Source organism: Candidatus Amarolinea dominans (assembly GCA_016719785.1).
Classification (GTDB): domain Bacteria; phylum Chloroflexota; class Anaerolineae; order SSC4; family Amarolineaceae; genus Amarolinea; species Amarolinea dominans.
The window spans coordinates 1-57,671 of record JADJYJ010000018.1; the positions used below are offsets into that span (position 1 = coordinate 1).

A 57,671-nucleotide genomic window follows, 5' to 3' on the forward strand; every position below is an offset into this window, starting at 1 on the left:
GCAAACAGGCTGTCGTGCAAAGGCGTCAACTGCACATCGTCCCCATCGGCCGGCGCCAGCGGCATACCCAGCTCGAACACCAGCCCGGCGTTGGTCTGACTCACCGCGCCGCGGCCGTGCGCGACGCTGTCCAACACCAGGGCGCCGTTGGCCCAATGCCAATCCTGCCAGCCCGCGGCCACGCTGAGCGACTTGACATCGCCGCCGCCGAACCAGAGCCAGAGCGCGTCGCCGGCCGTGAACTGCACGCCGCTGATCTGCGCCGCGATCAGCAGGCGGTCGCCCGCGCCCGGCGAAGCCAGCAGCCAGAGATCGAGCAGACCCTGCTGCGGGGTGTTGGTGAGGAAGGCCAGCGGGAACTGCCGGTGACCGGCCGCGTCCCATTCGCCCGGCAGCATGACGCCATCCGGCGCGGGCGCGGGGCCGTCAAGCCGGGCCGCGCGCAGCGGCGCAAAGGGCAGAATCTGGCGCAGCGCGCCGGCCACATCCACCTTGCCCGCGCCGAAGGCTTCGCTGGCCTGGCTGCCGGTGAAGCTGTCGCGACGCGCGCCGGCCCGCAGCGCGGCTTCGATCTGCTCAGCCGTGAGATCGGGGCGCGCCTGGCGCAGCAGGGCCGCGGCGCCGGCCACGTGCGGCGCGGCGCCACTGGTGCCGCTGAACCAACGGTATTCGCCCCAACGCCCGGTCTGCGTGCGATCGGACGCGGTGGCTACATCGTAGTTGCTCGGCGCGACTACATCCAGCAGCGGTTGACCGTCCACGCGTGGCCCCTGCCCGCTGAACACGCTGAGACTGCCGGGCGTCACCGGATCGAGGCCGCCGCTGAAGCCGCGGGTGCTGTACGAACCGACGGCAATGCCTGCATCCGCGGTCGCCGGCCAGATCACGCTCAGCGCTGGGTTGCGGGGCGCTACCCATTCCGTACCGCCCACCCAGGCCGTGCGGTTGTCCTGCACGAACGCGCTGAGCATGATCGGCGCGCCGGCCGTGTTGGTCAGCGTCAGGGTGAAAGCGCCGGTCGCCAGCGGGTTGCGCAGCAGATGAAAATCGAGGCGGGCCGTGCCGCGGCTCGATTGCAGGCGCACGCCCGCGATGGCATGGCCGTCGGCGGTCAGCAGGGAATTGCCGGTCGCGGCCAGGGTGAAGGTGTTGGCCGGCCCGCCCGCGGGGGTGGTGAGGGTGGCCGCCAGCGAGGCCGGATCGCCGGCCCACACCAGGGTGATGTCCACCGCGGTGGGGTCGTTGCCAGAAGGCTGTTTGAAGGGCATCAGCGTCACCTGGCCAGGAAGCAGGCTGACCGTGGTGTGCTTGAAGCCGCGGTTGATGTTGCCGGAAGGCAAAACCTGCACGACGCCCTGGCGCTGCGCTTCGGCAATCAGCAGCTCATGGTTGGACGAACCGTCGAAGAACTCCTGGCTGACGTGCGTGTACTCATGCACGACGATGTCCGCGCCGTTGGCAAGCGCCCACAGGAGCGACTCCGACAGGCCGTTGCCGGAACTGTACGGGTCGGCCAGCAGCAGCTCCGCGTCAGGCGCCAGGCCGGTGTAGCGGCTGATGTGGGGCCAGCCGCCGGCCAGGATGCCGAGCACCGAGGTGCCATGCACCAGATAATCGGCCGCGGTGCGGCTGAGGTCCACCCCGCGCTGCCGGGTGACGCCGTTGACATCGAGCACGCGCGCGATCTTGCTGCTGCCCAGACCGGTCAGGGTTTCGCCGGGATCGAGCTGCAGGTTGCCGTTGGCGTCGTTGACCAGGAAAACCTGTTCGCCCAGGGAAGGCGCGCTATCGCCGAAGCTGGCGCCATAGTCACGCTGCCCATTGCGGTTGGCATCGTGGTAGAGCCAGTCGGTGTCCGTATAAAAAACGCCATCGTTGGTGCCCGGCACATCGTACGGCCGCGGATAGCCGTCGAGCTGCGCCGAGGTGGCATCCACCCTATTGAGCCATTCGCCGGCGTCCGGCTCGCCATTGCCGTTCAGATCAACCATGTCCAAGCCGGGTTCGAAAAGCCCGTTGCCGTTGCGGTCCAGCCAGGCGAAATCGCCGCCATCCGCGCGGAAGAGCAGCGGGTGAAAGACATCCACCCCGGTGTCAATGTCGGCGATGGTGACGCCCGCGCCGGTCAGGCCGGATGGCAGGGTATTGGAGACGGCCCAGGTCGCGGCCGCGTGCATCTCTGCCACGTTGATGTCGAGGGGCGGCAGCAGGTCCTCGCCGGTGTCGGCCTCGATCTGCAGCAGGCCGGGTAAGCTGAGCAGGCGCTCGAACGCGTCCCAGGGCACGCGCAGCGGCACGATGAAGACGCCCCGGTCCGCGCACGCGACGCGGGCGGCCGGGGTCAGGGCTTCATGGTCAAGGCACAGGGCATCCGCAGCCCAGGGTGAAACCTCGCCGATCTGGCGCAGGCGCTCCATTTCCGCGGCGGTCGGCGCCTGCGCAAAGCGCACCGTCACCGGGACCGCGGCGCCCAGCGCGCCGGCCAGTTTGCCTTCGACCTGGCGGGTGCGCAGCCAGCGCAGGCGTCCATCTACCGCGTGCGGGCAGGTCGCGCCCTCGATCAGGGTGCATGACGGCGGTTGCGGCCCCAGCCGCTGATTGACGCCGGCCGCGGCCAGGGCTGGCGCGTGGGTCAAAATCCACAGGCTCACGATCGCCGCCATCGTCGAGGCAGCCAGTTTTCTCAACGTTCCCACAGCGCGACACTCTCCACGTGATAGGTTTGGGGAAAAAGGTCCAGCGGCTGCACGGCCCGCAGTCTGTAGCCGGCCTGCGTCAGCAGCGCGGCATCACGGGCCAGGGTGGCCGGGTCACACGAGACGTAGGCCAGGCGCGGGGCCGCCAGGCGAGCCAGTTGGGTAATCACCGCCTGGCCCAGGCCGGTGCGCGGCGGGTCCAGCACGATACCGGCGTAAGGCCCGCTGAGGGAGGCCAGCACGGCCGCGGTGTCGCCCTCGTGCAGGCGGACGTGCGGCAGGTCGGCCGCGTTCCAGGCGAAGTCCGCGCACGCGCTGGGCGCGGCTTCGATGGCGTCCACCTGGCGGCAGAAGGGGGCCAGGGCCAGGGCAAACAGCCCCACGCCCGCGTAGGCGTCGAGCAGGCGCTGCGACGGCTGCGGGTCGAGGAAATCGAGCACCAGGTCAACCAGGGCTTCCGCGCCCGCGGTGTTGACCTGGAAGAAGCTGCCGGCCGACACACGATAGCGGCGCCCATGCACCTCTTCTTCGATGGCGGCCTGACCGATGAGAGCCTCGGCCTGGCCGTCGCGGTGCAGCAGGGCCACGGCCACCGGCAAGTCGAGGGCCAGTTCCGGCGCTTGATCGTCGTCGGTTTCCAATGTCACCAGCGTTTGCCCGCTGGCGGCGCTGCTGCGCACGCTGATGCGGCGCAGGGGCTGGCCGCGACCGGCGCCGCGAGGGTGCGCAGTGCGGGGTGCGTCGCCCAGGGTCCAGACTTTGCCCTTGTAGCCAGCAGTGGCTGCGGTGGGCGGCTGTTGGTCGGCCTCATCGGCATCTGGTTCGTCCCCGGCGGCGCCCGCCCAGAGCGCGGCATGGACCGCGTCGAGCGCCGGCGACAGGAGCAGGCACTCGTCCACCGCGATCAGGTCATGGCTGGCGGCCTGCTGATAGGCCGGCCGGCCATCTGCGATGATGCTGAACTGCACATGATTGCGATAGCGCCAGGCCGGGTCATCCTCATCGGTGAGGGCCACGGCCCAGGTTTCGGCCACCGGTGCGTTGGGCAGGCGACCCAGGCGCGCCAGTTGATCCTGGACGATGGCCTGTTTGAGCTGGAGTTGGCGCTCGTAGGCGATGTGCTGCCATTGGCAGCCGCCGCAGCGCTGCGGGCCGAAGAAGGGGCAGGGCGGTTCGACGCGATCAGGGCTGGGCGTGAGGACTTCGAGCAGGCGCGCGCGCGCCCAGTTCGCCTTCTGCTCAGTGATGGCGACGCGCACCGTTTCGCCAGGAATGGCGAAGGGCACAAAGATAACCTTGCCGTCATGGCGCCCGATGGCTTCGCCGCCATGCGCAATGCCGGTTAGCGTGAGTTCCAGAACATTTGTCATGATTTTTTCAAGAGAGGCATAAAACGATATTGCCAGGGGAAGGCGGCAAAATCAATCTCGAGGTCGCTGCCGGCTGTCACCAGGACGCCCTGGCTGTCGCTGCCCAGGATGACATAGGCCGGGGGCGCCGTGACGCTGAGGCTGTAGCTGGTGGGGGACAGGTTGAAGAAACGATAGGCGCCATCACTGTCGCTGCTGGTGGTGGCGACGACAAAAGCGCCCTGGCGCAGGGTCAGGGTCACGCCGGCAATCCCCGCTTCGCCAGGCTGCTGCACGAGGTCCCGGTTGAGGTCCGCAAAGACCGCGCCGCGGATGGCGCCCACGGCCGGCGTTGGGCTGGGGGTGGCGGTCGGCGTGGGCGTGGGGGTGTGCGTGGCAGTCTCCGTTGGTGACTGCGTGGGCGTTGGTGTATTCGTGGGCGTGCGCGTCGGCGTTGGGGTCAGGGTTGATGTGGGGGTGCGCGTGGGCGTCGGGGTCAAGGTCGGCGTGGAGGTCCACACCGGTGTGGGGGTGGGGGTGCTGTTGCCGGGCGAAAGGCGCAGTCGCCAGGACGCGGTGCTGAGATAGGCGGTGACGCGGCCGTTGTAGGCGGTCAGCGGCTGCACGCTGTGGCTGCCGTTGCCCAGGTTGTCCTTTTCGAGCACATAGGGGCCGCTGGCGGGCAGGCCCAGGCTGGCGACATCGAAGGCCAGGTCAACGCCGGCCTCTTCGGTGATGATGCCGGTGATCCAGCGCGCGCTGCTGCTGAACGTCAGGTCGGCGGCGGTCCAATGCGGGTCGCCGTACTGCGTGATGCCCAACCACCAGGTGGTTTTGCTCTCATCGGTGCGCAGGGCAATGGCAGACGGATTGCTGGCGAGGATCAGCGGGCTGAGAAAATCAAAGGCCCAGGTGGCATTCCAGGGGCTGGGGTCGCCGTCGTGATCGCCGTTGTACCAGTGCATCTCCAGCCGGTCCGGCCCCACGCGGGCGATGGCATCGTAGATGTCCTGGCCGTGATGGGGCAGCACCTTGGTGTCGGCGCTGCCGTGTACGATTGCCAGCGGCATATGCTTGAAACCGAGCGCAACATTCTTGGGGCCGCGCCGCGCATACTCGAACGGCTGGCTGGACGGGGTGCCGTACGTTTCGCTTTCGATGACCGTGCGCCGCCAGTCCTCGGTTTCGTAGTACCAATCGCTGAGCGAGGCAAAGGCGGAGTACTCGACGATGCCGGCAAAGACGTCCGGATACTTGGCCGCGCCGAGCAGGGCGGTCTGCGCGCCCATGGAAAAGCCGATCAGGTAGACGCGGCTGCTGTCCACGGCGTAATGGGCTTTCATGTAGTTGACGGTGTCGAGCAGGTCGCGCTGCGCGGCGCGGGCGCCCAGGGAATGCCCGCCGCCGGAGTCGGGGTTTTCGCCGTGCATTTCAGGCGAGGCGAGCAGCCAGCCGCGGCGGTTAGCCTCCGCGCCGTAGGCGTAGATCGGCTGCCAGCGCAGGCTCAGCTCGTTGCCGTAGCCATGCACGCCGATGATGAGCGGCCGCGGCGCGCCATCGTAGTTGGAGGGAATTTGGGCAATGGCGCGCGGATAGCTGGGATAGGCGGGATAGCTGCTGGCGTAGACGAAATCCTGATAGGTGGCGCCGCTCACGTCGCCGCTGATCTCCAGGATGCCGCTGGCGATGCTGTAGCTGTCGTTGGGGTCCGCGTCGTTGACGATGCGGATGGTGTTGAGGCCGTTGCGCACCAGGGCCAGGTTGGCAATCGGCAGGGTGGTGGTGATGCCGGTGCGTGAGCAGTAGCCGGCGCCGGTCGTCCAGTCGGGAATGGCGCCGATCCTGCTGTCGTTGAGGTAGATGCTGTGGCCGGGCCGCGCATTGTTGATGTCGAGCTTGAGGCTGGCGCTGCTGGGCGTGCCGGAAAAGGCCAGCAGCACGGTGGCCTCCGCCTCATGGATGGCGGCATCCACGGCCAGGCAGGTGTTGAGCTGGCTGGACTGCACGACGGCTGCCGGCTGCCCAGGGCCTGGGTTGGCCGCGGCGATCGGATGAGCGCCCGCAGCAGGATTTCGCACAAAAAACAGCAAGGCGCCGCTGACAAGAAAGGCCAGCAGCCAGGCCCAGCCGCCGAATGAATTCGGGCCGAAGGGGCGTGCCTCCGCAAGGTCGGCCTGCGCCGACCGGCATCGCGTCCACGCAGGTGGACGCCCGGCGGCACGCCCATCAGGCGCGATTTCAATCGCCCAGCCGCCGAATGAATTCGGGCCGAAGGGGCGTGCCTCCGCAAGGTCGGCCTGCGCCGACCGGCATCGCGTCCACGCAGGTGGACGCCCGGCGGCACGCCCATCAGGCGCGATTTCAATCGCTCGCCGGCAGGCGTTCGAGGTAGGTTGGCGTTGTGTCTGTTCGCGTTTTATCATTAGATTGGTCGTTTGGGCACGGGGCCACGCAGAAAATCTTTGTGTCTTGGCGCCCTGGTGTGAGGCAATCAGGTTTGCCACCAGATGCCGGTGCATTCGGGCAGGATCGGTTCGGGTTGGGGGCCGAGATGGGCGAGCATGTCGTCGCCAAAGAAGAAGCGGACGAGTCTGGCTGCTTCTGCCTGCGAGGCAAAACGGTAGTCGGTGCGAATCCAGGTGGAAGCGAAGCCGGCCGCGTCCAGGTAGGTGTAGTAATCGGCCAGGTGAGGCGGGGCCAGCGGCGTGGTTTGCCCGGTGCCCTGGGTTTCGAGCAGGATGATGACGCCGCCAGGGCGCAGCACACGGCGCATTTCGGCCAGCGCCTTGCCCAACTCGGCGCGCCAGGCCTCGTTTTCCTGGTACCAGGTGACGGTGTAGCAGATGCTCCAGCCTGAAAGGGCCACATCGGCCACGCCGTCGGCCAGGGGAAGCTGCCGGTGATCGGCCTCCTGCAGGCGCCAGTTGTTCCAGCCGCCCGCCAGCAGTTTGCGTTGCGCGACGGCCAGCATGGCCGGCGACAGGTCGAAGGCCTGGATGGAACGCACGAGCGACGCCAGCAGGCAGGTCAGCCGACCGCTGCCCGCGCCCAATTCCACGACATCCAGCCCGGCCAGGGGGCGGATGGCGTTGAGCGCGGGCAGAATATGCTGTTCGTGGTCTTCGGCCGAGACCAGTTCGTCGTACTCGGCTGCGCTTGTCAGGTAAACATCATGGTGATCGAGCATGGCGGCCATTGTACCAGTGAGATTCGTTGGCGTCAATAGATTGGAGACCGGAGACCGGAGACCGGAGACCGGAGACCGGAGACCGGAGACCGGAGATCAACGTTTGACGAAGGGGAGATACCAGCGCTGCGCGGGCGGTGTGGTGGGGGTCGGCGTCGGTGTTTTGGTCAAAGCGAGTGTTGGCGTGACGGTTACGCTTGTCGTGGGGGTGGCCGTGGCGGTCGGGGTGACCGTGGGCGTCGGGCTGGCGGTGGACGTCGGGGTGACGGTGGGCGTGCGGGTGACGGTGGGCGTGGGGGTGGCGGTTGTCCAGCCCGGCGGCGGGCGGAAGGTAATGTCGAGCTGCGCGGCCAGCGCGCCGTTGCCGTCCCAGGCGTCAACGTCCAGGTAGCCACTATTGCTGCCGAGGCTGAAGACGAAAAGGGCCAGCGCGGCGCCCGGCGTCCATCCGGGGCGGTCAATGATCTCTTGCAGCGGCCCGGCCAGGTTCGGCGACTCGATCCAGCCCGCGGGCCAGTTGGGGATGGGCCAATCAGCCGCGGCCTGGGTGCGGGGCCGGGTGGGCGCCAGCGGGTTGGCGGCCTGAAAATCCAGGGCGGCATCGCTGGCTTCGCCATACACCACCAGTTGAACGGGCAGACCACCGCTGGTCACGTCGTTCGGGTGCAGGCGCAGGCGGGCGTCGAGCACCTGCGCGCCGGCGGGCAGGGTGACGCCAGCGAAACGAAAGCCGCCGGTGAAGCTGGTGTCACCGTCGCGGCCCAGGCGCAGCGCAGGCGCTGTTACCTGGTTGATGGTCAGATCGCTGCGCACGGCCGTATCATCGCCGCTGGCGCTGATCGCCAACTCCACATTGACCGGCGCGATGACAGGGGTTGGGGTGTCGGTCACGGCCAGGACATCGCCGAAATTGACTTCCGCGCCCTGGCTGCCGATCAACTGCACGCGCACGTTGTTTTCGGTGGTGGAGAGAAAGCCGGGCGGGTCGCTCTCGATCACCCAATAGACGCCGGCGGCCAGGCCCTCGAAGCGATAGTCGCCGTCGGCTGCGCTGGCTGTGCTGGTCAGGTAAACCTGGTTCGCATCCTTGAGGGTGATGGCGACGCCGGGCAGGGGCGGCTCACCGGCGTCGGGGAACGCGTCCAGGTCGAGGTCATGCCAGACCAAGCCGGTGATGACGCCCGCCGGCGGCCGCGGCGCCATCAAGCGCGCCGTGGCCTGGCTGTCAGGCGCCCAAAACAACCCCAGGGTCACCGCGACGATAATGGCGATGATCGCGATGACCCCGCTGGTCAGAAGGAGGGGAAGTTTGGGTCGTTCGTTCAAGTGGTGTATCCTTGCGGCAGGTACTGGCGGCCCACGATGATGTCGCCGAAGAAGACGGGGAATTCGGTGCGGGGGATGACGACGACGGGCACCAGGTTGGCGGTGATGGAGATGTTCTGCGGCCAGTCCACCTGTTCCACGATGTAGGGGCCGGGGAGAAGCTGGTCGAAGCTGAAGGCGCCGTCTGCGCCGGTGGTAATTGTCGCGAGTACGATGTCGTCGGGCTGTAGTTTGGCGTCCCCAAACAGGTCCTGATGCAGCCGGATGGTGATGCCGACCAGGCCCGGCTCGCCCGCTTCGGGTACGCCGTTGTGATTCAGGTCGTGCCAGACGCGGCCGTAGATGCGACCGGTGTTGGGCGTGGCGGTCGGCGTGGGGGTCAGGGTGGGCGTCGGCGTGGGCACGGCATTATCCGCAAAGTTGATCGCAATCTCCTGACCGGCCGCGACCTGGAACAGCACCAGGTTGGGACTGCCCGGTGGCGAGATGTAGCCGGTCGGGTCGGTCTCTTCCAGGCGATACTGGCCTGGCGTCAGGTTGGCGAAGCGGAAGCGGCCGTCCGCGGCGGTGTTGGTGCTGCCCACGAATTGATTGCTGAACGTCTTGAGCGTGATGAGGACGCCGCCCAGGGCCGGCTCGCCGTTGTCAGGCACGATGTTGCCGTCGAGGTCGTTCCAGACCAGGCCGCTGACCGCACCGGTGGGCGGCGTGGCCGTGGGCGTGGCCGTCGGCGTCAGGGTCGCCGTGCGCGTCGCGGTCGCCGTGGGCGTCAGGGTGGCGGTCGGGGTACGCGTGGCCGTCGGCGTCTGGGTTGAGGTAGGCGTCAGGGTGGGGGTGGCCGTCGGGTTGAAGCGATCGCCAAAGTTCGCCTCCAGGTCTGTGCCGGCCGCGACAAAGAGCACGATGGTGTTGGAGGTGGTGGAGGTGAAGCCAGGCAGGTCGGTCTCCTCCAGGCGGTACTGACCGGGCAGCAGGCTGTCGAAGTGGTAGCTGCCGTCGCCCGCGGTGGTGGTTGCGCCGACGATGTTGTTGCCCTGGTAGAGCAAGATGCTGACGCCAATCAGCCCCGGCTCGCCGGCCGTGGGCAGGCCATTACCATCGAGGTCGTTGAACACCAGGCCATGCACGCGACCCACCACCGGCGTACCGGTTGGGGTGGCGGTGGGCGTGGGGGTGCGTGACGGTGTGGGGGTGATCGTCGGTGTCGGCGTGGCAGTGGCAATCGGCGTGTCGGGGAAGTCAATCGTCTGCACCGTGCCGCCCTGGACGGTGATGACACGCGTGTTGCTGCCGGGCGGCGAGGTGAAGCCGGCCGGATCGGTCTCTTGCAGCGTCACCGTGTTGCCGCTGCCCAGGTGATAGAACGCGAACGCGCCATTGGCGCCGGTGACGACGCTGTCAATCGGCGTGCTGTTGAAGATCAGGGTGATGGTCGCGCCGGCCAGGGTGGTTTCGCCCGGCTGGTAGACGTTGTCACCGTTGCTGTCCACGAAGACATGCCCGGCCACGGTGCCCTCATCGGGCGCGGGCGATGGCGTGAAGGTGGGCGTCACCGTGGGCGTGGGTGAACTGGTCGGCGTGGGGGTGTTCGTCGGCGTGTGGGTCGGCGTTGGCGTCGCGGTCGGCGGCGGCGGCACATAGACGGCGTGATACTTGAGGATGGTGCCGTTGGCGCCCACGGCCCAACCGTCATAGGCGTTGACCATGTCGAGCCACAACAGGTTGTCGAGCACCGGGCTGCTCTGCGGAGTCCAGGTATTGCCCGCATTCACTGTCCAGCGAATGACACCGCCGTTGCCGATGGCCCAGCCCACCTGCGTATCCACGAAGCGAATATGGTTGAGGTCAGCATTGGTGCCGCTGGATTGTGTGGTCCAACTGTCGCCGGCGTCGGTGGTGCGCATAATGCGACCGGATTGACCCGAGATCCAGCCGAGGTAGACATTCTTGAAATCTACGCCGAAGAGGTCGCCGCCGCTGCCTGGGTAACGGCGAATCCAGGTTGCGCCTCCATTATCGCTGGTGACGAAGGAGTCATAGAGCGTGACGCCATAGACGGCGTTTGCTGAGCCAAAGCTGAGGTCGCGGATATTGACCGACATGTTGGCGGACGAGAAGGCCCAGGAATTGCCGGCGTCGCTCGTGCGAAAGACAAATCCTTCCTTGCCCGCGGTGATGACATGGGCATTGTCGTAGCCTTGAACGAACCACAGGAAGCCAGTGTGCTGATTACCCTGGCCGTCATAGACATATTGGCGTGTCCAACTACTGCCGCCATCGGTGGTGTGGAGAATCACCCCGTAACGGCCGGCTACCCAGCCGTTGTTGGCATCCAGCGGAAACTTGACTCCCCGCAGCCAGGCTGGATCGAGACCGGCGCCAGGATTTTCGGCGGGGCTGCTCAACTGGCGCCAGCTTTCACCGCCATCGGTTGTCTTGAGGATTTGCGCGTCATCGCCGACCACATAGGCGGTATTGGCATCCACCGCGTCAACGCCCTTCAACTCTGTCACTGCCAGGGGCGCCGCGACCGCGAAGGGGCTTGAGCCGAGTTTATGTAACACGGTCTGGCCTGGCCCGGCTGCCCACAGCTCGCTGTCTGACAACGCGACCAGGCTGGTGACGCTCTTGCCTTGCGGATTCGGCGACCAGGTCCAGGTGTTACCGCCGTCGGTGGTGAACCAGGAGGTGCCCAGACCACCGGCCAGCCAGCCATGTTGTGCTGAAGCAAAGACAATAGCTTGCAGTGAGCGCGATTCGTTGATGTACTGACCGTTCCAACTGGCGCCGCCGTTGGTGGTGCGCAGCAGGGTGCCGGCCTCGCCCACGGCCCAGCCATTTTGCAGGCTGGTGAAGGCCACGTCCCACAGCCATTGCGGGCTGCCGCTGGCTTGTCCTGCCCAGGTCTGGCCGCCGTTACTGGTGGCCACGATGGTACCCAGGTTGCCGACGGCCCAGGCATGATCGGCATCTGCGGCAAAGAGGCTGTAGAGGTCCAGCGTCGTGTTGCTGGTCTGAGGCGACCAGGTCTGCCCGCCGTTGCTGGTGCGTAGAATCGTGCCGCCGCGGCCGACGGCCCAGCCTGTCATGGCATCCAGTAACTGGATGTCGGTCAGGCGGTTGACGGTCGGTGTGCCCTGGCTAACCCAGGTGGCGCCGCCATCGCTGGAGCGCCAGATGCGGCCCTCCGCGCCGGCAACCCAGCCATTGTTGGCGTCGAGGAAGTCCACGGCTTCCAGGTCTACCGCTGGCGACGCCTGGCGATAGGCCCAGGTCTGGCCGCCGTTGCTGGTGCGCATCAAATGGCCGCCCTTGCCCACGGCCCAGCCAGTCTGGCTGTTGATGAAATCAATACTGTTCAGGTCATCGCCGCCGTGCCATTGCACGGTCCACTGGCCCTGGTTGGGCGGCGGCTCGGTGGCCGTAGGGGTGATGGTTGGGGTGTTGGTGGCCTGCGGTGTGCGCGTGGGCGTGGCGGTGCCCGGCGCACTGGTGGGGGGTGGCGGTGGCTGCGCCCGGCGTGTGGGTGGGCGTGCTGGTGGGCGAGGTTCCGCCCTGGCGCGCCACGTCAACCATGTGAACCCACTCATTGCCATCGCTGAGCGAGTCCAGGCGGAAGTCACTGCCGCCGGTGAGGCTGTTGGCAAAGCGGGCGTTGTTGATGTGGAAGGTGGCGGTCTTCCAGGTGTTGCTGCCGGCCTTCTGCACCCACGGGTTGGCGCTGCCGTCGGGCGTTGCGACCTGTTCGCCGGCCGGGCTGTCATAACGCAGCGCCCAGCGGTCGGTGCCCACATCCGCGTACCAAACGGTAATGGCAACCTGGTTGCTGCCGCCGGCGATGTAGCCGTCATCTACCTTGAACCACATGTTGGGGTTACCGGTGGCCTGATCGGTGCGACGCACGACCCAGCCCTCCCTGCCGGCCGGTACGCTGGCGCTGTAGGGATTGGCAAAATAGGGCGATCCGCTCAAGCACCAGCGGCCACTGCAGCCCAGGCCGCTGACGCCGCTGTCGTTAGTCTCCGGCACGCTGCGGCCGCCGGCGACGTTGTCATCCTGAATCAGGTAGTAGCTGTAGTTGCCGATCTGCGGGTAATAGGACACGGTCTCCGGCTGCGCGTAACAGTAGGTGGTGGGGGTGCGGTGCTCGCGCATGGCGACCCACACGCTGGGCGTGTTCGCCAGGGTCTTGCCCACGTAGCGCGCGGTCCAATCAAAGATTGCCAGGTTCTCGGTGCGATCCTGGTGCGTCACCGGATCGTAGAAGAGGTCATAGTTCAGGCGCAGGAAGTCAACCTTCTTGTCCAGGCCGCTGAGCATGCCCCAGTAGACGCTGGAGGTGTCGCACAGCATGTAATCGTAGGTCTCGAAGGCGATGGGCACGCTGCGGTTGTGGTAGAAGATGGGATCATACATGCCGCATTCGACCGTGTTGTTGCAGCGGTCCACGCCCTGGATAGCGTTGTTGAAATCGGGGGTCAGGCCGTTGAAGGAAAGGCCTATGCCGCGCTCGGCCGCGTAGGCTGCCAGCAGCCAGCGCTCGCGATCCTGGAACGTCACCGAAGCAATCTGGATCATCAGCATTTTTTGCAGGCTGCCGCCGGTGCGGAAGGCGGCGGAGTAGCGATCCACGACGCTCTGCATGGTGCTGATCCACAAATCCACGTTGAGGCCGGCGTTGACCAGCACATCCACGTCGCTGCCCTGCGCGGCGTGGTTTTCGCCAAAGGTGCCAAACCCCAGGGCCACCCATTCCAGGCGCGGGTCGTTCTTGTAGCGATTACCCAGGGCCTGGATGAACTGATCGTAGGTGTTGAGGTAGTCGGCGTCCCAGTAGCGGGGCAGGAGCCAGCGGCCGTTGACGCAGCCGCCCAGCGGGTATTGCGCGCTGCTGCACGCGCCGGCATCGAGGACGCTGTTGGGCGCGAGGGTGTAGAGGAACGATGGCATGGCGCTGATGCCGCCGCAGCAGCGGCCATTGTAGGTGGTGATGCCGATCGCGGCCGCTTTGCCATACGATGCGATGGTTGCCAGGTACTGATCGAGCGCGCCCCAGTTGAACTGGTTGGGGCCGGTGTGCAGCTCCGCCCAGTTGAAGGTGCGCAGGCTGCCGGTCAGGTGGTAGTAAGTGGGGTCCATGTTACCGGTTTCGGCCACGACATAGATGCCGGGTCGCGTCACCGGCGGCACGGGCGCGTCCGGCCCAGTCTCAACGGGGCCGCTCGCCTGACCGACAGGCGGGGTTGGCTCAGGCGTCGCCGGGCTGCCGGCTGCGGGCAGGGTGGCGCCGAGGACGCAAAGTAAGATGAACAGGCCAAGCCAAGCCTGGCGAGCACGACGTAACGGGTGGAGCGAAAGGTGAAAATGTTGGGTGATCTTCATTTGAATCTGCCCTCCTTCAAGGACATAAAACACAAGCAATCTGAAGGATAGCAGGAGAAGATGAAAATCGAATGAATAGAGGCGGCTTGCAAGGTGACAGTTCGTTCAACTCACCCGGTTGGCCGTGAGGCGTTGGCCCAGGCGATGCGCGGGTCAATTTGGCGTGCCAGGCGGTAGGCCACGGGGCGGAATCCCCAGCGCGGCCAGAAACGGGCGGCCAGGAGATTGGTGCTGCGCCAGTCGGTGAGGCAGGTGGTGAAGCCGGCTTGCTGCGCGTGCGTCAGGCCGTGATGGGTGAGCGCGCTGCCGATGCCGCGCCCGCGGGCCGCGGCCACGGTGGCGGCCACGACTAACTCGGTACACCTTTCGGGCGCCAACAAATTGACCTCTGCCGGATCGAGACGTTCGTACGCGGCCATGCTCAGCGCCTGTTCATGCTCCAGGGCCAGCCAAACGGTCATCCCGGCATCGTCCACCATGCCGGCCCAACCGCCGCGTATCTCTTCTTCGTCCTCTGGCAGGGCAATGCCCCACACGGGCGCGGCCGTTAGGTGATCGCGAATGACCCGATACATCCCAGCCACCGCGGCGCGGTCGGCCGGCCCGGCCTGGCGAATCTCCAACGTTGGCGGGCGCGTAACGGTTGGGAGAGTCAGGCTGACGAGCGACGCCAGCGCGTGTACCTGCTGGATGCCAAAGCTGAGATCGAACCAGGCGCCAATCAGGTCCGGAGTCGCAGCCGGCATGAGCGCAACATGGTGGAAGCAGCCATAGGCCACCCATTGGGCGCCGAGCATCTGATAGAGGTCACCGATCAGTTCGGGCGCTTGGCCTGGCGCCAGGGCGCAACCGGCCAGGCGCACCCAACCGGCGCGCCCCCAGATCTGATCGAAAACCATGTCGCCGATCAGATAGCCAACCAGGCGGTCGTGGTCGAACGCAGCCACGCCCGCGGCGTGGGGGCGTTGCCAGGCTTCGGTGACGGCCAGGGCTGCCTGCACCGGATCCTCGAAACGGGCGGGCAGTTCAGGCCGCGTCGCGCGCAGGAACTGCTGACGCAGCGCCAGGAGATCGCCGGCCGGCCTGAGCATGTCGGCCTGAAATGGCTCCAGGTGAAACACAGATGGCGTCATGGTCATGCCTCCGCTTGATTCTCCGTGTCCCCTTCTTCAGATTCCCCGCCCAGCAGCACCAGGCGCGAGCGTCCGCCGCCCTCATCCGGCCCCACGTAGCCTTTGGCTTCGAGCAGTTCGATCAGGCGGGCGGCGCGGGGGTAGCCGATGTGCAGTTGGCGCTGCAGCAGCGAGGCGGAGACGCGCTTACGACCCTGCACGGCCGCGAGTGCGTCGTGCAGTTCGTTGTCATCCTCCTGCTGTGCCATCAGGCCGGCCCAGGGTCGCGGCGCGGCATGATCGCCGGGCGGCGCCTGCCTGTGCCAGAAGGCCACGATGCGCTCGATCTCGCGCTCGCTGAGGTAACAGCCCTGCACGCGGCGCAGTTTGGCGCTGTCGGCCGTCATCAGCAGCATGTCGCCACGGCCCAGCAGCTTTTCGGCGCCGGGGGTATCCAGGATCACGCGCGAGTCAATCTGCGAGGTGACGGCAAAGGCGATACGTGCGGGAAAATTGGCCTTGATCAAACCGGTGACCACATCCACGCTCGGCCGCTGGGTGGCCAGCACCAGGTGGATGCCGGTTGCGCGTGCCATTTGCGCCAGGCGGCAGATGTGGCGCTCCACGTCGTCGGGCGCACTCATCATCAGGTCTGCCAGTTCGTCAATGATGATGACGATGGTGGGCAGCGGCGTCAGGTCTGAGCGCTTGGCCGCTTTTTCGTTGTAGCTCGCCAGGTTGCGCGCGCCCGCCTCGGCAAACTTGCGGTAGCGATCATCCATCTGCACCGTGGCCCACGTCAGCATGGCGACGGCATCCTCCACGTCGGTGACAACCGGCGCTAACAGGTGCGGAATACCGTTGTAGATCGGCAGTTCCACCCTCTTGGGGTCTACCATCAGAAAGCGGACCGTGTTCGGTGTGTTGTTGACCAGCAGGCTGGTGATGATGGCGTTGATGCAAACCGACTTACCGGAGCCGGTGGCGCCGGCAATCAGCAGGTGTGGCATCCGGGTCAGATCGGCCGCCACCGCGGCGCCGCTGACATCCTTGCCCAGGGCCACGGCCAGGGTGCTGCCTACCTTCTGAAATTCAGGGCTTTCCAACACGCCCCGCAGCGTGACCAGCGTGCTGCGAGGATTGGGCACTTCGATGCCCACATAGGGCCGTCCTGGCACCGGCGCCTCGATGCGAATGGAAGACGCGGCCAGCGCCAGGGCCAGGTCGTCGCTCAGGCGCTCGATCTTACTGACACGCACTTTGTAACGCTCACCATTGCGCTCGATGAACCCCGGTTCGACGCCGAACTGGGTGACGGTGGGGCCGCGACTGACGCTAACTACTTTGGCCGGCACATTGAACGCGGCCAGGGTGCGCTCGATGGTGTTCGCCATCTCGCGCACCGTCGCCTCGCCGAAACGCTGCGAGGTCTCCGAGGCCAGCAGGGTCAGCGGCGGCAACTGGGAGGGATGAACGCCGGCGGCGCTGACCGTGACCGTTGCGGGCACAGGCTGGAGCGCGGGGCCTGGTTTGCGGGAAGTACGGGCCGGGGGAGTCGCCCCAGTTGGCGCGGACGGCGCAGGTACACTTGAACGCGGGGCCGCGCCGGCTTTGGCCGACCCCTCTGCCGCGGCCGGCGGCGCGGGCGGGCGGGCTTCCGGCTGAATCTGCGCACGGGGCGCGGGCGCTTTGACCGCGGCCGGCCTGGTGACAGGCGGCACAGGCAACGGGTTCTGCTCCCAGGTTGGCGTGAAAGGCGCAGAGGATGGCGACACGGCGGCCGTGGGGTCGAGGCGCGGCGCTTCACCGCGCAGCCAATCCAGGCTGCGCAGCAAATGGTAGAGCAAGGATTGCCAGATGGGTCGCAGGATCAGATAGCCACCCGCCGCGGCCAGGACGATGAGCAACAGGGCGCTGACGCCATCGCCGACGATGTCATGCAGCAGACTGCTCAGCGCCCAGCCCAGGTAACCGCCCCCGCGACCGGCCTGCGCATGGCGCAGTGGATCATCACCGCCCCACCACAGATGGGTCAAGGCCAGCAGGGCCACCAGCAGCAGCTCGACCCCCACGACGAGGGGCCAATGCCAGGTGACGGTGACGAAGCGGCGCACGATGAGCAGCAGACCAGCCAGCGCGACAGCCAAGCTCAGCGGCAGCGCGCCCCAGCCCAGCACCTGGCGCAGCAGAGGGGCCGCGCCGGAGGTTGCCTGCATCACACTCAACAGCGCCAGCGCGCCCGCGGCCAGAATAGCCAGGCCCACCGTCTCGTTTGACATCGAGTCGGGCGCCGGCGGCGGTTGCAGCGGAGGGCGATTCGGCAGCGGTGCATGCTTCTTTGACATAGGCGGTTAGATGTGTACGCTGGCACTCACGTGCGAGCCTGCGGCCGGCGCAGACTGAGCGCCAGCCGGCGGTTGTGCGGATCAATGCTGAGCACACGTGCGGTCACGGTGGTGTTCTCCTGTACCACGTTGCGTGGATGCAAAAAACTACCTTCGGCCAACTCAGAGATGTGAATCAAGCCCTCCAGCCCCTCTTCCAGGCGCACGAAGGCGCCAAAGCTGACCACGTTGGTCACCATGCCCTGCACCTGTTGGCCGATCTGATAGCGCTCCTGCACGCTGGTCCACGGATCAGGGGTCAGGCGCTTGAGGCTCAGCCCCACCCGGCGCTGCTCCTTGTCCACATCCATCACAAAAACGGCAATGTGCTGCCCCAGTTGCAACACTTCAGCCGGATGCCCTACCCGCCCCCAGGAAAGCTCGGAGATGTGAATCAAGCCTTCGACGCCTCCGCCCAGGTCCACAAAGGCGCCAAAATGACACAGGTTGCTGACCGTGCCGTTGCACCGGGCGTTGGGCTGCAGTTGGCTCAACACGTCAGGGGGGTTCTGTTCCTCTTGGGTGACGCGTTCGGACAGAATCAACCGATTGCGTCCCCGATCCAACTCGATGATGCGGATGCAAATGGGCTTCCCCACGCGCACGCCCAGCGAAAGCCGGCGGTTGTCGTTGACAAAAGTCAGGCCAATCAGATGGGAAGATGGCACGAAGCCGGTGAGCGAATTGAGTTTGACGAGCAAGCCACCGCGGTTGTAGGCCGTTACCATGAGTTCGTAGGTCTGATTTTGTGCCATGCCCTGCTCGGCCAGGCGCCAATCGTGCTCCTCAGGCGGCAGCTCCGCCAGTGAATCTGGCTCCTCCGGGGGCGCAGGAGTCGCATCGTAAACGGGTTGTGCCTCCTGCAGCAGGGGCGCCAGAGGCGGTTTCTCGTCGTACTCCTCTTCGGCCAATAATGACTCCCAATAACCATCTTCAGCCCACGGAGGGGTTTCTGCGTTTGTATGGCTCGATCCTGTATGGCTCGATCCTGCCGGCTTCGCCTGCACACTACTATATTGACGCCGCATTGATAAACTCTACTCCTGCTGTAATTTCTCTTTTTCCATGTCGGCCAGCGTGCGGGCAACCTCCGTAATGGCCACCCGCTGTTTACGGTACAAATCGGACTCGCTCAACGCCAGGCGCATCGCAATGTCGCGCACGCGCTCGCCCTGTACAAATCGCATTTCCAGGATATTGTACAAGAGCCATTCTGCCGCCGTCAATTTCCGGTCGCCGCCGGGGCGCTGCAACTCGATGGCTCGTTTGAGCGCGCTACGTAAGGCACGGCTGGGGTTGTTGTCATTTTCGGTCAGCAAATCAGCCACCACCTGCAGTTTGAGCAGCGGGCTGTTGGTCAGCTTCGGCCCACCCCAAAGGTGCGTCAACGCCTCGCGCACCCAACGCTCGAAGTCTGGTTGGGCCACCAGGCTGCCATCATCCATGGCGGGCAGGGGGATGGCGCCGGTGTACTGCACCGTGCTGCGCCAGGCCTGCATACGCTCGATCTCGGGGATGATGTGACGCAGTGCGGCGAACAGCCCCTGCTGTACCTGGCGATCTTCCAGGGCCTTGGCCGCCTGCCGCAAGAGGGCACGCACCAGAAAACGCTCCTCCGGCGCGATCCCGGCGCGCGGCGGCTGTGTGCTGTCCACGGCCAGACCCAACCAGCCGACCAGATCGCCGCCGTTTTGTTCGCGCAGCGGAAAGAGCCAGGTACCACCGCAGATGAGCAGATCGGACGCGGGAGCCGGCTGACCGTCACGCTCGCCCTTGCCACCGGCGCCCCCCCCCGCCACGGCTTCTGCAAACTCATCGCTCTGTAGAAAAGCGGCGGCGGCATCGTAGGGGCCAACCACCGCCTCCAGGCGCGGGTGCTCGTCCGGGGGGAGCGCGGCCACGAAGCCGGCCGGCATGCGCAGAGTCTCGCACAGTGCCACCAACACATTCTCCAGCACCTGGCGCAGATCGGTCGAGGTGAGCAGATGACGGTCAATCTCAGCCAGCCAGGCGACCTCGGCCCGGTCACGCCAGTAGATCAGGCGATCAATCAACGGCTTGGCCAGGTGAATAGCCACCTGCAACAGAATAATGGTCGCCACAACGGTTGACACCAGGACCATTTCACGTGGCAAGCCCCACAGTTGTTGCGTATCGGGTATGGCCAGCATGAGCATCACGATGAGAGTGCCCAAAATGGGGCCGCGCAGCAGGTAGTAGATCAGGCTTTGGCGCACCACACGGTCAGGCGCCAGCACCCCGAAATAGGCCACGGTGTAGGTGAGCACCACCAGCATGAAACCGATCACCAGGTTGCCCACGGTGGACAGCAACAAGATAACCGGCGCGGAGATGAAGGTGGGTGCAGAAATGAGCACCAGGAAAGGAAAGACGCCGATACCCGGCGCGGCAAAGGCCACGCTCAGGTAGTTCAGGCGGTGCCGGGCGGCCGGCGTCAGGCAGCGCCGTCGCGCCTCGAAGACGTTGCGCGCGCCAAAGAGCGCCGTCACCGCAAAGAAGAGAACGTAGACTGGGAACAATGGCCCGGGCGCCAGGTGTGTCACCGGCAGCTGCATGATGCCATCTGACACCAGAAAATCGGTGAACACCGCCAGGGCACACAGGACAGCGCTGATGCCGTAACTGACTACCACCGTCAGGAAGCGCCGCCGTGAGCGCCAATTGGTGGTGGAAAGGAGGGCATGGGAAAAATGCAGGTATGCGGCCGGGATGAAGGCAATGCCAAACCACTGCAAGCGCAGCCAGGGCGCGGCTGCGGCCACCGAGGTGACACGCCCCACGGCCACGTCACCCGCATACACCACCGTGACACATGCCAGCAGCATGGCGAACGAACGTCCGACATCGCTCAGCAGGTTATGCGTCAGGACATAGATCAACAGCGCGAACGCCAGAATGACCGTCGCCGACGACAAGATCAGGTTGGCGAACGCAAAAATCCGAGTCCAATCTAAATCGAACACAACATCTATCTCAGAAATCCGCCAAAAAACAAAGCTATATCCAGGTTTGCGAAATAACGTTCGTTGAATCCACAGAAGGCCAGGCCATGTTTACGACAAAAACAGACCGCCGGGTGGTTCTTGCTCTGCACCGCCAGCATGATCCGCCGTACCCCGCGTTGCACGCCCCATTCGTGCGCGGCGCGCAGCAAGGTAGTGCCAACACCGTGACGCCGCGCGGGCGCTGCCACGACCAGGTGATCCACCCAGCCCAGTTCGCGATCAGGCTGCAGGCTCATCACCGTGTAGCCCAGGATTTCATGCTCGTCTTCGGCCACCAGCACGCAATCCCCGCGTTCCCATTGGTCGAGCAAACCCTCACCCCACGGGGGATAAGAGGCCTTGAGCGGACGCGGCAAGCGGACCAGGCGCAGCGTGACCGTGATGACGTCTTCCTCGACGCGTTGATCCACTTGCCAGACGTGATCGGTTTCGAACACGCCGCTGATGTGAAAACAGCGGGAAAGATCGGCCAGATTGGCCGCACGAATATGCACGGACGGTTCTAATACCTTTCGCGGGGTTGTGACGCCTACTTGATTTCGCTACGCTGTCGCTGAAAGTAGATCGCAGCGGCTTCGGTCCGATTGCTGACGCCAAGTTTCTGATAAATGTTCTGCAGATGGAACTTGACCGTGTTTTCGCTCAACACCAGGCGATCAGCAATCTGCGCGTTGGTCATGCCTTGTGACACCAACGCCAACACCTCTTCCTCACGCTCTGAAAGCACCTGCGGGTTAGGCTCCGCCTTGGGCTGAGCGTGGCTGACCAACCAGCGGCGGGCTGCGCGCGGGAACACCAACTGGCCGTGGAACACCTGGCGGATCGCAGCCACGGTCTGTGCGGGGGGTTCAGTCTTCAGAGCGATGCCATCGGCCTCCAGTTCCAGGGCGCTCTGAAACGATTCACCGTCGCTGAACGCGGTCAAAATCAGGACCTTCGTCGGCAGGTTTTCGCGGCGAATCTGGGCCAGGCACTCCAGCCCGGTCATGTCGGGCAGTTGAATGTCAATCACCGCCACATCAGGCCGCCGCGCACGCACCTCTGCGAGCAGATCACGGCCATTCATGGCAGAGCCGACCACATCCATATCGGGTTCCTGTTTGAGGATGCCGCGCAGCCCCTTCAACACCAGTTCATGGTCGTCTGCCAGGACCACGCGAATCGGCAGCAGTTTTGCGTTTTCGTCAGGAGTCAGGTTGCTGTTAGTGTTCATAGAGCGGAATCCTTACCTGAATGCGCGTGCCTTGACCCGGGAAGCTGTGAATGGTGAATGTGCCGCCCGCCATCTTGACCCGATCGCGCATGCCACGCAGGCCGATGTGGTGGCCGGCCTTTTCCTCTGCCTCGGCGGCGAGCGCGGCCTGCGCATCGAAGCCGGCCCCCAGGTCGGTCACTGTCAGGCACAGGCTGCCGTTGTCCATACTCAGGCGCACGAAATGACGGCTGACGCCCGCGTGCTTGTGCGCGTTGAAGAGGGCTTCCTGCAAAATCCGATAGACCGCAATCTTGATTGGCAGCGGCACCATCGGCAGCGAATCCTCAACCTCCAGGTCAACCGTGCTACCGGTCAACTCCTCGTGCTGGATAATCAGCCCTTCTACGACGGCCGGCAGACGCCGGCGGGCAAACTCAGGCGGACGGAAGGTGCCGATGAAGTTACGAATCTCCGTCAATGAGCTTTCCAACAGCCCCGACACCCGCGGCAGGCGCTTCTGCAGCTCCATGTGGTCTTCCAGTGTCAGGCCGCTGCCATGTTGCGCCAGTTGACTTTGCAGCAGGTTGACCTGGGAGAGGGCCGCGAACATGTTTTGCACCGGGCCATCGTGGATGTCCAGGATGATGCGGCCGAACTCCTCTTCGTTGATGGTTAGCATGTCGAAGGAGGCGGCGCGCGCCTGTTCCCACTGCTGCCTTTGCTGCTGCACCGTCCGCTCCAGCGCGATGACCCGTGCCGCCAGGCGCGTGACCGCATTCGTGGTCACATCGAGGGTCGCAGGCTCGACGGTCGCCGCGAAGGCCAGGCACAAACGTCCCCACGGTTCATTCTCGACCATGATGGGCGCCTCGCGCCAGGTCACTGCGGCGCCATCGAGAGTGATGTCCGCCAGCAAGTCGTCCTCGCACCAAAGCTGCGCCCGGCCGGCGCCGCAGGCGCGTGCCACATCGGTCAGCAGCGCCTTCCCATCGTCATCCGTTTGCCATAATATGCCAGGCACCGCTTCTCCTTTGCGCTGCGTGGCTAAAACCGCAGCCACAATCTGCGCAGGCCAGGCTTCGACGTGCAGTCGCCCGCCTGCTGCGTCCTTATACCAGGGCCTTTTCGTAGACCCGGTAGGTCTTATACACACGGCCACCGAGCATCTGCAAGGCGCGATTCATCATGACATTGCTCTCCAAAATCCAGGAGCCTTCGCCACGCTGATAGCCCTTGGCCAGGGCGGCACGCGCGGTTTCGTAATAGAGCAAGGCATCCACCCCGCGCCCGCGCCACTCTTCGACGACGCCCAGGGCGATCACGCGCGCTGCTTTGATGCGACGCTGGTAGTACAGCGCCTTGAGAATCGTCAGCGGGTTGACTCGGCCGTTCATGTGCTTGAGTACGACGTTGGCATCGGGCACCGTCAGGCCCACGCCAATGACGCGTCCGGCCTCCGGCCCCTGCGCCACCTCGGCAATCCAGATCAGGACAGGATCTATGGCCTGCTTGAGTTGTTGCGCCAGGTGGTCCATCTCGGCCTCGGTCATCGGCACAAAGCCCCAATTTTTCTCCCAGGCCTGATTATAGACCTCCTTGAAACGTCCCACCTCACGATCGAAATCCTTCATATCAATCGGCCGCAAACGGATTTCGCCGCGCTTGCGCACTTTTTCCGCCACACGCGTCAGCTTGGTGGGCAACTGGCCCAGGTCACGCGCTTCGCCAAAATCCATGAAATAGGCGAACAGGTCCATCGCCTTGTGAAAACCGGCCTGCTCGACCAACACCGGATAGAACGGCGGGTTGTAGGTCATCATGACCATGGGTGACGAATCGAAACCATCTACCAATAGCCCACATTCATCGTTCGTGGAGAGGTTCATCGGCCCGCGAATGGCGGTCATGCCGCGACCGGCCACCCACTCACACGCTGTGTCCAACAGCGCCGTGGCCACCTGGGGATCGTTGAGGCATTCGAAAAAGCCGAAAAAGCCGACCTGCTCGTTATGAAACTCGTTGTGGCGGTGGTTGATGATCGCCGCGATCGTGCCGACCACTTCGCTTTGCAGGGATGCCAGCGGCATGTCAGGTGTGAGAGTCGTATCGACGCGCTTGATGAACGCGGAGGCCAGAAAAAGCGCCACCTCCATGTGTTCGAGAGATGGGTTCTTCTTGGGGTCGAACATCGCCTTGCGATCACCGATCAAGGGCGGCACCCAATAGGGGTCACCCTTGTAAACGCGCCAGGGGAACCTGATGAATTGCATCTTCTCGCTGTCCGTCGTCGCTGCGCTCACCCGCAGATTGATTAGTTCCATTAGATATCTCCCGTGTGGTATCTCCCGTGTGGTATCTCCCGTGGCATCTCCATCTCATCCTTTCCAGCGTCATGCTGGTTTCGGCGCCGCGGCTTGCGCCGTTGGGCTTCGAAATCGTAGCTGCCCGTGCGGTCGCTCGGCAGCCGTTCAAAGCTCGCCGTAACGAACCATCTGCAAAAGACGCGTAAACTCGCGCTTGGGGTCGCGGGCATAGCGTTCGAGGTCCAGGTTGAGCATGCGGCTCTCTGCGCCATGCGGTCCCAGCGTCTGCGCGGCCCGTTGGTCCACAAACTGCCGCAGCGCGGCCAGGGCCGGCTTTTCGCTGCCATCTGCGCGCAACAGGCCGCAGGTACGCGTCCACTGGGCCAGATCATAGGGAGGCTCACTGTGCAGCGCCGGCGCGTAATCGGCATAGCACCAGAGGAAAACGCCCGCCACTCCCTGCCTGAAGGCGAGGCGCAGAGCTTCGGCGATGTAGGCGCTTTGCTCCTCCTCGCTGGCGAGGTAGATCCAGCGCGGCCAGCGCCACACGCGATCGGGTTGCACGACGCCAGGGAGGCCAGGGGCCACGGTGGGCAGGCCAATGGCGTGAATGAGCGGCGCAGGCACGCCGAGGGTGCGCATGAGATCACAGGCAAAACGGGCCGGCAACAGATCAAGGGGATCACGCGGGTCGGTAAACGTAAAGACCGACACCGCCACTTGGTCGAGCAGCGCAGCCAGGGCGGTCAGCGGCAAGGGAAAGCGACGAGTTACCGCGCGCTGTCCCAGGCCCCAGGTGCGTACACGGCCCGGTGACAGTTCGCCGATGCGCTCAGCGACCTGGCCGACCCAATCCTCCCAGGCGCCACGGCTGAGATCAAGCGGGAGCTGCTCCGCCCAGGCGCCCAGGTCCCAGCCCCACACGGCCGGATGGTTGCCAAAGAAACCAACGAGTTCATCCACCAGACGCATCTGCGCTTGCCGCCAGCGCGCGTCGGTGAAGATAGGGCGCAGCGCCCCCTGGCGAACCTCACGATCATGACTGATGAAGCGCACCGCCGGCTGCACCGGCCGCGGATCAAGGCACCAATCGGGGAAGAAGAAGGCGCCATCCACCGGGCCACTGAACAGGGTGGGCAACACAAACAGATGTTGATCTGCGGCCGCGGTCAACAGTGCGTCCAGGGAATCCAACGCGCGGTGGTTGATGTGCGCTTCACCTGGCTGAAAATCTTGCCAGGTCAGGAAGATGCGCACCGCGTCCAGCCCCCAGGCAGCAATCTGTGCCAGTTCGTCGCGCACTTCGCCGCGATCGAACGCCTGCCACAGTTTGATACCTTTGCACCGCGGGAAATAGTTTATGCCTAACAGAAATTGCGCAACGTCTGGCGCCATTCCGATGCCTCAGTGTGTTTCGGGTAGGGTCTGATTATATCGCAAATGGCGTTTTGCTGCCATTTGCCGCGCGGCGCGCTGTGAGCCTGAGCTCGCATGCACAAGTTTTCCATTTATGGCTGCCTGTAGTAGAATGGGAAGGGTTAAGTGAGGTGTTACCATGACAGTCAGCGATAACAACCAACCTTCGCCAACAACCCTTGATGGGCTTCTGGCCATGCTGCCCAAGAGCATGGCTCCCCAGGATCGTGATCTGATCGAGCGCGCCTACCACGTAGCCGATCATTCACACGAGGGTCAACTACGCGCCTCCGGTGAGTCATACATGTACCACCCCCTGGCCGTCGCCGGCATTCTGGCCGAGATCAACCTCGACGCGGCCACCCTGGCCGCGGCACTCCTGCACGATGTGGTTGAAGACACACCGTACACCATCGAAATGATGCAGCGCGACTTCGGACCAGAGGTCGCCAAGCTGGTAGATGGCGTGACCAAACTCGACAAAATCAACGAGTTGCGGCGCACCCATGAGCGCATGGCCGACACAAGGCCGAATCGTTGCGCAAGATGTTCCTGGCCATGGTGGATGACATTCGCGTGGTGCTCATCAAACTGGCTGACCGCCTGCATAACATGCGCACGCTGGGCGCCCTGCCCGAACACAAGCGCAGACGCATCGCCCGTGAAACGCTCGAAATTTTTGCACCTCTCGCCAACCGTCTCGGCATCTGGCAGATCAAGTGGGAACTGGAAGATCAGGCTTTCCGCCACCTGGAACCGGCCACCTACAAGGCCATTGCACAGGCCATTGATCAACGGCGCGTGGAACGCGAACGCTCCATTGGCCTGGTGGTCAACACGTTGGAGCAAGAAATGCGCCAGATGGGCATCAAGGCGCATATCTATGGACGCCCCAAACACATCTACAGTATCTGGCGCAAGATGAAGCGCAAGGATGTGGACTTCGATCAGATCTACGATGCCCAGGGCGTACGTGTGGTTCTGGACGAATTGCGTGACTGCTACGCGGCGCTGGGGATTGTACACAGCCTGTGGCGCCCCATCCCCGGCGAGTTCGACGACTACATCGCCACGCCGAAAGAGAATCAGTACCGGTCGCTGCACACGGCCGTCGTGGGTCCCGGCGGCCGCCCGCTCGAGGTGCAGATTCGCACCGGCGACATGCAGCACACGGCCGAATATGGCATCGCGGCGCACTGGCGCTACAAAGAGCAGCCCACACGCCGCGATGTGGATTTCGAGAACAAGATCGCCTGGCTGCGGCAGTTGATGGAGTGGCGTCAGGAGGTCGGCGAGGCGCAAGAGTTCGTGGATGCGCTGAAGACAGACATCTTTCAGGATCGTGTCTACACCTTTACCCCACGCGGTGACATCATTGACTTGCCGGCCGGGGCCACACCGATTGATTTTGCCTACGAGGTGCATACCGAAATCGGTCATCGCTGCCGCGGTGCACGCGTCAACGGCAAGATGCTGGCACTGGACAGCAAACTCGCACAAGGCGACCAGGTTGAGATCATCACCACTAAACGCGGCGGTCCCAGTCGTGATTGGCTCAATCCGCACCTGAATTATGTGCGCACGCAGCGGGCACGCAGCAAGATTCGGCAGTGGTTCCGTAAGCAGGATCGCCAGGAGAATATCACCGAGGGTCGCAATTTACTCGAAAAGGAATTGCGGCGCCTCAGCGTGCAGCCGGCCAGCTATGAGAGCCTGGCCAAACAGTTCGGCTACGACAAGGTGGATGATTTCTTCTGCGCCATCGGCGCCGGCGATATCAACCCGCAGCAGATCGCCAGCCGTATCATGGAGGATGAGCGCCACAAAGATCCGGCCATGCTGATCCCCCCGGAAACCGTGATCGGCAAGCGATCCAGCGAGTTGGAGGGCGTCAGCGTCTCCGGCGTCGAGGGCCTGTTGACGCACCATGCCCAGTGTTGTAAGCCACTCCCCGGCGAGAGTATTGTCGGTTATGTCACCCGCGGGCGCGGGGTGTCCATCCATCGCCGCGACTGCCCCAACATCCTCTCCACTAAGGAACATGAGCGCCTCATCTATGTGGAATGGGGCGGCGAACAGCGCACCTACCCGGTCAGCATTCTGGTCAAAGCCTTTGACCGCAGCGGCCTCTTGCGTGACATTGCCAGCCTGGTGGCGGATGAAAAGATCAACATGCGCGAGGCGCAGGCGCGCACCGGGCTGAAGGACAACTCGGCTGTTGTCACCGCTACCCTGGACATTAGCAGCACCGTGCAGTTGAGCCGTCTGTTGACCCGCATCGAGCGCCTGCCCAATGTGGTCGAGGCGCAGCGTCAGATCGGCTGAGCGGACCCGTGTGACGATCAACAATAAAGGGCCAGGAGTTGACACTCCTGACCCTTTGTTTGTTTGCCCGCCGCAGGCATACGCCGATTGGCGTCCAACGCCTCGACTTGATTCGCTGCGGCGAGCAGGGTTTGTGTCTCATCTGCTCGGCGAACCCGCACATCTACGCAGTTACGTCACACGATCAGCCGTCAGGCGATGCGGCGGCGCAGAACCAGGGCGGCCCCGGTAACCAGCAGCGCCAGCGCGGCGAGCGGCAGCAGCGTGGTGTTGGCTTGAGCATCCAGGGTGGACAGGGTCACGGCGGTGGGTGCCGCGGCCGTGTAGGAGACGGTGTCAATACCGATGTAGTTGGAGTTGGCGCCGCTCGGGCCGCCGTCGGTGACGAAGTAGCGGAACGCGAAGCGGCCCAGGGTCGGCGCAGGCACCTGCGCGGCAGTCAGCGTAACCACGTATTCGGTCCACACTTCAGGATAACCGCCGGCTGCCAGGGTCGGGTTGACCTCCGCGAGGACGGTGGTAAAGTCGCCCACACTGGTGGCAGTGGCGCCGACATTGGTGCTGGCGCCGTTGAGGCTCATGCGCAGTTCCAGCCGATCAGGCCAGATGCTGCCGGCGGCGGTGCTGGTCCAGAAGCGGAAGGTGTCGCCCGCCGACAGGGTGACGGCCGGAGTCATCATCCAGTTGCTGATGGTGCCCGTGCCGCTGGTGTTGTTGTAGTTGGCGCCGAGGTAGGAGGTGGTGCTGCCCGCCTGGGCCGGAAAGACGGTGTCATTGCCCTGGAACCAACCGGTGGAACCCAGGGGGCTGCTGTTGTTCTGGCTTGCCCAGCCCAGGCCCGGGAGCAGGGTGATATCCTCGAAGCCTTCACTGAAGTCAGCCAGGGGCGCCTGCGGGGCGGCCTCGGTGCGCTGCGGCAATTGGGCGCCGGTACCGGCATCGGACTTGGGGCCGCCGGCGGCCGAAGCGCCCAGGGCCAGCACGCTCAGACAGAGCGCAAGGACGAGTAAAATCGCCCATACACGACTTGCACGATTTAGCATGGTTTCATTCCTTTCTCATGTCGAACCTACGAAAAACAGAGCAGGACACAAACGGAGACGTAACGGCGTGACGGAACAATGCCCATTATAGCCGACAACGCCTGTAACGCCAATATGCCACCGGGCGATCGATGTCGCTGCAACGAGTACGCAGCCTCCCTGCGGAGGCTGCCGGTCGTCGGCCTGCATCGGCTGGCTGGACTGCGGAGGCGGGTCTGGTTTTCATTACTACGGCTGCATCTCGTATGCGCCGTTGTACCCGACCACCTCGGCCCAGACGCGGCGATAGCGCGCCTCATCAAAGACGGGCTTGCGCACCATGCGCAGAGCCATTTCCATCTGCCGCGCGGTGCTGCTCGCTTTGCTGTAGAGCTGCAAGGCATAGCGGCTGACATCGCGCACCATGAAGTCGAAGATCTGCTCCACCAGGTCGGCGTGCATAGGATAGATCTCGGCGTTCTCCAGAATCAACTGCGCGTAGACCACCTGGGCGAACAACTCGCCCAGGGCCAGCAGGAAATCGGTGTCGAGCGCCTGCGCATCGCTGGGCGTGGCGCGGGCCAAGAACTCCTTGAAGACGGCCACCTGCTCCTTGAAAACGTTGACGTTGGGCAGGTCAAAGCGGTTGAAGACCAGGTTGTAGTCGTGGAAACGAATCTTGCCCAGCCCACGCGCCGGGCCTTGATGGAAGAGGAAATCGTCGTGCGCGGCGTCATCACGCCGCGGTACGTCGGGGTAAGACGCGGGGTTGAAGAAGTAGTTCGGCATGAACTTGATGATGAGCGCGATATTGACATGCACCGTTCCTTCCAGCTTGGGCAGGGCGCGAATGTCACGCGCGGCCATCTCGAAATAGGTGCTGCGTTCGAACCCTTTGGCCGCGATCACATCCCACAGCAGGTTGACCACCTCCTCGCCCTGCGTCGTCACCTTCATCTTGACCATCGGGTTGTACAGGAGGTAGCGCCGGTCGCTGACGGAGGCGGAGCGGAGATAGTCGGCCGCACGCAGGGCAAACAGTTTCATGGCGACCAGCCGTGCGTAGGCGTCGGTGAACATCTGCTGCACGTGCCCGAAGTCGGTTACCGCGCGGCCGTAGAGGAAACGGTTGGCCGCATGGTTGATGGCCTCGTAGAAGGCGTGCGTGCAGATGCCAATCGAAGCCCAGCCCAGGTTGTACTTGCCCACGTTGACGGTGTTGAGTGAGGCGTCCCAGGCGTCCTGCCCGCTGGAGAGAATATCCGCGGCGGTGATGGGGTAGTCATCCAACAGGTATTCGCCGACGTAGGACTGGCTGGCGACGACGTTCTGCATGAGCTGGAAACGCGGATGCTGCGCATCCACGGCGAAGAAGACGTAGTCCTGGTTGTGGCTGAACTTGCCAAAGGTCGAGATCATGGCCGCGTGGTTGGCGTTGCCAATGTAATACTTGTCGCCGCGCGCCAGGTACGTGCCATCCGGCTGTGGCGCCAGCAGCATGTCGCTGGCGTAGATGTCCGCGCCATGCTCCTTTTCAGACAGGCCAAAGCCGAAGATGGCGCCTTCGCGCAGCGCCTGTGCGGCGCGGCGCTTGGCGTCCTCGTTCTGGCTCATCCAGATGGGGCCAAGCCCCAGAATTGTCACCTGCCAGGTGTACCAGTAGGGCAGGCCGTAGAAACCGAGGATTTCGTTGAACTCACAGTTGCGCCAGGTGTCCCAGCGTGCGTCGGCGTCGCCATAGCCGGCCGGGGTGAGCAGGGTGGCAAAAATGCCTTCACGCTTGACAAAATCGAGCAGGTCGGCGTACCAAACGTGGTCATAGTCATCGGCCTTGAGCTTTTGCTTGCCCTTCTGCTCGAAGAAGGCCACCGTTTTCTGCATGATCGCGCGCGAACGCTCGTCGGGGTAATAACGATCAAGGTGCTTGGGGTTGAGAAGAATCATGCCTGTTACCTGATATCATAGATTGAGTGGGAGGCTGGCTTGGATGCACGGGCGAGGTCGCTTTCACTTACTCTGTTACCCAACAGGCGTGCGGCGGGAAGTTGACCGTGACAGGTTGGTTGACCTGGGGCAAGGTGAGCAGGCGTTCGTTGAAAAGATCAACCGACAGGAAGGTGTCTCCCAGGTCCACGCGCACACGCACGATGGCGCCCAGGAAGGTGACGGCTTCGATGCGGCCGTCCAGGTGATTATCGCCAGGCGAGTGTCCCAGGCCCAGTTCCTCCGGGCGGATGGCGAGGTGTTTGGCTGCGCCGGTAGCGGCTTCGATCGGCTCGCCCGTGGCAACCGGCTGGCCTTCGAAAGTACACATCCCGGTCTGAGGGTCGGCAATGGTGACAGGCAGCATGTTCAACTGGCCGATGAACGCGGCCGTGAACGCGGTCCTGGGGTAGTTGTAAATCTCGAACGGCGTACCGATCTGTTCCACCTGACCGGCGCTCATGACCACGATGCGATCGGAGAGGGAGAGCGCCTCTTCCTGATCGTGGGTGACATAGATCGTCGTGATGCCAAGCTGTCGTTGGATGCGGCGAATTTCGGAGCGCAGTTCGACCCGGATTTTGGCGTCCAGGGCGGAGAGCGGTTCATCGAGCAGCAGTACCTGCGGATGGATGGCCAGGGCGCGCGCCAACGCAACGCGCTGCTGTTGACCGCCCGACAACTGATGGGGATAGCGGCTGCCGAAGCCGGGCAGATGAATCACGTCCAGCATTTCGGCCACGGTGCGGTCAATCTCCGCTTTGGGCGACCGCGATCTTCAGGCCAAAGCCCACATTGTCGGCCAGCGTCATGTTCGGAAAGAGGGCGTAGGACTGAAAGACCATGCCGACGTTGCGCTGATTGGGCGGCTTCATGGTGATGTCCTGGCCGTTGACCACGATCGTTCCGGTCGTAGGCAATTCGAATCCGGCAATCATGCGCAGTGTGGTGGTTTTGCCGCAGCCGCTCGGCCCCAGGAAGGAGATGAACTCGCCTCGCTCGACATCAAGGTTGAAGTCGCGCACGGCGACGCTGTTCCCGAACACTTTGGAGATGTTTGTCAGGGCTAGAAATCCCATTGCCTCACCTTGCCCCCACGAGTTGGCGCTGGCCTGGCTGGCCGCGTCCGAAGAATTGAATCAGCCCCATAAAAAGCCAGGTCAGCGCGAAACTGATGATGGCCAACGCGGATGATTCATAGGTCTTGTTCTGCCCAATCAGCGACATATACGGGCCAAACGCGTTGATGCCCACGAGAAAACTGGCGATGGTATACTCGCCGACAACGGTCGCCAGGGTCAGGAACGCGCCGCTGAGCAGCGATGAGCGCAGGTTGGGGAAGATGACCTGCAACAGGATGACGCCCCAGCCCGCGCCCAGACTCTGAGCCGCTTCGGTCAGGGTACGCACGTCAATGGCTGCCAGGCCCGTGTCCACGGCCCGGTACATGTAGGGCAGCGCCAGGATGACGTAGGCGGCCACCAGCAGGGTGTTGGTGCCGGCGCGGAAGTTGGTGAGTGGCAGAAAGCCCCCGCCATACACGCGGATCAGGCCGAAAACGAGCACGATCGCGGGCACCACAAACGGCATGAGGGTAATGAACTCAATCACCGGTCGCAGCTTGGGCAGGCGCAGGCGGATCCAATAGGCGGTGGGGACGATCAAGATCAGGCTGACCAGGATGGTCAAGATGGCCATCTCCAGCGAGAAGAGCAGAGTTTGGCGAAACTGCGGATCGGCCAGCACACGCTGATAGGCGAGCAGGCTGAGTTGCCCCTTCTTGGCCCGCAGGGAGAAGTCCAGCGTGGCGTAGAGCGGCACGAAGAAGTAGAGGATACCCAGGGCAGTCCACAGCCAGCCCCACAGTGTGTTGCGTTTCCTGGGCGCAGCCACCTTTCGCTGCGGCGGCGCAGCACGTAGTAGATGGCCATCGAGACCGCCATCACCACGACCATCCCCAGGGCCAGGGCATATCCCAGGCCAGGATTGTGCAGCACGTCACCCTTGATCTGCGAGCCGATGAGGATCGTCACCAGGTTGATCAGCCCGCCGGTCAGGGAGAGTGCGGTGGCGTAGGCGCCGAACGCGTTACCGAACAGGAGGATCATGGCGCCGAGCAGAGAAGGCATCAGCACGGGCAGCCCCACAAAACGCCAGTATTGCCAACCGGTTGCACCCAGATTTTCGGCAGCCTCGCGCCACTCACGGCGTAGTCCTTCCAGCGCGGGGGTGATGATCAGTACCATCAACGGGAACTGGAAATAGAGGTAGGTGACGCTCAGCCCCCAGAAGCTGTAGAGGTTGAAGCCGTGGTCGTAGAGGTTGAAGCCTAAGAGGTTCTTGAGCAGCACTGTCACCAAGCCCAGGCGGCCGAGGGTGGCGATGAAGGCGAAGGCCAGCGGTACGCCGGCGAAGTTCGAGGCCACGCCGCTGAAGGTCGCCATGCCAGCGGTCACCCAACGCGGCAGGCCGGTCAGGGTGGCTGAGTAGGCCAGGAAAAAGCCGAACAACCCACCGACGACCGCCGTGAAGAGGCTGATACGAATGGTGATCCAGTACGCGCTGAGGATGGATGGCGTGAACAGACCGGCAACGTTGGCCAGGGTGAATTGGCCCTGGTTGTCCTGGAAGCTGCCCATGAACAACGACAGCGAGGGGAGGAATAGAAAAAACAGGGTGAAGATCAAAAAGGGCGCGACGCCAAGCCACGCCCAATTGACGCGACGTGCGGGACGCGCCAATGGCGCGTCCCGCGGTGTAGAAGGTGTGGGTTGCAATGTGCTCGCCACGGACCGCTGCTACTTCACGTCGGCGCCGACGACTTTGTCCCAGCCATCGGTGATCGCCTTCTTGGCGGCATTGATCTGGTCAATGGTCGGGAAGACGGCCTTGGCGTAGAGATCGGCCGCCGGTAGGTTGGCAGTAATCTCAGCCGGGATCACGTTCCGCTTGACCATGTCGTTGTAGCGAATGGGGTGGCAGCCGCCCTTCAGCCAGATCAACTGGCCTTCGTCCGAGTAGAGGTATTCCATCCACAGCTTGGCCGCGTTGGGATGGGGTGCGTACGCGCTGATGGCCTGGATGTAAACGCCGGCAATGACACCCGTCTTGGGAATCACGACTTCGATGTTGGGGTTGCCGGCCAGGGCGGTCTTGTCGGCCAGGGCGTTGTAGTCCCAGCGGGTGATGACCGGGGTCTCGCCTTTGGCAACCGTAGCCTGCTTGGCGATCACAGGGACGAAGTTGCCCACCTCGTTCAGCTTCTTGAAGAACTCCAGGCCGGGCGCCACGTTGTCGAGCGAACCGCCGTTAGCCAGGGCTGCGGCATAGACGCTCATCTGCGCCTGCGCCGAGGCACGCGGGTCGCCAGAGAGGGCCACCTGGCCCTTGTACTCCGGCTTGAGCAGATCGGCCCAATCCTGCGGTACGTTCTTCACGGCATCCTTGTTGACTTCGAAAGCCAGGACACCGTAGTAGTCGCCATACCAATAGCCATCTGCGTTCTTCGAGTCAGCCGCAATGGTGTCCCAGGTACTGACCTTGTAGGGCTGCACCAGCTTCTCTTCGACCAACTGCGGGCCAAAGCCGTAGCCGACGTCAATGACATCGGGCGCCTGTGGGCCTTTGTTATCCTTGTTGGCCTTGATGGCTTCGACTTCATCGCCAGAGCCGGCATCGGGATTAAGCTCGTTGATCTGCAGGCCGTACTTGGCCTTGAAGCCGGTAATCGCTTCGCCGTAGTTGCACCAGTCGTGGGGCAGGGCGATGGTGGTGAGGGTACCCTCGGCTTTGGCGGCGTCAATCAGCCCCTGCATGTCGGCGGTGACGCCCGATGCAGCAGGTTCAGGGGCTTTGGTGGCCGGAGCGGCGGCAGGCGTGCAACCTGCAACCAGCAGCGCTAACACGGTAATCAGGATGCTCAGATGCATCAAACGGGACTTGCTCACTTCTTGTCTCTCCTTTTCATCGTATGGATAAGCGGCAGTGGCCTATCCAAGCCAGAAGTCTGAAAATAGAACGGTATTTCAGGGCCAGTCAAGCCCTTAGAGCGCCACATACGGCGCCGGTGGTCAGCAATCGTTTTACGGGTCCACCTCCTTGTGGCGGGCAGATTGGCCCCACGGACGGGGCGAAGAGGAAAGAAGAACTCAGTTGCAAGGGACATTCTAACACCGTTCACCCGCATCGGCAAAGCGCGGCCGGGCGGTTGGAAACCGCTGCCTAACGCAGTCAAAAATCGCATAATCCTGGTCGCCGCCGGATTCGTCCAGCGCGGCCTGAAATTCTTCGTCGTAGACATCGGAAATGCGTTCTTATTGTAGCGATGTTTGATGGAATTCGCAAACAAAATCGTTTGGCCGCGGCTTGACACGCCCTGTGTCCTGAGGTAGACTTCGGTCAGTTGACAGAGGCAGGAAGGAGCAGCGCCCGTGCCTGACACCGATAATCCACTGAAAAACCTGATCTTGACCTACAAAGAGACCTTCGCCGAGTGGCTGATGGGTAAGCGGTTGCGCTCGGTGCGCACCTTGACTATCGAACTACCAGCCTCACGTCAACGCAGTGATCTGCTTTTCGAGGCGGTAAGCGAAGATAACGATGTAGGGTTACTGCATATCGAGCTTCAAGGAAAGCGCAGTGCGGCCCCTATGCCCTGGCGTATGGTGGATTACATGAGTCGCACGGCGCGGCATGAATGGGGACGCCGCGCACCGCAGGGCAGCCTGAAATTGCAGAGCGTCGTTATCTACGTGGGCAAAGGTGCAGGCGCAGGCGATAATGGAGGGTACACAATCGTAAATTTCGCCGGCCAGGCTAGTCTGACGTGGCGCTATGATGTCATTCGCCTGTGGGAACTCGACGCAGAGGAGGTACTGCAACTCGACAAGCCGGCCCTCCTGGCGCTCGTAGGACAGATGCGTATGGCGGAACCAGGACGGATCGTTCCTGCGGTGCTTGACAAGATTGCGGCCATACCCGACGGCGGACAGCGTAATGAGTTACTGACAGCATTGATCAACCTGATTGGAGATGAGGGGGTGCTGAAGATGATCGAGCGTATGATTGATGTGGAACTGCTGGACACGCCCTACTTGCGACGGATTCGCCAACAGAGTTGGGAGAAGGGTGTTCATGAAGGGCGCCGTGAGGGCGTCGAGGAAGGGCGCCGTGAGGGCGTCGAGGAAGGGCGCCGTGAAGGCGTTGATGAAGGGCGCCGTGAAGGCGTTGATGAAGGGCGCCGCAAGGGCGTCGAGGAAGGGCGCCGTGAAGGCGTTGATGAAGGGCGCCGCAAGGGCGTCGAGGAAGGGCGCCGTGAAGGCGTCGAGGAAGGGCTGCGTGCCGCTGTCTTGGCCGCCATCTCCACGCGCTTCAATCCGCAGGTGCGCGCTTATCAGCCCCTGGAGCAGCGCCTGCGTCAGATTCATGATGTCAGCACTCTGTCACATCTACTGGAAATCGCTCTTACAGCAAACGCCCTGGATGAATTCCAATCTCAAGTGGAAGCGGCGACGACCGGTACGACGATCGCGTAGAGACGTTGCAATGCAACGTCTCTACCTCATCCCCACAAACTCCTGCACCGCCGCGGCCACGACCGCGCTCTGTTCGAGCATCACCATGTGCCCGGCCTCCGGCACTTCCAGCAGCCGCGCCGCGGGCATCTGCTGCGCCAGGAAGCGGCTGAGCTTGGGCGGCGTCAGCCGGTCCTCCAGGCCCACGATGACCAGGGTGGGCAGAGCAATCTGGCTCAGCGCGTGGGTCACATCGAACGCGCTGCACGCCACAAAATCACCGTGCGTCACGTTCACAGGTGTCTTCAGCATCGCCGCGGCATATGCGTCCAGCGTCGCGGGGTCTGCCTGGCGTTTGTAGGCCCATTCGGCAATCAGGCGCGCCGTGGCCGCATAGTCACGGCTCAGGCCATCCAGAATGGCCGGGGAGACCGCCAGCCGCGCGCCGGTGCCCACCAGGATCAGCCCGGCCAGGCGCTGCGGGTGGTGCAGCGCCACGGTTTGGGCAATCGCACCGCCCATCGAATGACCGGCCAGGACGAACCGCGGCAGCTCCAGCGCATCGGCCCAATCCACCACAACCTGCGCATATTCCGCAATCGTGGTGCAGCCCGCGCCAGGCGATTGACCGTGGCCGGGCAAGTCCAGGGCATAAACCGATGTTTCAGGCAGGCGCCGCAGCTCACCCGGCCAGTGCATGGACGTGCCGCCCGCGCCGTGAACCAACACCAGCGGCGCGGCGTGCGGCGCAGCCCCCGACTGACTGCGCCGATAGTAGATCGTCTGCTCACCCAGCTGAATCGTTGGCATGGATCGCCTATGCCGTGACCGCGATGATCGCCGGCGCCGCCGCGTGACCGGGATAGGCGCGGTCTTCCAGGTCGGCCAGGTATTTCTCAACTTCCATCGCGGCCGCGCAGCCCTGGCCCACCGACGTCGCAACCTGCTTGAAGCGCTTGTCCTGAATTTCACCGGCGGCAAAGACGCCGGCGATATTGGTGCGCATCAGCTTGTCGGTGAGCAGATAGCTTTCCTCATCCATGGCGACCTTGCCCTCGAACAAGGACGAGTTGGGCAGGTGACCGACAAAAATGAAGACACCACCGGTCGGCAAGGTGGACGTGGCGCTGGTCTTGATGTTCTGCAGGCTGACCGACGTCACTCCGCCGCTGCCGTTGTCATCGTTGATGGACGTGATGACCGTGTCCCAGATGACGTTGATCTTCTCGTGCTCGAAGATGCGCTTCTGCAAGATCTGACTGGCGCGCAGGCTGTTGCGGCGATGGATCAGGGTTACTTTACTGGCAAAGCGGGTCAGGAAGAGCGCTTCCTCGGCCGCGCTATCGCCGCCGCCGACCACCACCACCTCACGACCACGGAAGAAGAAGCCATCGCAGGTTGCGCAATAGCTCACGCCGCGGCCGGTCAACTCCTTCTCGCCCGGCACATCCAGCTTGCGCGACGACGCGCCCGTGCTGATGATGATCGCCTTCGCCTTGTGCTCCAGCTCGTTGGCCGTATGCACGGTGAAGGGGAACTGCTCGAAATCAACCCGGTCCACATAATCATACTCGATGCGACAGCCGAACTTCTCGGCCTGCTTCTGCATCTTCTCCACCAGGTCCGGGCCGCTCAGGCTTTCCGGAAAACCAGGGTAATTCTCGACCTCATAGGTAATCGCGACCTGCCCGCCAATTTCATTGCCGGTGATCAGGAGCGGATTCAGGTTGGCACGCGCCGTATACAGGCCGGCCGTCAGGCCCGAAGGCCCGCTGCCGATGATGATGACATTCTCAATCGCTCGTTCTGCAGCCGGCTCGATCACCCCGTGACCGTTGCTGCCGTTGGTTTCATTTTGACTCATGATTCGCTATCCTTTTCCTCGACTATTTTGATTTTCGATCCCGATCGCTTCTGTGGGCTTCAGATGGCTTGCGAAGCAATTTGGTTACATGTCGCCCATTTCATACAGGATCGCCGCACCCGCGGCCAGCCCGACCGTTTCTGCACGCAAGATGCGCGGGCCGAGGCCGATCAGGCAGGCGCCAGACGCCGCCGCCAGGGCCGCTTCACCCTCGCTGAAGCCACCCTCCGGCCCGACGAAGAGGCTAATGCGCCCGCTCGCTGCGGCCGATGACCGCCACGCCTGCAGCGCAGGCTTCAGGCCGTGCCCTGGCGCAGATTCCCACAGAAACAGGATCAGGTCAGCCTGGCGCGCTGCCTCCTGGCAGGCGTCAACCAGGTCAAGCGGCGCGGCCAACGCGGGCAACCGGCCGCGCCGCGCCTGCTCAGCCGCCTCCTGGATAATGCGGCGCCAGCGGCTTTCCTTCTTACTGAGGCTGGCCCGGTCGTGCGTCACACAGCGTTGCGTCAACAGCGGCACGAAACGGCTGATACCGATTTCGGTGCCCTTCTGCAGCAGCCATTCGAACTTCTCGCCCTTCAACGTTGCTTGATAGAGGGTGATCTGCGTACGCGGTTCGCCCAACGCCGGCGCCTGACTGAGGATGCGCCCTTCTACGCCACTGCGGCTCTGATGGGTAATGCTCACCCGGTATTCACGTCCGCTGCCATCCAAAACCATGATTTCAGCGCCCGGCCCCAATCGCAGCACCTCGCGCAGGTGATGCGCGGTCTCTGCTGGGAGCGTGACCGCCTCCCCGTGAATGGCCGTGGGTGTGACAAAAAAGCGGTGCATGGCTGCCAATCAGTGCTCGACCAGGTGTTGCGCCACCAGACCGACCCAATCGCCTTCGTCCAGCCGCGTCGTCACCGTGAAGCCATGGCGCGCCAGCGCGGCCAGCACCGCATCGGCCCAGGTGTCAATGATGCCGCCCAAGATCAGATGGCCGGCCGGCCGCAGCCAGGCGTGCAATCCCGCGTCCAACAGAGCGATGATGACCTCTGCCAGGATGTTGACGACCACGATGTCGAAGCGAGCGTTATCAGTCTCAGGCTTCGACGGCAACGGTGTCGCCAGCAGGCTGATCTGGCCGGCCACGCCGTTGATCGCCGCATTTTCACCGGCAATGCGCACGGCCAGGGGATCAACATCGGTGGCGACGATGGCGCGCGCACCCAACTTGGCGGCCGCAATGGACAGGATGCCCGAACCGGTGCCCACGTCAAGCACCGACACGCCAGGCTGCACGAGCCGTTCCAGGCTGAGCAGACACAGCCGCGTGCTTGGATGGGTGCCGGTGCCGAACGCCATGCCAGGATCCAGCCGGATGACGATGTCGCCGGGCTGCGCGGCCGCCTCGATCCAGCTGGGCACCACAAAGAGGCGCTCGCCCAGGCGCATCGGCTGGTAGTGTACCTTCCAGGCGTTGGCCCAATCCTCTTCGGCCACCTCGCGCACGGTCGGCTCCGCAAAGGCGTACAGCATCTGCAGGTGCCAGAGGGCTTCTTCCACCTTTTGCACCACCGCGGCGGCCTGCGGCCCCTGGCGCACATAGGTGCGCACACTCATCTGCGGCGCGGTCAATTCACCACGGCTGTCGAAGCCGGTCAATTCCACAACCGCGCCCGCGGTGCCATCCTTCTCGTCGGCGTAGCGGTTGAAGACCTCACTGATCGCCTCGGCGGCTTCGCCGTCGGCCAGCACACTGATTTCAAGCCAGTTCACAAAAAATCCCGTCCAGTCCCCTGGCGCTTGCCAAAGTCGCCCCGGTGGACTGCATATCATCATGGCCGCGACGTGCATCCGCCCGGCCCCTTGCGTCAATTGGACGGCTTGAACGCCTCGGTAATGGCATCCACCAGTTTATCGAAGGTTCCGCGTGGGGGTTTGTTGACATCAGGGGTGCCCAGGGTTTCACCCAACTCGCGCAATAACTGGCGCTGGCGCTCGGTCAACTTCTGCGGCATCACCACCTGCACCGTCACATATTGATCCCCGCGGTTGTTCTGGCGGATGTGCGGCACGCCCTTGCCCCGCATGCGGAAGGTGTGCCCGTGCTGAGTACCGGCCGGAACGGTCAGCTTGACCACGCCGTCCAATGTGGGCACCTCAACCTCCGCGCCCAGCGACGCCTGGGCAAAATTGATCGGCAGGTTGAGGTAAAGATCATACTCGCGGCGCTCGAACAGCGGGTGCGGCTGCACGTGCAGCACCACAAACAGATTGCCGGGTGGGCCGCCGCGGAAGCCCGGCTCACCTTCATTGGTCAGGCGAATCTGGGTGTTGTCATCCACGCCGGCCGGGATGTCCACTTGCAGGATACGCGTCATGCGCGTGGACTTGGCCCCGCGGCACTCGGTGCAGGGCGTGGTGACGATCTCGCCTGCGCCACTGCAGCGCGGGCAGGTGGTGCTGGTGACAATCGTCCCAAAGACGCTCTGCTGGCGCCGCTGTACCTCGCCGGCGCCGTTGCACTGTGGACAGCGCAGCGGTGATGTGCCCGGCTCCGCGCCGCTGCCCTGGCAGCGCGTACACGGCTCCAGGCGGGTAATTTGCAGTTCCTTGGCCAGGCCGCGCACCGCCTCTTCGAACGCCAGGGTGACATCCACGCGCAGGTCGGCGCCGCGGCGCGGGGCCATGCGGCTGCGCGTATTGCTGCGCGCGCCGAAGCCGCCAAAAAACTCATCGAAAATCGAACCGAAGTCGCCAAAGCCACCGGCGCCGAACCCACCCGCGCCGCCCTGCGCCCCGGCATGACCGTAACGATCATACCCCGCACGTTTCTCGTGGTCGCTCAGCACCTCGTACGCTTCGTTGACTTCCTTGAACCTGGACTCGGCATCCGCCGCCTTGTTCACGTCAGGATGATACTGCCGCGCCAACTTGCGGTACGCCTTGCGGATGTCATCTTCGCCGGCATTGCGCTCGATTCCCAACACCTCGTAATAATCGCGTTTTGTACTCATAACCAGCTGCTTATGACCACTCCTATTCCCGTTCTTGCCCGCGTTTTTGTAAAAAAAACGGGAACCTATTCTTTGACAAATTATTAGCACTCAGACTCCTTGAGTGCCAGGGAATCATACGACGATCAAACGTTTTTGTCAAAGCCATGCCCGCCTGGCGAGGTTCAAGGCTGATCGGCCTGCGTCGGCGGCGCCGCCTCTTCTTCAGCGTCCGGGCCATCCTCCCAACTGATGATCCACACGCACGCGCCGGCCAGCAGGATCGTGATCACAATCAAGGCCAACCATTGCAGGGCTGTAAAACCGACGCTCCAGGCCGACCAAATCAGGATGATGACCATCCCAAGCGCCAGCGCGATCCACATCGCCAGGTAAGGGTGTCGTTCGTAGAAAGACCGTAAATTATTCATGAGACCGTCTCTTTGGGCTATAAGCGGGGAATGCTTTCTAGGCGGAAAGATTTCGTCGTCTGCAGTATATCAACGCCTGCCAGGCCGCTTCGACCTGCGCGCCGGTTTCCGCCAACGCGCCGCGGTTGTCAATCACCACATCGGCGCGCTTGATCTTGTCCTCTTGCGGCGGCTGGGCATCTATGCGCAGCTCAGCCTCGGCGCGGCTGAGGCTGCGCGTGCGCATGAGGCGCTCCACCTGCTGCTCACGCGTGGCCGTCACCACCCACACGGCGTCGCACAGGGTGACACTCAGCCCCGCTTCCAGCAGTTTGATCGCCTCGATGACCACCACCGGCGCCTGGCTGGCCGTCAAGCGCTGCTTCGTGCGCACAAACACGGCCGGATGCACGATCGCTTCCAGGCGTTGCAGCGCCTCCGCGTCCCGAAAGACCCGCGCGCCGAGCTGGACCCGATCAATCGCCCCATCAGGCGCCAGGATGTCAGCGCCGAACGCGGCCACGATGCCTTCATATGCTGCCTCGCCGGGTCGCATCACCGCGTGCGCCACCTGGTCGGCGTCAATCACGTCCGCGCCCAGGGCACGCAGCATCGCCAGGACGGTGCTCTTGCCAACACCGATGTTACCCGTCAAACCGATGACTTTTCTGATCACATATCACCCACGGGGACCGGCCGGTCAAACCAACTCTGCCCAGGCGGCCATCAGCGATTCGATGTCCACCTGCACGGCCTGATGTTCAGCCGCCAGGTCGGTGATGCGTTGCACATCGGCCGCGCTGCTGGCCTGGTCCAGGCGACGCTCGACCTCCGCCAGGTCCGCCTCGCGTGCGTGAATTTGCGCCTCCAGATCGGTAGCCTGCGCGACGCGAGCCGCCGCGGCCTTGCGCTGACGGCGATCTTCCTTCATGCGCTCACGGTCCTGGGTCGTGTCGGCGGGCGTTTCTTCACGGCGTTGACCGGTCGCCTCCGCCTTTTCGATCTCGCGCTGGCGCAAATAGCCCTGGTAGCCGCCCTTGTAGATGAAAAGCTCGCCTGCACGCAGCGCCCACACCTCATCGGCCAGCGCGTCCACCAGGTAGCGGTCGTGCGACACCAGCAGCACCGTGCCCGGGAAACGGTCGAGCACATCCTGCAAAATCTCCTGCGAGGCCACATCGAGATGATTGGTCGGCTCGTCCAGCAGCAGGAAATTGGCGCCCTGCAGCGTCAGGCGGGCCAGCGCCACCCGGCTGCGCTGACCGCCGCTGAGCACGCTGATCGGCTTGAACACGTCATCGCCAGCGAAGAGGAATCGCCCCAGGAAATTGCGCGCCTGCGCCAATGGCAGATTTTCTACCTCCAGGATGGCAGCGAGCACCGTCTGGTTGGGATTCAACCCCGCGCTGGCTTGCGCCAGATAGCCGGTGATGACGCTGGCGCCCAGGCGCGCCGATCCACGCAGCGGCTTGACCTGCTCCAGGATCGTCTTGACCAGCGTCGTCTTGCCGGAGCCGTTGGGGCCGATCAAGGCCACGCACTGCCCGCGGCGGATTTCCAGATCGGGCACGCTAACCAGAAGATGCTCACGGCGCCAGGCGGCTGCAGTCGCCTGGCCGGCGCGCAAGGCATCACCGTGGCGCGCATCCGTGCCGTTGCCGCCGGACGGTGTGTCCACATAGCCAACGACCAGGTTCTTGGTGCGCAGGACGATGTCGCCGCTGCGCACATCGGTGGTCAGCCCCAGGCTCATCGTCTTCAGTTCCAGCGGCCGCTCGATCAGTTCATCGCGCTTGAAACGATCGAGACGCGTCAGGCGGCCGCGGGCCTCTTTGGAGCGTTGACCGGCCTTGTAGCGACGGATGAAGGCCTCGGTCTCCGCGATGAATTCCTGCTGGGCTTCCCACTCCTTGCGCCGCGCGGCCAGGCGGTCAGCGCGCTGCTGCACAAACTGCGAATAGTTGCCCCGGTAGGCGTCCAGGCGGCCGAGCGCCATCTCCCAGATGCGCGTGACGACCTTGTCCAGAAAATAGCGATCGTGCGCCACCACCACCATGCTGCCCGGCCATTCGAGCAGGGTCTGTTCCAGCCACTCGACGGCGTCCAGATCGAGGTGATTGGTCGGCTCATCGAGCAGAAGCAGGTCGGGCTGCTCCAGGATCAGGCGGGCGAGCAGGGCGCGGGTGCGTTGACCCCCGCTGAGCACCGCCAGCGGCTTACCATACTCCTCGGCGCTGAAGCCCAGGCCGGTCAGCACCTGCTGCGTGCGCAGTTCATAGGTATAGCCGCCGCCGACATCGAAGGCCAGTTGCAGCTCACCATAGCTGGCCAACAGGCGGTCGTGCTCTTCCCCGTCCTGCGTGGCGGCCAGCGCGCCTTCCAGCGCCGCCAGCTGCGCCTGCTGAGAGCGCAGTTCAGCGAAGACCTGGATGGCATCATCCCACAGCGAGAGCGCCCCGGCCGGTGGCGGGTCCTGGGGCAAATAGCCGATGCGCAGCCCGCGCTTGAACGCAATCTGCCCGGCGCTGAGCGATTCCAGCCCGGCCAGCATGCGCAGCAGCGTCGTCTTACCCTCGCCGTTGGGGCCGACCAGGCCAATGCGGTCGCCGTGCTCCACGCGGCAATCCACCGCGGCGAACACATCGAGCGCGCCAAATGATTTACTGAGTCCCTGGGCCACCAAAACCGACATGGCGCCGATTATACCACAGAATGAAGCGTGGGCCGATTTTTTAGGCGGAGAACGTTACAACAGCGCACTTTTACCCATCCAGCGCTTCCCAACGCGCATACGCCTCGGCCAGTTCCTGCTCCAATGCCGCCAGCCGGGCAGTGGTCTGCACCACCGCGTCACCGCCTCCCTGGTAGATCGCCGGCGCGGCCATGACTTGAACCAACTGGCTCTGCTCGGCCTCCAGGGCTTCGATGCGGCCGGGCAGGGCTTCCATCTCCCGCTGCTCCCGATAGGTCAGCCCGCGCGCACGTTCGGGTCTGGCCCGCGGCTCCGCGGTCGGCGGCGGCGAAACCGGCCGGGATGCAGTTTTTTCGGCCGGAGCGGGGGAGGCGCGCTGGCGCACCCAGTCGTCATAGCCGCCCGCGTATTCGCCGACTCGCCCGGCGCCATCGAGGGCCAGCGTGCTCGTGACCACGTTGTTGAGCAGTTCCCGGTCGTGGCTGACGAGCAGCACGGTCCCCTCGTATTCCAGCAGCAGGTCTTCCAGAATTTCCAGGGTCTCCAGGTCCAGGTCGTTGGTGGGTTCATCCATGACCAGCACGTTGGCCGGCCGCGCAAAGAGACGCGCCAGCAAGAGCCGGTTGCGCTCGCCGCCGGATAGGACGTTCACGACAACCCGCGCCCGTTCCCTGGAGAAGAGGAAGTCTTCCAAGTAGCCTATCACGTGGCGGGGGCGACCGTTGACGTTGATGAACTCCCGGCCGTCGGCCACGTTGTCCAGCACCGTCCGATTTTCATCGAGCTGGGCGCGCAATTGGTCGAAATAGGCGATCTCCAGGTTCGTCCCGTGGCGCACCGTGCCCGACTGCGGCGGCAGCTCGCCCAACAGCAGCCGTAACAACGTCGTCTTGCCGGCGCCGTTGGGGCCGATGATGCCCACCTTGTCGCCGCGCATGATGGTGATGGAGAGGTCTCGCACGAGCGTCCGATTGCCATAGCCGAAGCTGGCGTTTTCGGCGCGGATCACCAGCCGGCCCGAACGCTCAACCTCCTGGAGCTGCATGCGCAGGGCGCCGGGCTGTGCGCGACGTTCCCGACGCTGCCCGCGCAACTGCTCCAGGGCGCGTATCCGCCCCTCGTTGCGCGTCCGCCGGGCCTCGATCCCCTGCCGGATCCACGCCTCTTCCTGGGCCAGCTTCTTGTCGAACTGCATCTCCTGGGCCGCTTCGGCCTTCAGGATCGCCTGCTTGCGCGCGGTGAAGGTGGCGTAGTCACACGGCCAATCCACGAGACGCCCACGGTCAATCTCGATGATGCGGAGGGCGAGTTTCTGCAGGAAAATGCGGTCGTGAGTGACAAAGACGAGGGTGCCGCCATAGCGCAGCAGAAAATCTTCCAGCCAGGCGATGGCGTCAATGTCCAGATGGTTGGTTGGCTCGTCGAGGAGGACGATATCGGGGTCACGGACCAGACCGCGGGCCAGGAGCACCCGCCGCTTCAGCCCGGCAGAGAGCAGCTCGAAATCGGCGGCGGGATCGAGTTGCATGCGCGAGATGATCGTATCCATCTGCAGCCGCCGTCGCCACAACCCATCGTCATCGCCGGCTGCCGCTGCGTCCAGTCCGCCCGCCACGACAGCATCCACGGCGCCCGTCAGCCCCTGGGGCGTCTCCTGGGTCAGGTAGGCCACCCGCAGCCCCTGTTGGCGGGCGATGGTTCCTTCATCCGGCTCGAGCTGGCCGGCCATCATCTTGAGCAGGGTAGATTTGCCCACACCGTTACGGCCGAGCAGCCCCACCCGTTCGCCGCGCTCGATCTGCAGACTGATGCGTTCCAGGACGAGCGCGCCGCCAAACCCGATGCTCACGTCCCGCACATTCAACAAGGCCATGCATGTTACCTCGGTCCGGCACACCCACCCGTACATCGGGCAGATGATGCGAAACTGCCCTCAGCCGCCGCGCGCCAGTGTCAGCTTCGCCTCGGCGTGCTTCTCCACCTGGGCGCGCGACCACAGCATGGGGTGATACTCGCCCCGGCTCCACAGTTCGAGCAGATCGTCGTAATGCGGACTGCCGAGATGGCCCGATTGGCCGACCGGCAGCACCGCCACTGCGCCCTCCAGGTCGCCCATGTCTATGATGTGACGCATCGAGGGCGCCCACGCATCGTTCGCGAAGGCTGCGCCGGGCAGGGTGGCGGTTTGCAGCGGGGTGTCGGTGTCGCCGCCAATCGGCAGCGGGCCGCGGTTGAAGACCAGGTCGAGTGGTTTCTGCACGCCCAGCGCGTGCGGGAGCGCGATGTGATGCAGACGCCCCCACTGCCAGCCCTGCGGTTCCGGGCCAAGCTCCGCGGTCAGCCACGCCACCGCCTCGGTCAGGCCACGGCGCAGCAGCGCCTCGCGGCCGCCGGCCTGCCCCACCCACCACGAGTCAGGATCGCGCAACATGCGCAGCAACACCACGGTGTCGTGTCCGTAGAACTCATGCGTACACATCAGGACCGGATGGAAGCCCTGGCCGCGCCAACGCGTGGTCAGCGATTCGCCCATGATGGGCGCGAACAGGGCGCGCACCAGCGCGGTGCGCGTCACCTCGTAGAGACTGCCGCCGACCGAGTCGGCGCTCAGCCGGCCGTCCCAGGCGGTCAGCAGATCGAGCGCCCGCGCCACGTCGCCCGCCTCGCCGCCGCGGTTCGCCTGCGGGAAAACCTCGGCCAGCAGGCGCACGAACTCAAGCCCCGGCAGGCAGGTGACGTCCATCTGCATGGCGCGGCAGTCCGCGGCTGTCACTCTGTCGTTGCTCACCAGCAGATCGGCCAGGCGTCGGGCGCGGTAGCCGTTCATCCAGGCGTTGCCCAGGTAGTGGGGATAATCGTCAGGCGCGATGCGGTTGTTGCAATGCACCAGGTAGCCGGCCGCCGGGTTGAGCGCGTGCGGCATCTCCTCGAACGGCACCTCGCCAATCCATTCGTCTTCGCCGGTCCAGCCCGGCGCGGGCACGACGCCCTGCCCCCTGGCGCGGATCGGCACCTTGCCGGTGACCCAATAGCCGATGTTGCCATCCACGTCCGCGTAGGCAAAATTGAGCTGCGGCGCCTCGATCGGGCGCATGGCCTCGACGAATTCATCCCAGTTGCGCGCCCGGTTCAGCGCAAACCAGCCGTGCAGCGCCGGACAGGGGCGCAGCGCCATCGAGCTGACCGCCAGCCGCTGGCCCGGCTGCCCGATCACATCCGAGATGACCGGGCCGTGGCGCGTGACGAGGACCTCCTCGACGTGCGGCTCCCTGCGCCCCTTCACCTGGATCGTCTCTCGAATGACCTCCGCGTCCAACCACTGGCCCTTGAATTCGTAACGCCGGGGCTGATCCGGGTCGAATTTCTCCACGAACAGGTCTTCGCAGTCGGTGAAGGCCAGCGTGATGCCCCAGGCGATGTGGGCGTTGTGTCCGGCCACGACGCCCGGCAGCCCTGGCACAGAAACCCCAGTGACCCGCAGATCGCCGGCCTCCAGGTGTACCTGGTGCCAGATGCCGGGCACGGTGAGCTGCAGGTGCATGTCGTTGCACAGAATGGGATGGCCGGAGGCGCTCCGGCTGCCGGAAATGGCCCATGCGTTGCTGCCCATGCGCCGTTTGAGGAAAGGATCGTGCGCTCCCGCCAGCGCTGCGCCGGCCAGGGCGTTGAACTCGATGCCGGCCGGCAGCACCGCCGGGTTGTCGGCCGCGTCGGAAATTTCCAGCTCTGCGGCGCGCTCCGGGCCGAGCGCGGCAATCAACTGAGCGCGGATCACCTCGCCGTACCAGGCATGCGACATCTGCCAATTCATCACGCGGCTGAAGGCCAGAGTGTCCTCCACGCGCCACGGTTGCGGGCGGTGGCGCAGCAGGGTGAATTCGAGGGGCCGGCAGCGTTTGCCGGCCGGGCTGTCCAGCCAGGCGTTGATGCCCGCGCAGTAGGCTTCGATGCGCTGGCGGTCCTCTGCGGGCAACAACTCCCAGTCGGCGCGCCCCAGCCGCTCGAAGCCAAAGGTGCGCGTGGCGCGATCGGTGTCGAGGGCCAGGTCGCCGAGCATCTCGCTCAGGCGTCCGGTCGCCAGGCGGCGGTTCAGCTCCATCTGCCACAGGCGGTCCTGCGCATGGACGAACCCCTGCGCAAAGAAGACATCATGGTCGTTGGCCGCGTAGATGTGCGGCACACCCCAACGGTCGCGGATGATTTCGACTGACGCGGTCAGGCCGGGCAGGCTGAGCGTCCCGCTGGTTTGAGCCAGCCGGCGCCGGCCCAGCCAGGTCAGGCCGCCGGCCAGGACGCGGCCGATGAATGGACGTTGCGGAGACATGCAGATTCCTCCTCGATTGCGAATGACCCGATTATACCCGCCCGCGCGCCAGCCGCCAAACGTCCGCCGAAGGGCTAATTTGCACGAATCGGACTTCTGCCTTCGTGGCAAAATCTGACGCGGCGCGGGATTGACCGCGGCGTCCGCTTGCGGTATGATTGCCTGCGCTCGGTCTCCTGGCCGAGCGTCCTCTGCGCTTGACGATCATGGCGCAACTGCACGCCTTCACCGGGCAGATACACCCCCGTGAATGAATTCACGGTCTGATACACCGAAACCTGCTGAAGCAGGTTGGTGGTGGGTGCGACGGCTCGAGGCGTGCAATTCGTGGCAGAACTGAACCACTGAACCACCAGAACCTGTCAAGACAGTGCTTACCCAATCAATCCTCCAGGCCAACAATGTGATCGAAAATCAGGATAGCGCAATCGGCGCACACTGGAGGTGGGCGGCCGCGGCAAGCACTTGTTCCCAATCAGGCAAGGTATCTCGTTCGGCATATTGTTTCCAGAAATGGTAACGCTGGGCATAGGGATCGGCCACGTGCGCCTGGCACACCCGCAGCACTTTTTCCAGCGTGGCCCGATCCGCAAGCGCCGCCCGGCGCAGCGCAGCGCAATCCGGCCGCTTGCCGCGGGCGATCACGTCGTCAATGGCGGCCAGGGCGAACTGTTGATGGGTGAGGTGACGGTGTAACATGACGTGATTATCTAATCAGACTCGCAGTTTTGCCAATCGCCGTTATGCTGTCATCCCAAACAGAGCGCCGGAGAGGTAGGGAATCAACCAGATCACCCACACCGCGACGCTGAACTTATGGAAGTTGCGAATCGCGGCCTCGTCCACCCGGATCAGCACGACCGTCGCCCAGATCGCGTGGACGACCATCAGGAGGATGGCGGTCACGCCGGTGACGCCGTGGACGCCGAAGGTCAGCCCGCCGGCCATCTCCAGCATCATGGCGGTGCCCACGGTGTCGCATACCAGACCGAGCCAGAAGAAAGCCAGGTGCCAGGCCTTCAGCCGCCCGGCGATCCGTTCGCTCCACACGCCGATGGAGTAGAAAATCAGGGCCAGGGTGATAAAAACAGTAGAGAGGAGCACTGGAGCGGGCATAAGTTATCCTTTCGATACGTATCGGGCCACTTGTCTATGATCCATGATGGCGTGATTATACAAGCGGACTTGCGGCTTTGCCAATCGCAGCGCCATTGACAATGACGCCGGCGAGTGGCATAATGATAGTGGCGCAGTCGGTCCGACCGGCGCGGCGCGCAAGACACCGATCAGGCGACTCAGCGGGCGATGAAACGCTCGGCGAGGCCGATCGGGCGGCGAGCGTGCGACCGGGCGGCGCATGACGGCCGAAGCGGGCGCGGACGAGACTATCGGGTGTTCGACGGATCTCTCCAGGGCGATCCCAGTGGATCGTCCTGATCGGCTCGCAACGTTTTGTATCGGAGGAACATAATGGATTGCAGACCGCGTGTTGTTCCCGCGGCGTTACTCGTAGGGTTGATTATCATGAGCGTGGCGGCGCCCGGCGCCGCCAGCGCACCATTCGGCGCTCCCCTGGCGCCAGTATCCGCCAGGGCAGACGCCCTGCCCCCGGCACAGCAAACGACGGTGGCGTTGTATCTGCCCGTCATCGGTCAGCGATCGCAGCCGTACCCGGCGCCGATCGGCCAGATTGGCGGGCAAGCCCTAGCCGTGGCGGTGTTGGGCGACTACGCGTATGTCGGCGTCGGCCCACGTCTGCTGATCGTGGATATCCACGACCCGGCCGCACCGCAAGTGGTGGGGCAGAGTTGGTTCCTGACCTTTCAGGAAGTGCGTGACATTGCCGTTGTGCATGAGCCGGCGACCGGTTCAGGTGCGAGCGCTGCGTCAGCCCCAGGGGAGACCCTGGCCTACGTTGCGGCCAGAAGTCGGGGCTTGCACATCTTCGATGTCAGCGATCCGGCGCACCCGGTTCTGCGGGGCAGTTACTACAATCAGCTCGATGCCCTGGGCGTAGCCGTCGTCGGCAGCCTGGCCTATGTGGCGGCCGGGTGGAGCGGGTTGCAGATCTTCGACGTGAGCGACTCGACAAGCCCGCAGTGGCGCGGCGCCTTCGACACGCCGGGGTGGGCTGAACGCGTGGCCGTGGTCGGCAGCCTTGCCTACGTCGCGAACGGGCTCAATGGGTTGCAGATCATTGACGTGAGCGACCCGGCCAACCCCGTGCGCCTCGGCGTCCATGATACGACGGGGTGGGCCAATGACGTGACCGTGGCGGGTAACCTGGCTTACGTCGCCATCGACTCGGGTGCATTGCAGATCATTGACGTGAGCGACCCGGCGAACCCCGTGCGTCGCGGCAGCGTTGACACGCCCGGGTTTGCCGAAGGCGTTGCCGTGACCGGCAACCTCGCCTACGTCGCGGATGCGAATCACGGGTTGCAGATCATTGATGTGAGCGACCCGGCCAATCCCATGGTGCGCGCTGCGTATGACATGCCGGGATCGGCCCACAGCGTGGCCGCGGCCGGCAGCCTGGTCTATGTCGCAGCCAGGAATGGCGGATTGCAGATCATTGACGTGAGCGATCCGGGCAACCCTGTGCGCCGCGGCGATTATGATACGCCGGATTTTGCCGTGGACATTGCCGTGGCCGGCAGCCTGGCCTATGTAGCGGCTGGGCATGACGGGCTGTGGATCATTGACGTGAGCGACCCGGTCAACCCCATGCACCGCGGCCGCTATGATACGCCGGGGTCCGCCGAAGGTGTGGCGGTGGCAGGCAGCCTGGCCTACGTCGCCGACTATGAATGGGGATTACAGGTCATTGATGTGAGCGACCCGGTCAACCCCGTGCGCCGCGGCGGCTACGATACGCCGGGGTACGCCCGCGGCGTGGCCGTGGCCGGCAGCCTGGCTTACGTCGCTGACCATGACAACGGGTTGCAGATCATTGACGTGAGCGACCCGGTCAACCCGGTGCGTCGCGGCGGCATTGACACGCCGGGGTATGCCCGTGGCGTGGCCGTAGCCGGCAGCCTGGCCTACGTCGCCGACCATGATAGCGGGTTGCAGATCATTGACGTAAGCGACCCGGCCAACCCCGTGCGCCGCGGCGCGTATGACACGCCGGGATATGCCCATGGTGTGGGCGTAACCGGCAGCCTGGCTTACGTCGCCGACGACTCGCTTGGCGGGTTGCAGATCATTGACGTGGGCGACCCGGCCAACCCCGTGCGCCGCGGCGCGTATAACACGCCGGGGTATGCCAATGGCGTGACCGTAGCCGGCAGCCTGGCTTACGTCGCCGACGACTCGCTTGGCGGGTTGCAGATCATTGACGTGGGCGATCCGGCCAACCCCGTGCAGCGCGGCGCGTATGACACGCCAGGTGGGGCCCAGGGCGTGGCCGTGGCCGGCAGCCTGGCCTATGTTGCCGACTCTTTTGGTGGATTGTGGATCGTGGACGTGAGCGACCCGGCTCACTAACCTGAGGTGAGGCGGTGCGTATGACACGCCGCCCGGTTCCTTGAACCAGGTTGACAACACCGCTCGCCACCGAGATCACTCAGCGGCGCGATGGACATGGTCATGTCCATCGCGCCGCTTTTCATTTTTTGCCAATCTGCCAATGTGGTATAATGTGGGAGTCAGACGCTACGTCGAGTTGCCTGCCATCGCTTGCAAGCCAGGAGTTAAATGATGGATGCCATCACATATTCAAGGTCAGACCCACAACCTTGTATTTCCATGCAGGCGATTCGTGCGCTGGCAGAGCACATTGTCGAACAGTTTCAGCCTGAGGAAATTGTGCTTTTCGGCTCCTATGCCTACGGCACACCTAAGCCAGAAAGTGACGTTGACCTGCTGATCGTCATGAATACGGCGCTGCGCTCGCGCGAACAACGGCTGCAGATCTCACGTGCGCTTTCACCGCGCCCCTTCGCGCTGGACATCATTGTGCGTACACCGGAGGAAGTCGAAGAACGCGTTGCCTTGGGCGATCCATTTCTCTCTGAGATTACGAAGCGAGGCAAGGTAATGTATGCACGAGATCGTAACTGAATGGGTCAAGAAAGCCGAGAGCGACTATTCATAATGACGGACAGACAGGCTGACTGACCACGCGCCCGTGTAACGATTCCGGTGACAGTGAGACCCAGAGTCCCGAACTTGTTCGGGCCGTCTTCACGCGAATCTGCCCTTGTAACGATTCCGGTGACACTGAGACTGCGTAAGCAGTCAAAACGCTGTCGCCAACGAAACCAGGAATCAACAGGGAGAAAACTCAGCATGAATACACCATCTATCCAGGCCAGCCGTGAGGTCGCCACGTTGGGCGGCGGCTGCTTCTGGTGTGTAGAGGCCGTCTTCGATGAAGTCACCGGCGTGACCGACGTCGTGTCCGGTTATGCCGGCGGCGCGGTCAAGAATCCAACCTACGAGCAGGTGTGCAGCGGCCGCACCGGGCACGCGGAAGTCGTACAGGTGACGTTCGATCCGGCCATCATCAGTTTGCGTGAGATTCTGGAGATCTTCTTCACGATCCACGACCCAACTACGCTCAACCGCCAGGGCAACGATGTCGGCACGCAGTACCGTTCTGTGATCTTCTATCACAGCCCGGAGCAGCAAGCGGTCGCGCAGCAGGTCATCCGTGAGTTCAACGCGGCCGGGATATGGGATCGCCCGCTGGTGACCGAGGTCACGCCCGCGCCGACGTTCTACGCGGCTGAGGATTATCACCAGGAGTACTTCGCCCGCAACCCCACCCAGGGCTACTGCCGGGCCGTCGTTGCGCCCAAGGTGACGAAGTTCCGCCAGAAGTACGCGCATCGGCTGAAGGGAAGCTGAACTGCTGAGTATGCGCCGCAGATGAGCGGAGCCATCCGCGGCTGCGGCGCAGATCAGTCATTCGTTTTGACAGTGGGTGGAGGAATAAGCGATTCGATCATGCTTTCCAATGCCGCCAGCAAAGGCGGCAGGTCATCAGTGATCGTATCCCAAACGCGATCCATGTCAACGCTATAGTAGGCGTGAATCAACCGATGACGCATGCCCACAATATGTCTCCACGGAATCTCAGGATGTTCACGACAAAAATCATCGCTGACCTGCGAGGCCGCTTCGCCGACGATTTCGATGCATTTGACGAGCGACAGAGCCAACATGCGGTCATGATCAAGATCTTCACGGCGCCGATGCTCTGCAAACGCAATCGCTTCGCGCGCAGCATCAGCCATATGACGTAGGCGAACCAGGTTATCCCTGAACATACTGCGGTTCCGCCTCTTTCAGAACTTGGTCACGAAAGTAGATACTGAGATCGGCAGGTGTACGCAGATCAACCTTGCGACCGAGCAATGCGCTGAGTTCAAGCTCAAGTCCGGCTAACCGAATCAGCCCAATCCGATAGCCTGGCTCGAACTCCACGAGTAAGTCTATGTCGCTATTCGGTCCCATTTCACTACGCAAGGCCGAACCAAACAGCGATAGCCTCCGGATATGGTTATTACAACAAAATTGCCTGATCTTCTCAGTCGGCAAGTGAATTCGTTCCATTGACATACGACACCACCCTTTCAGACATAGGGGAACCGCAACTGCTTAGTTCCCCACATACTTCGCATACAAGGTGCGTGCGACGTCGGGATCGCTAGTGCCGGCGATGATGGCGCGACCGTCGGGGAAGATGGTCAGATTGTAGCCATCAATATCGGCCTTGAGCAGATAGGCGTTGGCGCGCACCGCGCCCAGCGGCTGCAGGACCTGTGCCAACCGCGCCAGGTTGAGCACGGTCGCGTCGTCGGCCCCGCGGTTGACGCTGATCTGCACCGCGTTGCGGCCGCACAGGGTGATGCTGTGGGTGCCGCGCTCGGCGTTCAGAAATTCATAGTCATGCTGCCCGCAGGCCGGACAGTCTGCTTGCGGGCCGCCCGGGTCGAACACATCCAACGAATTATCCCACAAGTCGTAGTGCAGCATGCCCCGGTTCGGCTCGCCAAACTGCCCCAGACGCTTGAGCGCCTCGCCGGCCGAGATGGACGCCACTACGGCGACGGCCGGCCCCAGCACGCCGGCCGTGTCGCAGGTGGGCGTGGTGCCCGGCGCCGGCATCTGCCCCAGCACGCAGCGCAGGCAGGCGCTTTGCCCCGGCACAATCGTTTGCGACACGCCGTAGGAGCCAATGACGCCGGTGTAAATCCACGGCTTGCCCAGCTTGACGCACACGTCATTCAACAGATAGCGCGTCTCGAAGTTGTCGGTGCCATCCATCACCAGGTGTACGTCTTGCACGAGCTGCACCACATTGCCGGGGTTGACATCGGTCACCACGGCTTCGATCTCGATTTCGCTGTTGATACGGCGCAATTTGATGGCCGCGGCCGCGGCCTTGGGCAATCCCTGCCGCATGTCCTCTTCGTCGAACAGCAGTTGGCGCTGCAGGTTGTTCAACTCGATGTAGTCGCGATCCACGATGCGCAAATAGCCAACGCCCGCCCGCGCCAAGTGATTGGCAATCACCGTGCCGGTCGCGCCGCAGCCGATGATGGCCACCCGCGCAGCCAACAGCCGGCGTTGACCCGCCTCACCCAGCCCGCTGAAAATGGTCTGGCGCAAATAGCGCGCCAGCGATTGGTTTCCTGTTTCCGGCATCGTCCATCGTCTCCCATGCACAACAAAACGTCAGCCGCATTCGACATTATAACGATATAATGTCTATTGTATCACATCTGCCCAGGGCTGACAGATTGCGCGCCGCGGGCAATTCGAGTACAATTCAAAACGGAGGTAAATGTTGTGCGTTATTCACGTATTTTGCTCAAACTGAGCGGCGCCGCGATGGCCGGCGACAAGGACTTTGGTTTCAACCCGACTGCGCTCAACTTCATCGCCGATGAGGTGCTCAAACTGCACAGTGCTGGTATTCAAGTCGGCATTGTGATTGGCGGCGGCAACATCTTTCGCGGCAACCTGGGGGCGCAGTGGGGCATCGAACATGCCGAGGCCGACAACATCGGCATGATGGCTACGGTCATCAACAGCCTGATGCTGCGCGGGGTGCTTACCAGCCGTGGCAACGCCGAGGTGCGGGTCATGACCGCCATTCCGATTGACACCGTGGCCGAGCCATTCATCCGTCTGCGCGCCATTCACCACATGGACAAGGGCTATATCTGTATCTTCGCCGGTGGCACCGGCCAACCCTTCATGACCACCGATTATCCGGCCGTGCAGCGGGCCATCGAGGTGCGCGCGCAGGCGCTGCTGTCGGCCAAGTCAGGCACCGACGGCATCTACACGGCCGATCCCAACCAGGACCCCGCGGCCCGTCGCTATTCGCAGATCAGCTATGACAGCGTGGTGCGCCAAAATCTGCGCGCCATGGATCAGCCCGCGGTGCTGCTGGCCCGCGATAACCGCCTGCGCCTGCACGTCTTCAGCTTCGACCATCCCGACGTCATGTACCGCCTGTGCCAGGGTGAAGATGTCGGCACGCTCATCGCCAACGTGGATCAGGATCAACTGGCCTGAAAATAGCGTCGTTCGGTCGTAGGTCACGCCTCTGGCGTGACAACGCCCTCTGCGACACATCACACCCCTCCTCAGACCCGGCCTCTCGCAGAAGCCGGGTCTCTCTTTGTAATTTTCTCTTTGTAATTCTCTCTTTGTAATGACCTGCGCCGGTGCGAGACTAACTGCAAAGAATCGCCGTCCAAAAGGTGATCTTACGAGACGATCAAATTGACCGAAGAGAGGCATGATGCAAGAGATACCGACCATTCCATCGTCCGAAATTACCCCGGAACCGATCTATCTGTCACGGCGTAAGTTCATGTTGGGTATTGGCAGTCTGGCGCTTAGTTCGGCGCTGCTGGCGGCCTGCGGCGGTGCGGCGCCGGCCACGCCCAGCGCTGAGGTTGCCACGCCGGCCGGCACCCCAGAGCCAACGCCTGATCTGCGCCAGGAGCTGACAACCTTCGAGAACATCACCAATTACAACAACTTCTACGAGTTTTCCACGGACAAACAGGCCGTGGCGGGTCTGGCAGGCAATTTTCGCACCAACCCGTGGACGCTGCAGGTGGGTGGTCTCGTCAACAAACCGATGACCTTCGGTATCGAAGACCTACTGCGCCAATTCACCCAGGAAGAGCGCATCTACCGCCTGCGCTGCGTCGAGGCCTGGTCCATGGTCATCCCCTGGCAGGGCTTCAGCCTGCGCAAGCTGCTGGAGGCCGTAGAACCGACGGCCGCGGCGCAGTATGTGCGCTTCGAGACGCTGCTCGACCCCACACAGATGCCCGGTCAGAAAGCCGGCTGGTACACCTGGCCCTACGCGGAAGGTCTGCGCCTCGACGAAGCGATGCACGACTTGACCATCCTGGCGACCGGCCTCTACGGCAAGACACTGTTGCCGCAAAACGGCGCGCCGCTGCGCGTGGTGGTGCCGTGGAAGTATGGCTTCAAGAGCATCAAGTCTATCGTCAAGATTGACCTGGTGGCGGAGCAGCCGACTTCATTGTGGATGGCGGCCGGGCCGAACGAGTATGGATTCTACGCCAACGTGAATCCCAGCGTCAACCACCCACGCTGGTCGCAGGCCAGCGAGCGCCGCATCGGTGAACTGTCACGGCGTAAGACGCTGCCGTTCAACGGTTATGCTGAACAGGTAGCGTCGCTCTACGCCGGTATGGACCTGCGCCGCTTTTATTGAGGCCAGATCGTGAGGCTGGATGGCTTGATGACACGTTGGTTGAGATGGGGCGCCCACAGCGCGGCGCTGGCGCCGCTGGCGGTTATTCTGTTCCTGGCCTGGCAGGGCCGGCTGACAGCCAATCCAATTCAGGACATCACCCTGCGCACCGGGCAAACGGCGCTGGTGCTGCTGGTTCTTTCCCTGTCCATCACCCCGCTGTACACCGCCTTCACGATCAAGGAACTGCTGCCGCTGCGGCGACGACTGGGGTTGTATGCCTTCCTGTACGCGGCGCTGCACTTCTTGATCTTCATCGGCCTAGATTACGGCTTCGATCCGGAATTGCTGAAGGAAGCTATCTTCGAAAAACGCTACGCCCTGGTGGGATTTGCGGCCTTCCTGGTAATGCTGCCGCTGGCCCTCACCTCCACCAAAGGCTGGATGCGGCGGCTGGGCAAACGCTGGAAGGCGCTGCAC

41 protein-coding genes and 3 pseudogenes (1 of these 44 running past the window's edge) are annotated in these 57,671 nt (G+C 63.7%); 8 read left to right on the forward strand and 36 right to left on the reverse strand.

What is annotated here, in order from left to right:
- From IPM84_17905 to IPM84_17975, 15 genes are all read right to left on the reverse strand, one after another.
- Window positions 1–2,696 (reverse strand): S8 family serine peptidase (locus tag IPM84_17905; GenBank protein ID MBK9094603.1); only part of this gene is annotated, 2,696 nt, incomplete at its 3' end.
- Window positions 2,684–4,066 carry a class I SAM-dependent RNA methyltransferase gene (locus IPM84_17910; protein ID MBK9094604.1) on the reverse strand — a complete coding sequence of 461 codons (1,383 nt, stop codon included), beginning with the start codon at window positions 4,064–4,066 and terminating at the stop codon, window positions 2,684–2,686. The genes IPM84_17905 and IPM84_17910, both read right to left, overlap by 13 nt.
- On the reverse strand, window positions 4,063–6,468 hold the full coding sequence (locus IPM84_17915) for a prolyl oligopeptidase family serine peptidase (GenBank protein MBK9094605.1): 2,406 nt from the start codon (window positions 6,466–6,468) through the stop codon (window positions 4,063–4,065). The genes IPM84_17910 and IPM84_17915 overlap by 4 nt, the downstream gene beginning before the upstream one ends.
- 68 nt (window positions 6,469–6,536) lie before the next feature.
- A complete protein-coding gene (locus IPM84_17920; GenBank protein MBK9094606.1) occupies window positions 6,537–7,232 on the reverse strand; it encodes a class I SAM-dependent methyltransferase in 696 nt (231 codons plus the stop codon).
- Between the two features lie 96 nt (window positions 7,233–7,328).
- Entirely contained in the window at window positions 7,329–8,558 is a 1,230-nt protein-coding gene (locus IPM84_17925) for a hypothetical protein (protein ID MBK9094607.1), read from the reverse strand.
- Window positions 8,555–12,148 (reverse strand): hypothetical protein, encoded by a 3,594-nt coding sequence (locus IPM84_17930; GenBank protein MBK9094608.1) that lies wholly within the window; start codon window positions 12,146–12,148, stop codon window positions 8,555–8,557. Before IPM84_17930 ends, IPM84_17925 begins: the two co-directional genes overlap by 4 nt.
- Window positions 12,149–14,050: 1,902 nt before the next feature.
- Window positions 14,051–15,073, reverse strand: coding sequence for a GNAT family N-acetyltransferase (locus IPM84_17935; GenBank protein ID MBK9094609.1), 1,023 nt, complete (start codon window positions 15,071–15,073; stop codon window positions 14,051–14,053).
- A 2-nt stretch (window positions 15,074–15,075) separates the two neighbouring features.
- Window positions 15,076–17,331 (reverse strand): DNA translocase FtsK, encoded by a 2,256-nt coding sequence (locus IPM84_17940; GenBank protein ID MBK9094610.1) that lies wholly within the window; start codon window positions 17,329–17,331, stop codon window positions 15,076–15,078.
- Window positions 17,332–17,423: 92 nt separating this feature from the next.
- Complete coding sequence (locus tag IPM84_17945; GenBank protein ID MBK9094611.1) at window positions 17,424–18,347, reverse strand: S1 RNA-binding domain-containing protein; 924 nt, start codon at window positions 18,345–18,347, stop codon at window positions 17,424–17,426.
- 126 nt (window positions 18,348–18,473) lie between these two features.
- The gene (locus IPM84_17950; GenBank protein ID MBK9094612.1) at window positions 18,474–20,420 is read right to left on the reverse strand and encodes a hypothetical protein; all 1,947 of its coding nucleotides are present in this window, start codon (window positions 20,418–20,420) and stop codon (window positions 18,474–18,476) included.
- A gap of 5 nt (window positions 20,421–20,425) precedes the next feature.
- On the reverse strand, window positions 20,426–20,956 hold the full coding sequence (locus tag IPM84_17955; GenBank protein ID MBK9094613.1) for a GNAT family N-acetyltransferase: 531 nt from the start codon (window positions 20,954–20,956) through the stop codon (window positions 20,426–20,428).
- Between the two features lie 35 nt (window positions 20,957–20,991).
- Window positions 20,992–21,675 carry a response regulator transcription factor gene (locus IPM84_17960; GenBank protein MBK9094614.1) on the reverse strand — a complete coding sequence of 228 codons (684 nt, stop codon included), beginning with the start codon at window positions 21,673–21,675 and terminating at the stop codon, window positions 20,992–20,994.
- Window positions 21,665–22,678: a sensor histidine kinase gene (locus IPM84_17965; GenBank protein ID MBK9094615.1), complete on the reverse strand. Its 1,014-nt coding sequence runs from the start codon at window positions 22,676–22,678 to the stop codon at window positions 21,665–21,667. Before IPM84_17965 ends, IPM84_17960 begins: the two co-directional genes overlap by 11 nt.
- Window positions 22,679–22,766: 88 nt before the next feature.
- Window positions 22,767–23,978, reverse strand: coding sequence for an N-acetyltransferase (locus tag IPM84_17970; GenBank protein MBK9094616.1), 1,212 nt, complete (start codon window positions 23,976–23,978; stop codon window positions 22,767–22,769).
- 147 nt (window positions 23,979–24,125) lie between these two features.
- Window positions 24,126–25,355 (reverse strand): hypothetical protein, encoded by a 1,230-nt coding sequence (locus IPM84_17975; GenBank protein MBK9094617.1) that lies wholly within the window; start codon window positions 25,353–25,355, stop codon window positions 24,126–24,128.
- A 217-nt stretch (window positions 25,356–25,572) separates the two neighbouring features.
- Here IPM84_17975 and IPM84_17980 point away from each other — a divergent pair.
- Window positions 25,573–27,701: pseudogene (locus IPM84_17980) on the forward strand (bifunctional (p)ppGpp synthetase/guanosine-3',5'-bis(diphosphate) 3'-pyrophosphohydrolase).
- A 191-nt stretch (window positions 27,702–27,892) separates the two neighbouring features.
- Here IPM84_17980 and IPM84_17985 read toward each other — a convergent pair.
- From IPM84_17985 to IPM84_18010, 6 genes and pseudogenes are all read right to left on the reverse strand, one after another.
- A complete protein-coding gene (locus IPM84_17985; protein MBK9094618.1) occupies window positions 27,893–28,744 on the reverse strand; it encodes a choice-of-anchor J domain-containing protein in 852 nt (283 codons plus the stop codon).
- Window positions 28,745–28,972: 228 nt separating this feature from the next.
- Window positions 28,973–30,667: an acyl-CoA dehydrogenase gene (locus IPM84_17990; protein MBK9094619.1), complete on the reverse strand. Its 1,695-nt coding sequence runs from the start codon at window positions 30,665–30,667 to the stop codon at window positions 28,973–28,975.
- A gap of 67 nt (window positions 30,668–30,734) precedes the next feature.
- Window positions 30,735–31,785: pseudogene (locus IPM84_17995) on the reverse strand (ABC transporter ATP-binding protein).
- A 4-nt stretch (window positions 31,786–31,789) separates the two neighbouring features.
- On the reverse strand, window positions 31,790–32,572 hold the full coding sequence (locus IPM84_18000) for an ABC transporter permease subunit (protein ID MBK9094620.1): 783 nt from the start codon (window positions 32,570–32,572) through the stop codon (window positions 31,790–31,792).
- A gap of 17 nt (window positions 32,573–32,589) precedes the next feature.
- Window positions 32,590–33,345: pseudogene (locus IPM84_18005) on the reverse strand (ABC transporter permease subunit).
- A gap of 159 nt (window positions 33,346–33,504) precedes the next feature.
- Complete coding sequence (locus IPM84_18010; GenBank protein ID MBK9094621.1) at window positions 33,505–34,521, reverse strand: extracellular solute-binding protein; 1,017 nt, start codon at window positions 34,519–34,521, stop codon at window positions 33,505–33,507.
- A 615-nt stretch (window positions 34,522–35,136) separates the two neighbouring features.
- On the opposite strand from IPM84_18010, the gene IPM84_18015 reads away from it, so the two are divergent.
- Window positions 35,137–36,240 (forward strand): hypothetical protein, encoded by a 1,104-nt coding sequence (locus IPM84_18015; protein ID MBK9094622.1) that lies wholly within the window; start codon window positions 35,137–35,139, stop codon window positions 36,238–36,240.
- 21 nt (window positions 36,241–36,261) lie between these two features.
- Here the strand turns inward: IPM84_18015 and IPM84_18020 are convergent, their stop codons facing one another.
- The 12 genes from IPM84_18020 to IPM84_18075 form a co-directional block, all read right to left on the reverse strand.
- Window positions 36,262–37,029: an alpha/beta fold hydrolase gene (locus IPM84_18020; GenBank protein ID MBK9094623.1), complete on the reverse strand. Its 768-nt coding sequence runs from the start codon at window positions 37,027–37,029 to the stop codon at window positions 36,262–36,264.
- 7 nt (window positions 37,030–37,036) lie between these two features.
- A complete protein-coding gene (trxB, locus tag IPM84_18025; GenBank protein ID MBK9094624.1) occupies window positions 37,037–38,083 on the reverse strand; it encodes a thioredoxin-disulfide reductase in 1,047 nt (348 codons plus the stop codon).
- An 84-nt stretch (window positions 38,084–38,167) separates the two neighbouring features.
- Window positions 38,168–38,917, reverse strand: coding sequence for a 16S rRNA (uracil(1498)-N(3))-methyltransferase (locus tag IPM84_18030; GenBank protein MBK9094625.1), 750 nt, complete (start codon window positions 38,915–38,917; stop codon window positions 38,168–38,170).
- A 9-nt stretch (window positions 38,918–38,926) separates the two neighbouring features.
- The gene (prmA, locus tag IPM84_18035) at window positions 38,927–39,847 is read right to left on the reverse strand and encodes a 50S ribosomal protein L11 methyltransferase (protein MBK9094626.1); all 921 of its coding nucleotides are present in this window, start codon (window positions 39,845–39,847) and stop codon (window positions 38,927–38,929) included.
- A gap of 95 nt (window positions 39,848–39,942) precedes the next feature.
- Window positions 39,943–41,088 carry a molecular chaperone DnaJ gene (dnaJ, locus tag IPM84_18040; protein ID MBK9094627.1) on the reverse strand — a complete coding sequence of 382 codons (1,146 nt, stop codon included), beginning with the start codon at window positions 41,086–41,088 and terminating at the stop codon, window positions 39,943–39,945.
- 164 nt (window positions 41,089–41,252) lie between these two features.
- Window positions 41,253–41,498, reverse strand: a complete 246-nt coding sequence (locus IPM84_18045) for a hypothetical protein (protein MBK9094628.1) — start codon at window positions 41,496–41,498, stop codon at window positions 41,253–41,255.
- A gap of 37 nt (window positions 41,499–41,535) precedes the next feature.
- Window positions 41,536–42,153 (reverse strand): dephospho-CoA kinase, encoded by a 618-nt coding sequence (locus IPM84_18050; protein MBK9094629.1) that lies wholly within the window; start codon window positions 42,151–42,153, stop codon window positions 41,536–41,538.
- A gap of 24 nt (window positions 42,154–42,177) precedes the next feature.
- The gene (locus tag IPM84_18055; protein MBK9094630.1) at window positions 42,178–44,169 is read right to left on the reverse strand and encodes an ABC-F family ATP-binding cassette domain-containing protein; all 1,992 of its coding nucleotides are present in this window, start codon (window positions 44,167–44,169) and stop codon (window positions 42,178–42,180) included.
- A gap of 70 nt (window positions 44,170–44,239) precedes the next feature.
- Window positions 44,240–46,042: an ATP-binding cassette domain-containing protein gene (locus tag IPM84_18060; GenBank protein MBK9094631.1), complete on the reverse strand. Its 1,803-nt coding sequence runs from the start codon at window positions 46,040–46,042 to the stop codon at window positions 44,240–44,242.
- Between the two features lie 60 nt (window positions 46,043–46,102).
- On the reverse strand, window positions 46,103–48,493 hold the full coding sequence (locus IPM84_18065; GenBank protein MBK9094632.1) for a penicillin acylase family protein: 2,391 nt from the start codon (window positions 48,491–48,493) through the stop codon (window positions 46,103–46,105).
- A gap of 414 nt (window positions 48,494–48,907) precedes the next feature.
- Entirely contained in the window at window positions 48,908–49,192 is a 285-nt protein-coding gene (locus IPM84_18070; GenBank protein MBK9094633.1) for a hypothetical protein, read from the reverse strand.
- A 42-nt stretch (window positions 49,193–49,234) separates the two neighbouring features.
- Window positions 49,235–49,609, reverse strand: a complete 375-nt coding sequence (locus IPM84_18075; protein MBK9094634.1) for a TIGR03987 family protein — start codon at window positions 49,607–49,609, stop codon at window positions 49,235–49,237.
- A gap of 354 nt (window positions 49,610–49,963) precedes the next feature.
- Between IPM84_18075 and IPM84_18080 the strand changes: the two genes are divergently transcribed.
- The 3 genes from IPM84_18080 to msrA all read left to right on the forward strand — a co-directional run bounded on the left by IPM84_18080 (window position 49,964) and on the right by msrA (window position 53,347).
- Window positions 49,964–51,982 (forward strand): hypothetical protein, encoded by a 2,019-nt coding sequence (locus IPM84_18080; GenBank protein ID MBK9094635.1) that lies wholly within the window; start codon window positions 49,964–49,966, stop codon window positions 51,980–51,982.
- A 261-nt stretch (window positions 51,983–52,243) separates the two neighbouring features.
- Window positions 52,244–52,558, forward strand: coding sequence for a nucleotidyltransferase domain-containing protein (locus tag IPM84_18085; GenBank protein MBK9094636.1), 315 nt, complete (start codon window positions 52,244–52,246; stop codon window positions 52,556–52,558).
- A 228-nt stretch (window positions 52,559–52,786) separates the two neighbouring features.
- Window positions 52,787–53,347, forward strand: a complete 561-nt coding sequence (gene msrA / locus IPM84_18090; protein ID MBK9094637.1) for a peptide-methionine (S)-S-oxide reductase MsrA — start codon at window positions 52,787–52,789, stop codon at window positions 53,345–53,347.
- Window positions 53,348–53,400: 53 nt separating this feature from the next.
- On the opposite strand, the gene IPM84_18095 is transcribed toward msrA, so the two are convergent.
- From IPM84_18095 to IPM84_18105, 3 genes are read right to left on the reverse strand one after another with little or no spacing between them, the layout of a single operon-like run.
- A complete protein-coding gene (locus IPM84_18095; GenBank protein ID MBK9094638.1) occupies window positions 53,401–53,769 on the reverse strand; it encodes a DUF86 domain-containing protein in 369 nt (122 codons plus the stop codon).
- Window positions 53,756–54,055, reverse strand: a complete 300-nt coding sequence (locus tag IPM84_18100) for a nucleotidyltransferase family protein (protein ID MBK9094639.1) — start codon at window positions 54,053–54,055, stop codon at window positions 53,756–53,758. The genes IPM84_18095 and IPM84_18100 overlap by 14 nt, the downstream gene beginning before the upstream one ends.
- A gap of 45 nt (window positions 54,056–54,100) precedes the next feature.
- On the reverse strand, window positions 54,101–55,150 hold the full coding sequence (locus IPM84_18105) for a ThiF family adenylyltransferase (protein MBK9094640.1): 1,050 nt from the start codon (window positions 55,148–55,150) through the stop codon (window positions 54,101–54,103).
- A 186-nt stretch (window positions 55,151–55,336) separates the two neighbouring features.
- On the opposite strand from IPM84_18105, the gene pyrH reads away from it, so the two are divergent.
- From pyrH to IPM84_18120, 3 genes are all read left to right on the forward strand, one after another.
- The gene (gene pyrH / locus IPM84_18110; GenBank protein ID MBK9094641.1) at window positions 55,337–56,029 is read left to right on the forward strand and encodes a UMP kinase; all 693 of its coding nucleotides are present in this window, start codon (window positions 55,337–55,339) and stop codon (window positions 56,027–56,029) included.
- A gap of 229 nt (window positions 56,030–56,258) precedes the next feature.
- Window positions 56,259–57,212: a protein-methionine-sulfoxide reductase catalytic subunit MsrP gene (msrP, locus tag IPM84_18115; protein MBK9094642.1), complete on the forward strand. Its 954-nt coding sequence runs from the start codon at window positions 56,259–56,261 to the stop codon at window positions 57,210–57,212.
- A gap of 27 nt (window positions 57,213–57,239) precedes the next feature.
- Window positions 57,240–57,671 carry the 5' portion of a sulfoxide reductase heme-binding subunit YedZ gene (locus IPM84_18120; GenBank protein MBK9094643.1) on the forward strand. Its footprint extends 255 nt past the window's final position, so the window shows 432 of its 687 coding nt (coding positions 1–432); it begins with the start codon at window positions 57,240–57,242; the stop codon falls past the right edge of the window.

Bases quoted from the DNA above. Each gene is read 5' to 3' on its own strand.
- IPM84_18055 (MBK9094630.1), bottom strand. From the start codon at position 44,169: ATGTCGGTTTTGGTGGCCCAGGGACTCAGTAAATCATTTGGCGCGCTC.
- IPM84_18105 (MBK9094640.1), bottom strand. From the start codon at position 55,150: ATGCCGGAAACAGGAAACCAATCGCTGGCGCGCTATTTGCGCCAGACC.
- IPM84_17930 (MBK9094608.1), bottom strand. From the start codon at position 12,148: ATGAGTGGGTTCACATGGTTGACGTGGCGCGCCAGGGCGGAACCTCGC.
- msrA (MBK9094637.1), top strand. From the start codon at position 52,787: ATGAATACACCATCTATCCAGGCCAGCCGTGAGGTCGCCACGTTGGGC.
- IPM84_18010 (MBK9094621.1), bottom strand. From the start codon at position 34,521: ATGCAGGGGCTGATTGACGCCGCCAAAGCCGAGGGTACCCTCACCACC.
- IPM84_18045 (MBK9094628.1), bottom strand. From the start codon at position 41,498: ATGAATAATTTACGGTCTTTCTACGAACGACACCCTTACCTGGCGATG.
- IPM84_18020 (MBK9094623.1), bottom strand. From the start codon at position 37,029: ATGCCAACGATTCAGCTGGGTGAGCAGACGATCTACTATCGGCGCAGT.
- IPM84_18080 (MBK9094635.1), top strand. From the start codon at position 49,964: ATGGATTGCAGACCGCGTGTTGTTCCCGCGGCGTTACTCGTAGGGTTG.
- IPM84_17960 (MBK9094614.1), bottom strand. From the start codon at position 21,675: ATGAACACTAACAGCAACCTGACTCCTGACGAAAACGCAAAACTGCTG.
- IPM84_18085 (MBK9094636.1), top strand. From the start codon at position 52,244: ATGCAGGCGATTCGTGCGCTGGCAGAGCACATTGTCGAACAGTTTCAG.
- IPM84_18100 (MBK9094639.1), bottom strand. From the start codon at position 54,055: ATGGAACGAATTCACTTGCCGACTGAGAAGATCAGGCAATTTTGTTGT.
- IPM84_17985 (MBK9094618.1), bottom strand. From the start codon at position 28,744: ATGCTAAATCGTGCAAGTCGTGTATGGGCGATTTTACTCGTCCTTGCG.
- pyrH (MBK9094641.1), top strand. From the start codon at position 55,337: ATGGCCGGCGACAAGGACTTTGGTTTCAACCCGACTGCGCTCAACTTC.
- IPM84_18070 (MBK9094633.1), bottom strand. From the start codon at position 49,192: ATGTTACACCGTCACCTCACCCATCAACAGTTCGCCCTGGCCGCCATT.
- IPM84_18065 (MBK9094632.1), bottom strand. From the start codon at position 48,493: ATGTCTCCGCAACGTCCATTCATCGGCCGCGTCCTGGCCGGCGGCCTG.
- IPM84_17920 (MBK9094606.1), bottom strand. From the start codon at position 7,232: ATGCTCGATCACCATGATGTTTACCTGACAAGCGCAGCCGAGTACGAC.
- IPM84_17935 (MBK9094609.1), bottom strand. From the start codon at position 15,073: ATGACGCCATCTGTGTTTCACCTGGAGCCATTTCAGGCCGACATGCTC.
- IPM84_17940 (MBK9094610.1), bottom strand. From the start codon at position 17,331: ATGTCAAACGAGACGGTGGGCCTGGCTATTCTGGCCGCGGGCGCGCTG.
- IPM84_18060 (MBK9094631.1), bottom strand. From the start codon at position 46,042: ATGGCCTTGTTGAATGTGCGGGACGTGAGCATCGGGTTTGGCGGCGCG.
- IPM84_17915 (MBK9094605.1), bottom strand. From the start codon at position 6,468: ATGATAAAACGCGAACAGACACAACGCCAACCTACCTCGAACGCCTGC.
- IPM84_18030 (MBK9094625.1), bottom strand. From the start codon at position 38,917: ATGCACCGCTTTTTTGTCACACCCACGGCCATTCACGGGGAGGCGGTC.
- IPM84_17910 (MBK9094604.1), bottom strand. From the start codon at position 4,066: ATGACAAATGTTCTGGAACTCACGCTAACCGGCATTGCGCATGGCGGC.
- trxB (MBK9094624.1), bottom strand. From the start codon at position 38,083: ATGAGTCAAAATGAAACCAACGGCAGCAACGGTCACGGGGTGATCGAG.
- IPM84_17970 (MBK9094616.1), bottom strand. From the start codon at position 23,978: ATGGAACTAATCAATCTGCGGGTGAGCGCAGCGACGACGGACAGCGAG.
- dnaJ (MBK9094627.1), bottom strand. From the start codon at position 41,088: ATGAGTACAAAACGCGATTATTACGAGGTGTTGGGAATCGAGCGCAAT.
- msrP (MBK9094642.1), top strand. From the start codon at position 56,259: ATGCAAGAGATACCGACCATTCCATCGTCCGAAATTACCCCGGAACCG.
- IPM84_17975 (MBK9094617.1), bottom strand. From the start codon at position 25,355: ATGGCGCCAGACGTTGCGCAATTTCTGTTAGGCATAAACTATTTCCCG.
- IPM84_17990 (MBK9094619.1), bottom strand. From the start codon at position 30,667: ATGATTCTTCTCAACCCCAAGCACCTTGATCGTTATTACCCCGACGAG.
- IPM84_18095 (MBK9094638.1), bottom strand. From the start codon at position 53,769: ATGTTCAGGGATAACCTGGTTCGCCTACGTCATATGGCTGATGCTGCG.
- IPM84_18075 (MBK9094634.1), bottom strand. From the start codon at position 49,609: ATGCCCGCTCCAGTGCTCCTCTCTACTGTTTTTATCACCCTGGCCCTG.